We start from the raw sequence: 57,671 nt of genomic DNA, 5'->3' as shown, positions 1-57,671 counted from the left end.
CCGCTCTGGGTCGATTTCGCGCGCTCGATGATCCCGATGATGGTCAAGCCGGCAGAGGAAATCGGCATCTTCGTGCGACAGTCGCAGCCGAACGTAAAAAAGGTATTGGATGTTGCAGCCGGGCACGGGCTGTTCGGCATCGAGATTGCGGCCCGGTGTCCTGAGGCTGAAGTGACGGCCCTGGATTGGCCCAACGTATTGACGGTGGCCCGCGAGCTAGCCCAGAAGTCCGGCCTCGAGTCGCGCTATCACACGATCGCCGGCGATGCATTCCAGCAGGATTTAGGGTCCGGCTACGATCTCGTCCTGCTCACGAATTTTCTCCATCATTTTTCCGTGCCGACCTGCGAGGCGCTGTTGCGCAAGGTTCATCGGGCGTTGGCGCCTGGCGGGCGGGTCATCACGTTGGAATTCATCCCGCACGACGACCGTGTGACGCCGCCGCCGGTCGCGGAATTTAGCTTGATCATGCTCGCCACCACACCGGAAGGGGACGCCTACACGTTTCGTGAATACGAGCAGATGTTTGCGGCTGCGGGATTTTCCAGGACGGAACTGTATCCTGTGGCCGGGTCGATCGAGCAGGTGCTGGTGTCCTCGGTCTAGCCTGTTGCGCGGTCGTCGATCCCCACTCTCCATCAGCGCGCGTTCAACGGACGATCGGTGGCGGAGTGGGGGACGATCGGGTGAGGAGAGTATGGTCTTGCAAGCCTCGGTGAGTCATGTCGGATAGACTTCGGTCGCCACGGGAGCGTCTGGGCGGCTATGTCATTCTGCCGCGGCTGATCGACAAGGTGCGGCTCCATGCGCAGGGGCTCTTACCTGAACCGTACGTGCCGTTCCTTCTTCGCCCCGGCTTGCCGTTGGACGGTCGGTTCCTCGCCTTCACCGGATTGCAACCGGAGGCCCTTCGACAGGCGGTGCTGTCCAACGACGACGATGAGGCCATTCTGGCCTGGGTCACGGCGACGGCGCTGCTGCACACCTCTCAAGAGATCGAGGCCTGGAGCGATGGCTTGGTGCGGCTTCAACCTGATCGTGCCTTGGCCCGGCTCTTGGGCAGGCTCAGCCCTGAGCTGGCGAAGCAGGTTGAATTTACGCAGCACCCCCTGTTCGATCTTATCGACATGGATGAACGGCGCAGACCGGTTCCCGTTGGTTCCTGATTCGCCTCAGGTGAACCCACAGTAGTCAGGAGCATTTCTGCTGGAATCGCCGATCCGTTGCTACGACAAGCCTTCGGTCGGCGGCCTCGTCGGTGTGTGCCTCATCCTCTTTGGGATGATCTTCCGCTGAACCATCTCCTGTCAGGGTGGGTGCCGTGTTTGGAAACTAGGGTTTCCGAGAAGTGTCTTCCCTCCGTCGCCGGTGTTCAATACGCAGAAGGCACTGTGAGCGATTCTTGAAAGGAGGCCTCCATGCGGTACGCCATCGCCATTCTCGTGACATGCCTATCGGTCGCCCTGGTTCACCAAGCCGATGCGCGAGATCGCAGCGGGGTGTTTAAGGCCAGCCAGTTGATGGGGATGAATGTGTTGGGAACGGATGGAAAAAACCTGGGCGATATCAAGGATCTGGTCATCAATCCGGACGACGGGGCCATCGATTATGCGGTGCTCGATTTTGGCGGGTTCCTGGGCATCAAGGACAAATACTTCGCGATTCCGTGGGATGCGCTACAGGTGGCGACGGATAAGAGCCACATTCTCATCGACGCGACGAAGCGGGATTTGAAGCAGGCTCCGGGGTTCGACAAGAGCCACTGGCCGGATTTCGGCGATTTGGCGCAGACCACCGTTATCTATGAGTTCTACGGAGTCCCCGTGCCCAATGTGAGCGGCGAGCACAAGGTCACCAGGTAAGGGGAGGGTGCCATGTTTTTGAAATGGGCGGCGATTTTTTTCATCATTGCCATGGCTGCCGGGGCATTGGGATTCGGCGGTGTTGCGCAAGGCGCCGCTGAGATTGCGCAGATCCTGTTCTACATCTTCCTGGCGATCTGTGGCACGTTTATCCTGGCGGGTATTTTTCTTGCGGAGAAGCTGACCTCGTGACAGATGGCGGGTCAGGCTATCCGTGGTAGCCGCACGAGCGGTTGCTGTCGACGGCTCAGAAGCCCCGGCCACCTCCGCCGCCGAAGCCCCCGCCGGATGAGCCGCCTCCACTGAATCCCGATCCGCCGGAACTGCGCGGGGCTGAGGTCATCGTCGAACCGGTACGGGACGCCATGTCCCCCATGCGGCTAGTGAAGCCGCGTGTGTTGAACTGCGCGAGGTCGCTTCCCTGGTACCAGGCCGGGGCGGTCATCACGATGGACTCGAACGCTCGCGCCCAATTCGTCTCCACACCCAGGGCCATGGCATAGGGCAGAAACTTCTCGAACAACTCCGGTGTTTTCACCACCCGCTCGAATCGGTCCGCCTCCACTCGGGTCAGGAATTCCTCGAAGCCCAGCACGCCTTCCAACGCGCGCGTCCCTTTCACCGTACGAGCCGGCATGATGCGCCCGAATCCAACCACGATCAGGCCTGAAAGCAGGCCGGCCCAGAGAAATGTCATCGGCGCCATCCCCCATCGAGCGGCCACTACGGAAAGTCCGACGGTCAGCAGCATGCCCAGTACCACCCCGCCGATCAGATACCCCTGCTTTACCCGGTCCGGCCGTTGCGCATAGTACTTTCGCTGTTGGAGCGACTCGAAGAGTGCGTCTTGAATCGGGGGCAGGGATTTGTAGAAGCGGTTTTCGAGGGAACTCAGCAAGACCTCCTCGGCGGCGGCGTCTTTGAACAGGGCTTCCAGCAGGAGGCGCTCATAGGCCGGCAAGGTCCTCCACTCCTGCGTGGGCTTGGTGCGTTGAAACCGATAGTCGGTACTTGACCAGAGGCCGAACAAGTGCTCGGCTTTCTGCTCGGCGATTCGAAGATATCCTCGTACGGCGAGGTCGACGATGGTGGCGGTGAGGTCGCGCGTGTCGGGACTGTCATCCACGAGGGTTCCGGCTTCGGCGGGAGTCAGTCGATCCGGTGGTTCGTAGGCGACCGTGATGGGCCGGAGTCGCGGATCCTTGCCTCGCGTGCTCCACAGGCGATACATGACGAGGAAGACGAGCAAGGGAATTCCCAGTGCCCAGTTGCTCACGAGAAAGGTCTCTGTCCGATCCACCGCCGTGGGAGCCGCCACGATGCCCTTGTCCCATCCGACCACCGCCGTGAGTCCCTCGCGAAATCCCAGTGTGCGGGTCATCGTCATGGTGATGCGCGATCCTTCGGTGGAGACCGTCGCCGCCTCTTCCCTGGCTCTATAGGCGCCGGTAAAGGCGAGGGCGCGCACGCCGGTCGCATTCGGCGGCAGCAGGATGCGAGCGGACGCCTGCTCGATCGGCACGTCCCACTCATCGCCGGTGACATTCCAGTAGAGCTCGTCGTGGTCGTCGAAGAACTTCAGCCCGTTGCGGACCCGGTATTTCAAGACGAAGGTGCGCGTGGCGTCCGTTGCGCCGGGAATCCAGATGCGGAAGTTCCGGTAATGCCGTTCACGGCTGCTTTCGAATTTGAGCGCGGTCCCTTGCTCGTCGGTGACCGAGACCATGTCGAGCAGGAGCCGGTAGTTGAATCCTTGCGGGGTGCGGTATTCGACGGGAATGAGGCGCTCGATGCCGTTCCAGGAACCTTCGAACCGAGGGCTGACGGTTTCCGTGACGAGCAGGTCGCCACTCGGGAGCACCTGAAGATCGACGTCGAAGCGACTGAGCACGAACGATCGTGCATCGGCGTGCAGCACCTGCCAGAAGAGGCAGAGGCACAGCAGGAGCAGCGAGAGCCATGCAGGGGATGGACCGTGCGGTCGTCTGGCGCTCAAGGTCCTGCCGACCAGGCGAATCACGTTAGAACTGGACTCGCGGTGGTTCGCGCTGGATGCTGTCGCTCAGTTCGAAAAATTGCCGTCCCATGAACCCGAACCATTGCGCGATGAAGTTGGTGGGAATCTCAAGGCGCTTGGCATTGTAGTCGCGGACCACCGCGTTGTAGTAGCGGCGGGCGTTTTGGAGCGCGTCTTCGATCTGATTCAGGCTGCCTTGCAATTGCGTGAAGGCTTCCACCGCGCGCAGTTGCGGGTAGGCTTCCGCGAGCGCAAACAACGATCGTAAGGATTGGGTGAGTTGGTTTTCTGCCGCGGCCTTGGCTTCCGGCCCCTGCGCCGCCATCGCGTTGGCCCGGGCGTTGATGACGGCCTCAAGGGCGCCTTTTTCATGCGCGGCGTAGGCCTTGACGGTTTCCACGAGGTTCGGGATCAGGTCGTAGCGGCGTTTGAGTTGCACGTCGATGTCGGCCCACGCGCTTTCGCAGGCGGCGCGGAGCCGCACCAGGCCGTTGTACATCCCGACGACGATCAGCACGAGCAACACGAGCACGATGAGGATGATCCATCCCATGAGGGTCTCCTTGGTCAGATCGGGTGGCGGCTGGGCGGGATGATAACGCGGGTGTGCACGTCTGTAAAGCAGTCGGCCGGCGTGACTTTCCCGCAGCCTCCAGGTATCCTCGGCTCGCCTGTGAGGTCGGGCAGGTATCGAGCGACGTCGATGTCGTCCATTCCTGAGGGGGGCAACTATGAGGTATGTGATTGGGCGTTGTGGGATCGGTGCGGTCATGCTCGTCCTGTGTCTGGCGGGTGGAGGGACGGCATGGGTGCCAAGCGTGCTGGCCGATGAGCCGACGGTCGATGCCAACAGTCCGGACGCCATCAGGCAGGCGCTCGAACAACAGCAGGGCAAGCGGGTGAAGGTGAAGTTGGTGTCCGGACAGGACCTCGACGGCAAGGTGGCGAAGGTCGACAGCCAGGTGGTGGTGCTCAGCGAGTTGTCCGGGATGGAATTTTTCGATGCCACTGTACGGCTGGATCAGGTGGCGGCGGTGCTTGTGCGGCGCGGCAAGTAGGCGTCGAGTCACCGTGGCGTTAGCCGGACCCATTCGCAATCCCTCCCGAGAGGCTATGATGTCCAGCCCTATTCTGCGCAGGACCGTCGACCTGTCCGGCTTCCCGGATCTCGTGGTGATCTACCTCGGGATGCGGGTTAATCGCTGGACCGGGCTCAAGACGCTGTTCGGTTTCGGCCCTCAAATCGCCCAGTCAGTCGAGGCCAGGCCGGATGGGCTGCTGCTCCATGAAAATCTCGTGTGGTCCTTGTTCCCTCCGCATGTCGGGATGCGGCAATATTGGCGGGATTTTGACTCACTCGAGCGTTGGGCACGTTCCGATCCCCACCGGCGGTGGTGGCAACACTTTCTCCGCGATACCGGCGGCACGGGATTTTGGCACGAAACCTATTGCATGCGCGGCGGGATGGAGGCGGTGTACAACGACATCCTGCAGGAGATCGGGTTCTTGCGGTTTGCTCCGGTCCAGGCGGCCAAAGGCGCGCTGTTTACCGCAAGAAGTCGGGCGGGACGAGCCGGTGAATCGACGCTACCGCCGGCGGTGACGGAAGAAGAACTGGAGCGGTAACCTCCGTCGATCCGGCGGGCGATGTGCCGCGTGGTTCGTGTTGCCCCGATCAAGCGGGTTTGTCAGACAGCGTCATCGTGGCAGTGGGTTCGAGAGCGCACCGTCCATCTGCAGTTCGCGATTCATACCGTCCCCCCGCTCCCTCCGCCTTGATCTGTGTCTTCCTCGACGCGACGACCGGCGCGCCGCATTTTTGCACAGGGTACGACCTGGGAGTTTCATGTCAGGTGAGAGTTCACCGGGTGAACGGATGGCCCGACTCCCGGGAGTTGCATCGGAGCCCCGACGGAACCGTATACTATGCGCATGCACGAGATGATGCCAAGCAGTGTCGAACCGATGGTGGCCGATCAAGGCGCAGCCCTGTTGCGGGTGGCCGAGGTCATTGCCGCGCACCATGATTTGCCGTCGCTCTTTCAGGATCTGGCGCACTGCCTACCGGTGGTGGCGCCGTTCGATTTCGTCGGACTGGTGTTGCATGATGCCGCCAAACAGGTGATGCAAGTGCATGTCCTCGAAACGGCGGAGGCCCGGCGCGTGACACGGCGTCTCGACGGGCTTGAAATGCCGATGAAGGACTCGGCCAGCGGGTGGGTGTGGGAGCATCAACAACCGATCCTGATTCCCTCGCTGGCGGAGGAAACGCGGTTTCAGGTCGGGATGGACGCCCTGCGTGGAATCGGCATGCAATCCGTCTGCTTCTTTCCGCTCACGACCGGCATGCGCCGGGTGGGCGCCATTGGGTTCGGCAGTTTGAAGCCCTTTGCCTTTGACGAAGGCAGCGTCACCTTTCTCAATCAGGTGGCCAAGTTGGTGGCGGTCGCCGTGGACAACGTGCTGCATCACCAGGATCTGGCCCGAGACCGGGACCGGCTGCGTCTCCTGCTCGAGGTGACGGAATCGATCGCGTCGCACCATGATCAGCGTCTGTTGCTGGCCGACCTGGCTCAACGGCTGCCCCAGGTGGTGCCGTTCGATTTCATGAACGTCGTGCGGTACGATCCGTCACGCGACATGATGCGGCTTTGGCTGTTGGTGACGTCAGAGCGATCCACGATTGAACCGGGATTGGAAACGCCGGTCGACGAATCGCCCGGTGGCCTGGTGTGGAAGACGCAGCAGCCCCTGACGGTTGATGATGTTGAGCGTGAGCAACGATTTCCCGCGTTGATGGCACTGTTCCGGCAAAACGGCGTGCGCTCGTTCTGTGTGGTACCCCTCACGACCGCGCAACGACGTCTCGGGGCGATGGGATTCGGGAGCCTGCAGCCGCGAATCTATCTCGAGAGCGAAATCGCCTTCATGAAGCAGGTGGCGCAACAGGTCGCGGTGGCATTGGACAACGCGCTCAACTCGGAGTCCACCCTGGCCTATCAAGCGCAATTGACAAGGGAGCGCGACCGGCAACGCCTGCTGCTCGAAGTGAACAACGCCGTGGTCTCGCACCTGGATTTGGACCAACTGTTTCCCGCCGTCAGTGGTTGCTTGCGCCGGGTGATTCAGCATGACGGGTCGAGCCTGCTGCTGTGCAATGAGAACACCGGCCGCTGGCGTATCCATGTGTTGGATTTCGATCGGAACGAAAACTTCATTGAGGAAGGGCGTATCGAGGAGAGCATACAGTCGCCGTCCTGTCTGGCGATTACGACGGGGAAGCCGGCCTTGTTCGGAGAGCGAGAGTTGCTGGCGATGGGGGGCACCTCACCCTGCGCACAGGATTTGCTGGATCGTGGCATCAAATCGTTCTGCTCCGTGCCGTTACTCTCTCGTAACGGTGCGCTGGGGGCCTTGAATGTGGGACGGCGGAAGGACGCCGGGTTCGATCCGGAGGATGTGCAACTGCTTGGGCAGGTCGCGCAGCAAATCGCCATCGCGGTCGAGAACGCCCTCGCGTTCCGGGAGATCGCGGCCCTCAAAGATACCTTGGCGAAGGAAAAGGTCTATCTCGAAGAGGAAATTCAAACGGCCTACAACTTTGAGGAGATCGTCGGGGAGAGCCGTGCGCTGAACCAGGTACTGAACCAGGTGCAGACGGTGGCGGCCACTGATTCCACGGTGTTGATTCTCGGCGAGACAGGAAGCGGAAAGGAACTGATCGCGCGCGCGCTCCACAATCTCAGCGGCCGACGGGAACGGACCTTCGTCAAACTCAATTGCGCCGCGATTCCCACCGGTTTGTTGGAAAGCGAGCTCTTTGGCCATGAAAAGGGCGCCTTTACCGGCGCGATCGCCACGAAAATCGGACGATTCGAGTTGGCGGATCGCGGGACGATCTTTCTCGATGAGGTGGGGGAGATTCCGCTCGAGTTGCAGGTCAAGTTGCTGCGCGTGCTCCAGGAACAGGAATTCGAACGGTTGGGCAGTACCAGGACGATGCGGGTCAATGTCCGTGTCATCGCCGCGACGAATCGTGACCTGGGGCAGATGGTGGAGGAACAGAAGTTCCGCAGTGACCTCTATTACCGCCTGAAGGTCTTCCCGGTGACTGTGCCTCCTCTGCGCGACCGAGTCGAAGACGTGCCGGTGCTCGTCCGGCATTTCGTCCAGAAATTTGCCTCGCGCATGAAGAGACACATCGAGACGGTGCCGATTGACGCCATGCGCGCGCTGCAATCCTATGGGTGGCCCGGCAACGTGCGGGAGTTGGAAAACTTCATCGAGCGGGCCGTCATCTTGTCATCCGGGTCGGAGCTCTTCGTGCCGACGGCGGAATTGAAACGTCACGCCACTCTGCCCAACGGGTCGGTCACGACGCTGGAGGACGCCGAACGCGATCATATCCTCAAGGCTCTGCGGGACACGCATTGGGTTATCGGGGGATCGTCCGGAGCCGCCGCTAGGCTGGGGATGAAGCGCACGACGCTCCAGTCCAAGATGCAGAAACTCGGCATCGCCCGACCGTTGTAACGCGCATCAGTCTCTCGTTCGCGCAATGCCTCCGCCGGCGGAGGCCGCAACGCTGTTCGCCGTTCTTCTTGTCGGGGATGCAACACGCTCCGTGTTTCTCACGCTTCGCCTGCCTCGTCACAAGCCTGGTGCTGGTCTGTTGTGCATCGGGGACAACGAGGGCTGGGAACATTCCCAGGGTGATTCGACGAGTGGTTCGCGATAAAGTCTGGAGATGGAGACGACCCTCACACGCGTGGTCATTATCGGGGGTGGATTCGGCGGATTGGCGGCGGCGCAAGCGCTGCGAGAGGCCGAGGTCGACATCACCCTGATCGATCGAACGAACCACCATCTCTTCCAGCCGTTGCTCTATCAGGTGGCCACGGCGGCTCTGTCGCCGGGCGATATCGCCTGGCCGCTGCGGACCATTTTCCGGTCGCAGCGGAACGTTCGTGTCGTGATGGGGGAGGTACAAGGGATTGATCGTGCGGCCAAGCAGGTACACGCGACGGACCTGCCGCCGATTCCCTACGATGTCCTGATCGTTGCGGTCGGTGCCCGACACGCCTATTTCGACCATCCCGACTGGGAGGGGTCTGCCCCGGGACTCAAGACGCTCGCCGATGCGGTTGCCTTGCGTGCACGCATGCTGCTGGCCTTTGAGGAGGCGGAGCGCCATGCTGCCACGTCTGACGATACGGCTCCATTGACGTTCGTTATTGTGGGTGGAGGCCCAACCGGTGTGGAACTTGCCGGGGCCATGGCGGAGATCGGTCGCAATGCCATGCTCCCGGATTTTCCTTCTCTGCAGCGTCGTGCAGTCAAGATCCTCCTCGTCGAGGCGGGATCACGAATCCTTTCGAGCTTTCCGCCTGATCTGTCCGCGAATGCGCAGGGTACGTTGGAGTCGATGGGCGTGACTGTCCTCGTGAATCAGGCGGTACGTGACGTTCGCCCGAATGGTGTGGCGCTGGACGGGCACGTCATCGAGACTCGTAACATCATCTGGGCAGCGGGTAATCGTGCCTCTCCACTTCTAGGCTCGCTCCACGTCCCTTTGGACAAGGCGGGCCGGGTCCTCGTGCGGCCTGATCTGACAGTTCCTGGAGACGACTGGGTGTTCGTGATCGGGGATGCCGCCGCCGTGCAGGACGGGCAAGGCCATCCGCTGCCGGGTGTGGCTCCGGTCGCCATGCAGGAGGGGCAATACGTGGCGACGATCATTACTGGTCGGACGCCGCCGATGAATCGGGTCGCGTTTCGCTATTTCAATCGAGGGATGTTAGCCACCATCGGTCGTGCCAAGGCTGTGGCGCAATTCGGATCGATTCACGTGTCCGGTTTGGTGGCCTGGCTGCTCTGGTGCACCGTGCATATCTTTTTTCTGATCGGCTTTCGCAATCGCTTCCGCGTGGTCTCCGAATGGATCTGGTACTACCTGACCTTCAAACCAGGCGCTCGACTCATCGATCAGCCTCAAGATCGGCACCACCCCTGACTGTTCCCCCTGAATGAAGTCGTTTCTTCAGGCGAGCGCGACGATATTTCGGCAGGTGCCGAAGGGAAGGCACTCAGAGTTCGGCACCACCGCTTCGACACATCGGCTTGTCTTTCGCTCATCACGCTAACTCCTTTCGGGATCAGCTGATCCTCCTCCCACTGCATGGTCTCGTATGCTGGAACAATCCCTGCTTTGTATCTCGCTGCGACGTGGGTCGGCGGGAGTCGAAGAGGAGTGGATGATGGAATCGGTGGGCGACTTGTTGGAACAACATGGGGCGTGGGTGTTGTTTGGCGGCGTGTTGACCGAACAACTCGGGTTGCCGTTTCCGGCGTTGCCGCTGTTGGTGGCGGCGGGTGTGTTGGTGGGGGCCGGCCACCTTACCTGGTCGGGTGCGTTGATCGCGGCGCTGTCGGCGACGCTGCTGGCCGATGTTGTCTGGTTTCTCGCCGGGCGGTGGCGCGGACGCCCTATGCTTAGGCTGCTCTGCCGGATTGCGTTGGAGCCGGACGCGTGCGTGCGGCAGACGGAGGACCTGTTCCGCAGGTATGGCGTGCAGTCGCTGCTGGTGGCGAAGTTTATCCCAGGGTTGAGCACCATCGCTCCGCCGCTGGCGGGGATTGTCGGATTGGGGCTCCCGCTGTTCCTGCTCTATGACGCGCTGGGTGCGGCCGCCTGGGCTGGGTCGGGATTGGGGGTCGGCCTGCTCTTCAGTGGGCAGGTGGAGCAGGCTCTGGCCTATTCGGAGCGGGTTATGCCGGCGCTTGTGCTGGCAACAGTGATCCTCTTCCCGGCCTACATCGGCTGGAAGGCGTGGCATCTGCGCCGACAACTTCAGACGATCCCGAGAATGACGGTGGAAGCATTGTTGGACAAATTAACGACGTCCGAGCCTCCGCTGCTCATCGATGTGCGGCCGCGCCAGACCGTGGAGGCAGAGCCGGGCATTCCCAACGCCTTGCACATTGCATTGGAGGATTTAGCGCATCGGCATGGAGAGCTACCGCGTTCCCGCGACCTGGTACTGTATTGCGCGTGCCCGGCTGATGCCGCAAGTGCGCAGGGAGTGTTGCTGTTGCAGCAGAAAGGGTTCTCGCGAGTCTGGCCGCTCGCCGGTGGTCTTGAGGCCTGGCGCGCCACCGCGGAAGGGACGGTATCGGTGCGAATGATTCAGGTGCAGGGGCTCGCGAGCTGACCGTGCGGATGATCCTGTGTCAGCTGGCTGTGGTGTTCACGTATGAGGCGAAGAGCCTGCCGGTATGTCGACAGGTGCCGAATGGTAGACCGTCAGGGCTCGGCACAGACCCGCATCGTGTCCGGGCCTTGAGAGGAGTGTGGTGGGAATGGCGTCGATGAAATCAGTGGTGAGACGAAGGCGTGGACGGGCCGTTCGGAAGGAACGCCTGTTGCGCTGTGTCCGTCACCGTCATCTAAATGTGAAACGCGGGAGTGGCCTGCTACATCTGTCACTGGCCGGGAGGGCTCATGAATCGTCGTGGGTGGATCGGATCGTCGTTGCTGCTGCTGATGGTGGTTGCAGTCGGGGTGGGGTTGGGAGCCTGGAAATACGGCAGTATCCAGAACCAAGCCGCTGCGTCAGCGAACCAGCCGGAGCCGATGGAAGTCGTGACGCTCGCTGTAGCCAGGGCTGTTGACCATCATCAGACCTCTACATCGATCGGAACAGTATTGGCGCTCCGTTCCATTACCCTGCGCAATGAATTGGCCGGGACCGTGAGCCAGGTGCGATTCACTCCGGGGCACATCGTGCAGGCCGGCGCGGTTCTGGTGGCGCTCGATGTCTCGGTGGAAGAGGCTGATCTTCGTGCTCAACAGGCTCAAGCCGTCTTGGCGCGTACGGTTCTCGATCGACGCCGAGCCTTGACCCAGGATCTTGCCGCGGCTCAGGAAGAGGTCGATCGCGCCAGGGCGGATCTCGATGTTGCGCAGGCGCAAATCGCCCGCACGAAAGCGTTGATTGCCCGTAAGACTATCCGTGCTCCGTTCCGCGCCCGGGTCGGCCTTGCCGATGTCCATCCGGGGCAATACCTCAATGAAGGCACGTCGCTCACGACCCTCCAGGGGATCGATGAAGCCGTGCATGTGGACTTTGCGGTACCGCAGCATGTCGCGGTCGGGTTGCGGCACGGCGACCTGGTGGATGTCTATCCGGCCGGTGAGGCGGCTCCGGTTCAAGCCACGATCGTCGCGTTGGATGCCCGTATCGATCCCGCGACGCGGAATGCGATGGTGCGCGCCAGGATCGACCACTCTCCTTCCATGCCTGCACCGGGCGCCGCCGTGCGGATCAAGGTGCGGGTGGGGGCGCCGCATAGCGCAGTGGCCATTCCGGTGAATGCGTTGCGGAAGGGACCAGGCGGCGATCAGGTGTTCGTGATCGGTCCGGACGGCCAAGGCAAATCCCGTGCGCATCTGCGTCAAGTCGAGAGTGGTGCGATGTCGGGCGATGACATCATCGTGCATGCAGGGTTGAGCGTGGGTGAGCAGGTGGCGGCATCGGGTGCGTTTAAACTGCGGGACGGCGTACTCGTCGTCGCCGCCGGCGGGCCGGACATGCAGTCCGATTCAAGTCACGTGTCGGGACAACCGTGAGTCAGAGAGGCACGACCATGCGTTCCTTTACCGATGTCTTTATCAAGCACCCGGTGTTGGCCGTGGTGATCAACCTCGTCATCGTGCTCGTCGGCTGGCGCGCGCTGACCACCCTCCCGGTGCAGCAGTACCCGAAGATTGAAAGTTCGTCGATCGTCATCACCACGGTCTATTACGGGGCCAGTGCCGAGACGGTGCGAGGGTTTCTGACGACGCCGATCGAACGGGTGGTGTCCGCCATCAGCGGCGTCGACTATCTGGAATCCACCAGCCGGGCCGGCGTCAGTACCGTCACGGTCCATCTGAAACTCAATCACAACAGTACGGCGGCGTTGGCCGAGGTGACGGCCCGGTTGCAACAAGTCAGGTCGGAGCTGCCGGCGGAGGCGGAGCCGCCTGCCGTGGAGGTGCAGCGGGCCGATCGTCCCTACGCCTCGTTTTACCTGAGTTTCACCTCGCCTGATCGCACGGTGCCGGCGTTGACGGACTGGCTGTTGCGGTCACTCCAACCGCAATTCGCGACGTTGACCGGGGTGCAACGTGTGACCATTGAGGGGGGCCGCCAGATCGCCATGCGTGTCTGGATCGATCCGGATCGTCTTGCGGCCTACAACCTCTCGCCCGGCGATGTGCAGGCGGCGTTGCGGCGCAACAACTACTTGGCTGCGGTGGGCCGGACGAAGGGCAACTTGGTGCAGGTCAATCTCCTGGCGAATACGGATCTACGAAGCACGGAGGAGTTCGAGGACCTTATCGTCACGGATCGCGGCGGAGCCATCGTGCGCTTGAGAGACGTGGCGCGGGTCGAGAATGGCGCTGAGGAAGCCGACATGGTCGCCAAGTACAATCGGACGGAGGGCGTGTATCTCGGCATCTGGCCTCTTGTGGGTTCGAATGAGATCGACGTGGCCCAAGGCCTGCGGGAGGAAATGGAGCGCATCAGGCCCACCCTGCCGAAAGACATCGACATGCAGTTGGTGTGGGACGGCACCATGTTCATGCGGAGCGCCTTGGCGGAAATTACCAAGACGCTCGGGGAAACGATTCTGATCGTCGCGACGGTGGTGTTTCTGTTCATGGGCTCGGTGCGGACAGCTTTGGTGCCGTTGGTGGCCATGCCGGTGTCGTTGGTCGGCGCGGCGATCTTTATGTATGCGTTCGGCTTCAGTCTGAATCTATTGACGATCCTCGCCATCGTGTTGTCGGTGGGGTTGGTGGTGGACGATGCGATCGTGGTCGTCGAGAACGTCGAGCGGCATGTCCGTGAAGGGAACACCAGACGGCAGGCGGCGCTGCTCGGCTCCCGCGAGTTGGTCGGACCCATCATTGCCATGACGATTACGCTGGCTGCCGTGTATGCCCCGATCGGGTTTCAAGGCGGGTTGACGGGATCGTTGTTCTTGGAGTTTGCGATGACGCTGGCTGCCGCCGTGGTTCTGTCCGGTGTCGTGGCGATCACGCTCTCGCCCGTGATGAGTTCGTACTTCGTCCATCCTGAAGGCAAGGAAGGGCGGTTGACCAAGCTCGTGAATCGAGTCTTCGACGCCACACGCGCGGCGTATGGACGTCTGCTCGACGGCGCATTGGAGATGCGCTGGGCGATCGTGGCCGCGGCCCTGTTGGTGATGGTCGCGGCCTGGCCGTTGTACCAGTTCTCGCGACAGGAGCTGGCGCCGGTGGAAGACCAGAGTCACATCAGTCTCTTCCTCGAAGCGGCGCCGGACTCGACGGTGGCGGCAACCAACCGGGATTCCTTGAAGGTCATCGACGCACTCCGATCGTTCCCCGAGGCGCGCTTCACCTGGTCGCTGACATCTTCGTGGGGAGGGTTCGGCGGCTTGGTGGCCAAGGATTGGCGCGAACGATCTCGTTCGACGGAGATGATGTATGGCCAGGTCTATGGCGCGGTCTCCCAAATTCCCGGCTTGCGAGTCTTTCCACGGCTCGATCCGCCGCTGCCGACGCCCGGCCAGTATGACGTGGAATTGATCCTGGAAAGCGAATTGCCAGCGGCGCAGTTGCTGGACATTACGGGGGCGGTGCTCGGAGCCGGCTGGCAGAGCGGGAAGTTCCTCTACGTCGATACGGACCTCAAGATTGATTTGCCCGAGGCCCGGGTCGTGATCGATCGTGAGCGGCTGGCCGACCTGGGATTCGATCTGGCGCGCGTCGGCCAGGAATTGGGCACATTGCTCGGTGGCGCGTACGTGAATCGGTTCAACTTTTATGACCGGAGCTACAAGGTCATTCCACAGATCGGCGACAAGGATCGGGCGACACTGGATCCGCTGCTCGACTTGAAAATCAAAACGCCCGGAGGCCAGTTGGTCCCGGTCTCGACCTTCACCCGCATCGAGACCAGTACCGCCCCGCGCACGCTGAATCGGTTTCAACAGCGAAATGCGGTGCGTATCTTCGGCGGCGTGAAGCCCGGCATGACGAAAGACGAAGCGCTGCGGGTGTTGGAGACTGCCGCTGCGGCCGCCGCCGGTTCTCGCACGACCCTTGATTTTGCGGGTGAATCACGCCAGATCAGGCACGAGGGGTCGGCCCTCATCGTGACCCTGGGGTTTGCGGTGGTGCTGATCTATCTGGTGCTGGCCGCGCAATTCCAGAGTTTCCGCGATCCCCTGATCGTGTTGTTGGGTTCGGTGCCCTTGGCGATTTCCGGCGCCCTGGTGTTCAGCTTTTTGGATCTCACGACGATCAATATCTACTCGCAGGTCGGCTTGATTACGCTGGTCGGGTTGATTGCGAAGAACGGCATTCTCATCGTGGAGTTCGCCAACACCTTGCAGGCGCGAGGTCTGTCGAAGACGGCAGCCTTGCGCGAAGCGGCCATGACGCGATTGCGGCCGGTGTTGATGACTTCGGCGGCGACGGTGTTTGGCCATCTGCCGTTGGTGTTGGTGTCGGGGCCCGGCGCGGCGGCGCGTAACAGCATCGGCATGGTGCTGGTCACGGGCATGACGGTCGGCACCCTGTTCACGTTGTTTGTGGTGCCGGTGTTCTATGCATTGATCGCGACGCGGCATCAGCCGGCGGAGGAACTGGACGCAGCCGAGGAGCCGGGCTTGCAACTCGCCAGTGCGAAGGGGTGAATGGGACAACCATGCTGAAAATTACGTCGGAGCAGAGTGGAGATTCCGCACGCCTGACCCTGGAAGGCAGCTTGAGCGGGCCGTGGGTGACGGAACTGGAACGAGTGTGGCAAACCGTGCGCCAGTCCGGCATGTTCGCCCCTGTCGTCGAACTCGCCGGCATCACATTCATTTCGGAGGACGGCAAGGCGCTCCTCGCCAGGATGTGGCGGGAAGGGGCGGCATTGATTGCCCATGGCTGCTGCACCAAGCACATCGTGGGAGAAATTACCGGGACGGGACCCATGTCGGCCTCCGGCCGCTGCGACCCGGCATAGGATTGGCGACACATGCGTACACTTGCGTTCAGCATGACTCTCTTTGTTCTGGCCGGCTGTGCGGTTGGACCTGACTATTCACGTCCGGACCTCCAGGTGCCGACCGGATTCCGGATGGCGATGTCGGATGGGGAGACGGAGTCTTTTGTCAATCTGCCCTGGTGGGATTTGCTGCAAGACGAGGAATTGCGTCGCCTCATTCGCATCGCCCTGGCGGAGAACAGGGATCTGCAGCGGGCGGTGGCGTCCGTTGAAGAATTCCAGTCGCGCCTGTTCATCTCAACAATGGAGTTTGCCCCGAAGGCGGATGTCACGGCCAATGCGCCGGCGTTTGGTCGCAAGGCGAACTTTCTCTTTCCCGGCTTTCCCAATCCGTTCAACTACTACCTCCAGGGCAATTTGTCTTGGGAGTTGGATATCTGGGGGCGTGTGCGCCGGTCGAATGAGGCTGCGAGGGGCGATCTACTCGCGAGGGAAGACGCGCGACGTGCGGTCGTGCTCCAGCTGGTGAGCGGCGTTGCGGAGGCCTACTTCGAGTTGTTGCAGTTCGATATGCAGCTCGGGGTTGCGCAGCGAACGCTGAAGTCCTGGGAGGAATCGGTGCGGATCGCCGACGCGCGACTTCGCCAGGGGATGATTTCGCGTATCGATGCGGATCAGTTTGAGGCGGAACGGGCCAATGCTGCGGCTCGGGCCGCGGAGCTCACCAGGCAGATGGTGCAGAAAGAGAATCAGCTCAGCGTCCTGCTCGGGCGACCGCCGGGGCCGGTGGCGCGGGGCCGTTCTTTGACGGAGCAGGTGTTGCCGCCGGAGGTGCCGGCAGGTCTGCCGTCCGAGTTGCTCCAGCGCCGGCCTGATCTCGTGCAAGCCGAACAGGAATTGGCAGCGGCTACGGCGAGGATCGGCGTGGCCAAGGCGGATCGATTCCCCAAGCTGAGCATCACCGGCATGTTGGGTGTGGCCAGTCCGCAGTTGTCGCGTCTCGTTGGCAATGAGACAGCGTTTGGGGTGGTCGGGCCGGGGCTGGTCGGACCGTTGCTGAATGCGCAGATCCTGGGATTTCAGCAGGACGCCGCCGAAGCGCAGGGCCGGGAGGCGCTGGCGCGATATGAACAGGCGGTGCTGGTCGCGTTTCGCGAAGTGGAAGATGCGTTGGTGGCGGTGCACACGGCGCGTGACCAACGGGATGCACAGGCACAGCAGGTCGATGCCTTGCGGTCGGCCCTGAGGTTGGCGAATCTTCGGTATAAAGGCGGACTGGCCAACTACCTGGATGTCTTGGTCGCGCAACGGAATCTGTTTGAAGCCGAACTCGCTCTGACCGGCACGCATCGGTTGCAACTCGTCTCGGTGGTGCAACTCTACAAGGCGCTGGGTGGTGGATGGTCGCCGCTGGAGATGGCGCAGCCGCAACCGAGGCAGGCTCCAGGGGCACGCGGGCAAGTCGAACCGACAGTCGGCGCTGCACCAGCCGGTCGTGGGTAATCGGTCGGCTCTGGTGGCCGCATTCCGTCACCCAAGCGTTCCCGCCGGATCCTTCCACGTGCTCCTGTCTTGAGCACGTTGACAGTCTGCGCTTCACGCAGTAGCTTTTGTCTCCGCTGAGGGGAGAGATGGTGCAGCGCCGAGGCAAACGGATCGAATTCACGACGGATGTGATCGGATGACAGTCGCAGACAGGGAAGGGTCTGGTCCTCTCACGACCGTGCTGGCGGAGGATCATCGACGACTAGACGCGTTGTTGCATTCGGCGACCAGCGCTGCAGATCACATCGACCAGGCGGTCTACGATCAATTTCGCGCGGGGCTGCTGAGGCACATCGGTATGGAGGAAAAACTGTTGTTGCCGGCGGTGCAGCGTTGGCGGGGCGGAACACCTCTGCCGATTGCCGCGAAACTTCGGCTCGATCATAGTGCGTTGGCGACCTTGCTCATGCCTGCCCCGACGGCACAGATCCTTGCGACGATTCGACAGATCTTGTCTGACCACAACCGATTGGAGGAAGGCCAAGATGGTCTGTATGCCATCTGCGATCGTCTGCCGGCGAAGGAGATGGAGTCGCTGCTGGCGGCGCTGCGGGCGGCGCCCGCTGTCCGTGTCATGCCGCACTCCGACAGTCCGGCGGTGATGAAGACGCTGGAGGGCGCGCTGGGCAGGGCGGGTTACTGCCTGGAGCCGATCCCCATGCATACAGCGGACGAGCCATGAAGAGATCGCCGAAGAGGTTCGCACGATGACGATCCGACACCCGCGACGGCTTCCGCTGCTCGCACTCGGCATGGTGGCCTTGCTGACGGGGTTGTGGGCTGGACTTGCGCGTCTCGGCTGGGATGTTCCCGTACCTCGTCAGGAGTTCTCTGCCTTGCATGGTCCCTTGATGGTGTCCGGTTTTCTCGGGACACTGATCAGTCTGGAACGAGCGGTCGCGCTTGGCCAACTCTGGGCCTATGCGGCGCCGCTGCTCACAGGCCTGGGCGCAGTAGGGTTGATCCTCGGCATTCCATTGCCGGTCGCACAGGTGCTGATCCTGGCCGGAAGCGTCGGGTTGGTGGCGATCTTTGCGGCGATCATCCGGCGGCATCCGGCGCTCTATACGTTTGCGATGGGTGGCGGGGCCGCCATCTGGGTTATGGGCAATGTGCTCTGGTGCGTCGGACGACCTTTCTTCCACATCGTATTCTGGTGGGCCGCGTTTCTCCTCGTGACCATTGCCGGCGAACGTCTCGAGTTGGCCCGGTTACAGCAAGTGACCACCGTGGCTCAGGCGCTGTTTCTGTTCCTGCTGGGAGTTCTGCTCACGGGGTTGGTCCTGTTGGAATGGTCGTTCGATGCCGGGGTTCGTCTGGCCGGTGCGGGGTTTGCTGGCTTGGCCCTGTGGTTGGGCCGTCATGACATTGCCAGGCGAACCGTGACGCAGGTGGGCCTCACCCGATTCATGGCGATCTGTCTGCTGAGCGGGTATGTCTGGCTGGGGCTGAGCGGACTGGCCGCCTTGATCTATGGCGGCGTGCCGGTCGGACCGCAGTACGACGTCATCTTGCACGCCTTTTTCCTGGGGTTCGTCTTCGCGATGATTTTCGCCCATGCGCCGGTCATCTTTCCGGCGGTGCTCGGGGCGCGCATCACCTATCGGCCGCTGTTCTATGCGCATGTGGTGCTGTTGCAGATCACGTTATTGATACGGTTGGGCGGTGATGTGGCCGGGTGGGGGCCGGGACGGCAGGTCGGTGGCCTGCTGAATGCCGTCACGCTGGTCCTGTTCCTTGCGAATACGGTCACGGCCTTGGGGAGTCTGCCGGATCGGCCTGGCTCCGCAGTGCGCGCGCAGTCCTAATGGGCGATGGTGAGGATGCTGTCGTAGCAAGCAACAGGGGGTGTGGGGAAACCATGGAGAACCGAGAAGCAGGAGCAGATCCGCGGGTGATGGACGCGTTGCGCCAAGTGGTGGATCCCGAGTTGGGGATCAACATCGTCGACTTGGGGTTGGTCTATGGCAGCGAGGTCCGTGATGGACAAGTCCATGTCACGATGACGATGACGACGCCCGCTTGTCCAATGGAAGAGTTGCTGATGGAGATGGTGCATTCCTCCATTTTACGCGAGCTTCCCGAAGCGCGTTCGGTGGAGGTCGACCTCGTGTGGGAGCCATCGTGGAAGCCGGACATGATGAGTGCGGCCGCCAAAGCTCAATTGGGGAGGACGTGAGGCGGCGACGGTGACGAACAGCAACGATCCGGGACGGCCTTTTCTCGAGGCGAGCCTGCCATGAGCGAAGAATCCGCGCAACATCTCCGGACGGTGGTCGAGGAGCTCTACCGGTCGCAGTCGCGGCAGGTCCTCGCCACGCTGATCCGCCTACTCGGCGATTTCGACGCAGCGGAAGAGGCCGTGCACGAAGCCTTCACGGTCGCCGTCGAACAATGGAGTCGGGACGGCATTCCGGCGAACCCCCGCGCCTGGCTGGTCTCCACGGGCCGCTTCAAAGCCATCGACGGTATGCGGCGTCGTGCGCGCTTCGACGCCTCCTTGGAAGAACTGGCCCGCCAGCTTGAATCTGCCACGGCCAGTTTCGACATGGACGCCACCGATGGGCCATCGGTGGAGGACGACCGGCTGCGGCTGATTTTTACCTGCTGCCATCCGGCTTTGACGCCGGAAGCGCAAATCGCAATGACCATGCGGGAGGTCTGCGGGCTGACGACGGAAGAGATCGCCCGGGCGTTTCTGACGAAACCGGCGACCATTGCGCAACGGATCGTGCGGGCCAAGGCCAAGATTCGCGATGCGCGCATCCCCTATGACGTGCCGTCACCACAGGATCTGCCGGAGCGATTGGATGCAGTCTTGCGTGTCGTCTACCTCGTGTTCAATGAGGGGTACTCGGCGTCCTCCGGGGATACGGTGACCCGTCACGATGTGTCCGGAGAAGCCATTCGCCTCGCCCGGGTTCTGATGCAGCTGCTTCCCGATCCTGAGGTGCTCGGTCTGCTCGCCCTGCTGCTCTTGCAGGATTCGCGGCGCGCGGCGCGGGTGTCCGAATCGGGGGACGTGGTTCTGCTCGAAGATCAGGATCGAACGCGGTGGAATCGGGACCAAATCGCCGAGGGAACAGCCCTCGTTCAGCGAGCGCTCTCGATGGGGGAAGTCGGCCCCTACGCCATTCAATCGGCCATCGCCGCGACCCACGCCCGGGCGCCCACCGCGTCCGCCACGGACTGGGGGCGTATCGTCGGTCTGTATGATGTGCTCCTGCAGGCTGAGCCGTCTCCGATTGTCGAACTCAACCGCGCGGTGGCGGTCGCGATGCGTGACGGTCCAGCAGCCGGGTTGGCCCTCATAGACGGCCTGCTTGCGCGAGGGGAACTGACGACCTATCACTTGGCGCATGCGGCCAAGGCGGACCTGTGTCGTCGATTGAGACAGGTCGATGAAGCACGCCGTTCCTACGAACGCGCCCTCAGCCTGACCCAACAAGAACCAGAACGGCGATTTTTGGAGCGAAGGCTGGTGGAGTTGGCCGGCCCACGTCCCTGAGATCGGTCGAGCGGTCGTGTGACTCATTGAACAATCAGCGTGGACGATTTTTTGTCGAAAAGGGATCGAGGGTTGTCGATTTCGACCTTGCTCGACGACTATCTCGTGAAACGGGCAGTCACATGGTGGCTGTGTGTGGATGAACGGATGATTGAGAGGAGATGATGCGATGGCCAAGGTGAAGCAGAAGCGAGAGGGTAAGGTGACCAAGGTGCCGGCCAGTCTCTGCTGGTTCGAGGTGCCGGCCGATGATATCGCCCGGGCCAAAAAATTTTATGGCGGGCTCTTCGGGTGGACGTTTGCCAAGATTCCGACCGCGATCCAGGACTACTGGCACATCGACACCGCCGGCAAGGATGCGTCGCCGGACGGTGGATTGATGCCACGCATGTACCCTGGGCAGGGCATCACCAATTATGTGGCGGTGCCGTCGGTGAACCGGGCGGTGGCGAAAGTCGAGAAGCTTGGTGGCTCGGTGTGCAAGACGAAGACTGAAGTGCCGGGTATGGGCTATTTCGCCGTCTGCGAGGACACGGAAGGTAATACGTTCGCTCTGTGGGAGCCGATGCTGCGCACACCTAGGAAAGCTCCCAGGGCCCGTTCCTCAAAAGGGAGGTCATGATGAAGTATCTGTGCCTGGTCTATATGGAAGAAAAAAATCTGCAGGCTATGTCGGAGGCTGAACGGAAGGTGCTGTCCGATGAGTCGATGGCCTATTGTGATGCGCTGGTGAAGCAGGGCGAGATGCTGTCGGCGTCGCCGTTGCATCCGGTGGAGACCGCGACAACCGTTCGGGTCCGTAGCGGCAAGGTCTCCACGACCGACGGGCCCTTTGCGGAGACGAAGGAACAATTGGCCGGCTATTTGCTGATTGATGTGCGGGATCTGAATGATGCGTTGCGGGTTGCGGCGAAATTCCCTGGCGCGAAATACGGCAGCATCGAAGTCCGGCCGATCAAGGAAGGCGGCTGCGCCTGATCGCTGATTTCGCCGAACGACATTGGAGCCGACGATGAAGTTCATTCTCTTGGTGCATCACGACGAAGCCGTGTTTGAGCAGCTCGACGAGGAGAGGAAACGCTCGTTGCTGTCGGACTCCATCGGGCTGTGCCACCAGTTGGAGACGCAGGGGCAGTATGTGCACGCCTCGCCGGTTCATCCGGCCGCAACGGCGACGTTGGTGCGGGTGAAGGACGGCAAGGCGGTGGTCACGGACGGGCCGTTTATCGAAACGCGTGAGCAGATGGCGGGATATTTTCTGATTGAAGCGAAGGATCACGCTGAAGCGGTAGCCGTGGCGTTGCGTGTGCCCGGAGCCACCATCGGAACAGTCGAGGTCCGACCGGTGCGGGACGTGACGGGCTTGCCATAAGACGTGAGCGATCAGACGAGAGACGATTCACAGCGGAAGGAGTTTGATATGAGCCGCGTACGAGTGTTGGTGGGAACCAAGAAGGGGGCGTTCATCCTGTCGTCGGATGGAACGCGCAAGAAGTGGGACGTGCAGGGGCCCCTGTGGGGCGGGTGGGAGATCTATCACCTGACCGGCTCGCCCGCTGACCCCGATCGGCTCTACGCGTCACAGACGAGCAGCTGGTTCGGACAAGTCATCCAACGATCAGATGATGGCGGGAAGACCTGGAACCCTCCCGGGACGAAACCGGAGGATCTGATGGGGCCGGACGGCATGCCGAAGGGGGAGAGCAACATGTTCCTCTACGACCAGTCCGCGGAAACCGGCAAGCCGCTCACGACGCACCAGCATTACGACGGCACGCAGCGTCCCTGGGAATTCAAACGTGTCTGGCACCTGGAGCCTTCCCCGACGGAGCCCGACACCGTGTATGCTGGGGTTGAGGATGCCGCGCTCTTCAAATCGACGGACGGCGGACGAACCTGGAGGGAGCTGGCCGGGTTACGCAGCGCCAAGGGGCAACTCTGGCAGCCGGGCGCCGGGGGGATGTGTCTGCATACGATCCTGCTCGATCAACGGCAACCGAACCGCATGTTCGTGGCGATCTCGGCAGCCGGTACGTTTCGGACTGAGGATGGCGGGCAGACTTGGACGCCGACGAACAAGGGGTTGCTGTCTCAGTATGAGTTGCCGGACCCGGATGCGGAAGTCGGCCATTGCGTGCACCGCATTACCATGCATCCGTCACGTCCGAATGTCCTCTTCATGCAGAAGCATTGGGACGTCATGCGCAGCGACAACGGCGGCGATTCTTGGCACGAGATCAGCGGCAATCTGCCGACGGATTTTGGATTTCCCATCGCGGTGCATGCCCATGAGCCAGAGACGGTCTACGTCGTACCGATCAAGAGCGACTCCGAACATTATCCGCCGGACGGAAAACTGCGCGTCTATCGCAGCAAGACCGGAGGCAATGAATGGGAGGCGTTGACCAACGGCCTGCCGCAGGAACATTGCTATGTGAACATTCTCCGCGATGCGATGGCGGTGGATGCTTGCGATCCCTGCGGCATCTATTTCGGGACGACCGGGGGGCAAGTCTACGCGTCGGCAAATGGTGGCGACAGTTGGACGTCGATTGTGAGCAATTTGCCGGGGGTGTTGTCCGTCGAAGTCCAAACCCTGTGACGGCCATTTTGAGCAGCCGGCCCGAAACTGACGGCTAGTGATTTGCGTCCGCCGTTTCGAGCAGGCGAGATAGGAGCGACGCTTCACGTGATACGCGTCTGATCCAATGAGATACGAACAACGTTTGGAGCTCAATCCATGGTGCGTGTGATTTTACCGCAACATTTGCGAGCGCTGGCGAGGATTGAGGGAGAGCTGTCGTTGGAGGTGGTCGAGCCTGTGACGCAACGGTCGGTGCTCGATGCGTTGGAGGCTCGGTTTCCCATGTTGCGGGGGACCATCCGCGACCATGCGGCCAAGCGGCGACGGCCGTTCATCCGGTTCTTTGCCTGCGAACAGGATCTCTCCCACGAGCCGGACGATAGACCGTTGCCCGATGCCGTGGCCCAGGGGCAGGAGCCGCTGTTGATCGTCGGCGCCATGGCCGGCGGGTAAGCAGGCTGTTGAAACGAGTTGCCAGCGGCGGGTGCAGTCGCGACTTTGAGTGCGACGTGTCCCAAAGGAGGCCCATGATGAAGTTCATGATTCTGGTCAAGGCGACAAAGAATTCCGAAGCGGGCGTGATGCCGACTCAGGAATTGCTGACCGCGATGATGCAATACAATCAAGCGTTGGTCGACGCCGGCATCATGCTGGCTGGCGAGGGGTTGCATCCAAGCCGCAAAGGCGCCCGGGTGCGATTCTCCGGCTCCAAGCGCGTTGTCACCGGCGGGCCTTTCGCCGAAACGAACGAGGTCGTCGCAGGCTACTGGCTGTGGCAGTGCCGATCGATGGATGAGGCGATCGAGTGGGTGAAGCGCTGTCCCAATCCGATGCCGGGAGAGGAGTCCGAAATCGAAATCCGGCCGTTGTTTGAGGCCGAAGATTTCGGTTCCGAATTGACCCCCGAGTTGAGAGCGCACGAAGACCGGATGCGAGAACAGATTTCGCGACGGGCATGATGCAGGAAGGCCGGCCGATGCGGCCGGTTATCGTTGACCCTGTCGGCGACCGATCCGGTTGCCGCGTCTGAGAAGGAGGTTCCCATGCGACGCTCATGTGTCATGATGTTGTGCCTCTGTGCGTTGTTGATGGCGGCTCCCGCCATGGCCAAGGAAAAGCAGGGCGGCACGCCTATGGACAAGGACGCGATGATGGAGCTCTGGAAGCAACTGGCCACGCCGGGCGAGCCGCACAAAATGCTGGCAAGCCTGGCCGGCAGTTGGACGACCAAGGCCAAGGAGTGGATGGAGCCGGGCAAGCCCGCGACGGAATCGGAGGGAACGGCCGAGATCAAGACCTTGATGGACGGCCGATTTATCTATCAGGAATACCGGGGCACCATGATGGGGCAGTCCTACTCCGGAATCGGGATCGACGGCTACGACAACATGAAGAAGAAGTATGTCACCGCCTGGATGGACAGCATGGGCACGGGCCTCTTTATTATGGAAGGCACGGCCGGAGCCGACGGCAGGACCATCACGTTGAAGGGCTCGCATCCGGAGCCGGGCGGAGGCCAGATGCATCACCGCGCAGTCTGGAAGATTGCGGACAGCAATACCCAGACCTTCGAAATGTACGGCACGCATCACGGGCAAAAGGAATCAAAAGTGCTCGAGATCACTTATACGAGAAAACCGTAAGCGTTTTGCGATACCCTCATGGCAACGAGATGCTTGCCCAGGCGGGTATCCTAATCCGGCAAAGGAGGAAGCCATGCAACGTGTGACCGGATTGCTCATGACGGCGCTCATGCTGACCACGCTGAGCGGGTGTAGCTACCTGTTTTATCCACGTGCCGGCGACTACGCGACACAGGCCAAGGGCGCGAATGGAGCGGAGACCCTCGTGAACCTGACCAGCATGATGGAGGCCACTGCCTCGAAAGCGAAGGGCGGGAAAGGGGTTGATGCGGCGTTTGATGATCTGCACAATCAGTTCCATGCATTGGATGATTCGTTTTGTGGGGTGACGGATGCGCAACGCAAGACGCCGACGTATGCGTTGGCGGTTACTCATAAAAAGGAACTGGCGGCGATCTTCAAACGGCTATGGAAGTTCAAGGATGATCAGCCACAGCGCGATCAGCACTTGGATTTGCTCGCAGCCGAATTGAAGGAACTTCGGGAGACGGTGCAGTCGCTCAAGTGATGCTCCAGATGGCTGACGGGGGCGGAGAGCGCCTTCACCTGTGTGTGAGAAGAGCGCGCTCTTCCGCTACCTTCGATCGAGGCTGCCATCCCGTCATCGGCATCGTGAATGTAACAGGAGGAGTGCGACCAGTTTCAGTGCCCACATTCCCGTGCCATCGCCTGCCTCATTCTGACGCGGTCGGGCTGCAACTCTGTGCAGAGGATTGCTCCTTCGCAGAGGCTTGAGCAGGCTGTGCCTCCGTTGCTTACATGACGGCCAACCAGTAAGATGAACTCGCGTTGATGGCAGCGCGTCCAGTCATTCCGATTGTGAGCAGGGAGTACGCATGGTGAGGCGACGGCAATGGTCCACGGTAGTCCCGATGGTGTGCGGGTGGCTCGCGTTGGCCCTTCTGCCGGGGTGCAAGCAGGAAGCCGGTTCCGCGCCGGCACCCCAGGTTCCGGAAGTGGGAATTGTGGTGGCGGCTGCTCAGGATGTGCCTGACGAACCGGAGTTCATCGGACAGGCGGAGTCGTCCCGCCCCGTGGAAATACGCTCCCAGGTGACCGGCATTTTGAAACAGTGGTTTTTCAAGGAAGGCCGCGACGTCAAGAAAGGCGATCGCCTCTATCAAATCGATCCCGTGCCCTTCCATGCCGCGATGCTGAGCGCGAAGGCGAAAGTGGCTCAGTCCGAAGCGCGCCTTGTCCAGGCTAAGCAGAATTTAGCCCGCGTGAAACCGCTGTTGGCGGAACAGGCCGTGAGTACCAAGGATGTGGATGATGCGGTGGCGGAAGAACTGGCCGCGAAAGCCGCCCTCGAAGGCGCGAAGGCGGAACTCGTCAAAGCCAAATTCGATCTCGATAATACGCTGATCATCGCGCCTATCAGCGGGATGATCGAACGCACTCGTGTGTATGAAGGCCGATTGGTGTCGGCACAAACGGACTTGCTGACCATGATTCATCAAGTCGATCCCATGTATGTGATCGTCAGTGCGCCGGAGAGTTTTTTGCTGAAACGCAGGCGCGATACCGATGCCAAACGCATTCAGCATCCCGGTGTGTACCAATTGCGCGGCGTGCTCACGTTTGTCGACGGAACGACCTACCAGCATGAAGGCGTGTTGGATCTGCTCGATGTGGGTTTGAAAACCGACACGGGATCGAGGCAGGCGCGGGTGGTATTTCCCAATCCGGACCGGGTGTTGTTGCCGGGACAGTTCGTGCGGGTGCGGTTCAAGGGCACCCTCAAGACCGGCGCGATCCTGGTGCCGCAACGCGCGGTGCAGCAGGGCGCAAAGGGTTCCATCGTGTTCGTTGTGGGCAAGGACGATAAAGTTGAGATGCGGGAGATTGTGGCGACGAGTTGGCAGGGGAACCAGTGGATTGTCGAAGAAGGGGTACATGTCGGCGATCGCATTATTGTAGAGGGCCTGCATAAAATCGCGCCCGGGGCGCCGGTGAAACCTGTGCCGGTTCCCGCCGCCGGTGCCTCGACCGTTCCGACTGCTCCTCCGACGCAGCCGGAGCGCGCTTCGTGATCTCGCATTTCTTTATCGATCGCCCGATTTTTGCTTCGGTATTGTCGATCGTCATCGTGGTGATCGGCTTAGTCGCCTTGCAGGCGCTCCCGATCGCCCAGTTCCCCGAAATCACTCCTCCCGTTGTGCAGATCGAAGCCGACTATCCCGGCGCCAACGCGGAAATTCTGGCCGATTCGGTGGCGCGGCCGATTGAAGTGCAACTCCCCGGCATCGACAACCTGCTGTACTACGATTCCACCAGTACGAACGACGGGCACATGTCGATCAAGTTGACCTTCGAAATCGGCACGGATGTCGATATCGCGCAGGTCCAGACGCAGAATCGGGTGAAACTCGCGGAGCCCCAGCTGCCGCCCGAAGTCGTCCGGCAAGGCATCAGCATCAACAAGGTTTCGCCGGACCTGTTGGCCGTCGTCGCGTTGAGTTCGACCGATCCGACGCATGACACGGTCTATCTTTCCAATTATGCGATTCTTCGCGTCCTCGACAACCTGAAGCGCCTTCGTGGCGTGGGGAATGCGATCGTGTTCGGGTCCCAGAATTATTCAATGCGGCTGATTCTGGACCCGATTCGCATGGCTCAACTTAGCCTCACGCCGACGGACATTGCGAATGTCGTTCGCGAGCAGAACCGTGATTTTCCCGCCGGGACTATCGGGCGGGAGCCGGCGTTGAAGGGCACCGAGCTGACGATTCCCGTCATTACGCAAGGCCGCCTCACGGAAGTGAAGGACTTCGAGGAGATGATCGTCCGCGCCATGCCCAATGGGTCCATGGTCCGGTTGAAGGACGTCGCCCGTGTTGAACTGGGAGCGCAATCCTATACGCTGGAAGGGCGCTGGAACGGCAAGCCGAACGTGTTTCTGTTGACGTTCCTTTCACCGGGGGCGAACGCGCTGGAAACGGTGAAGCGGGTTCGCGCTGAATTGGCAGAGGTGTCCAAAGGGTTTCCCACCGGCGTGTCGTACGACATTCCGTATGACACCACCCGCTTTATCGAAGTCTCCATCAAAGAGGTGGTGAAGACGCTGGGCGAGGCGATGGTGCTCGTCATCCTGGTGGTGTACCTCTTCTTGCAAAGCTGGCGCGCGACGTTGATACCAGGTGTGGCGGTGCCGGTGTCTCTGATCGGCACGTTCGCCGGCATGCAGGCGCTGGGGTTCTCGATCAATACCCTGACCTTGTTCGGGATGGTCCTGGCCATCGGCATCGTGGTGGACGATGCCATCGTCGTCGTGGAAAATTGCGAACGGCACATGACCCAGGGCAAGCTTTCGGCGAAGAACGCCGCCAAGCGGGCAATGGAAGAAGTGACAGGGCCGGTGATCGCCATTGTGCTGGTGTTGTGCGCGGTGTTCGTGCCCGTCGGCTTTCTCGGCGGTATCACCGGGGAGCTCTACAAGCAATTCGCCATCACGATTTCCATTGCCGTTATTATTTCAGGTTTTGTGGCGTTGACGCTCAGCCCTGCCCTCTGCGCCCTGGTCCTCAAGCCGGGCGAAGAACGGCATCATGGACTGTTTGGTTTGTTCAACCGGACCTTTTCCTGGATGCAGGGGCGCTATATCTCGACGGTCGGGATGGCGCTGACGCGGCGTGTGCTGTCGGTTGCGGTATTCGCCGTCCTTCTTGTCGGGGTGTTTCTGTTGTTCAGGATCATTCCGAATAGTTTTTTGCCGGAAGAAGACCAGGGATATTTCATCACGATCGTGCAACTACCGGATGGGGCCTCGAAGCAGCGTACGGATACGGTATTGAGCAAGATCGAAAGCTACTTTTTGGCCAATCCGGCGATTCATTCAACGGATGCGCTTTCGGGTCAAAATTTCGTGTTCAGTACACGTGGCCCCAATGCGGCGACCATGTTTGTTCCGCTGAGGCATTGGGATGAGCGGACGGCACCGCAGCAACATGTCAAATCGTTGATCGGTGCGGCCTATGGTGAATTTGCGAAGATTCCGGAAGCGTTGATCCTGGCCTTTAACGCGCCGTCGATCCGAGGACTCGGCGCAACGGGTGGGTTTTCCATACAGCTCCAAGATCCCAGCGGCGGCGACTTCAATAAATTCTCGGCGGTGGCGCAGGAGTTTGTGGCCAAAGCGCGGCAGAATCCGGCGATCGGTGCCATCGGAACCAGCTTTCGCGTCAGTGCTCCGCGAATTTTCGCCAAAGTAAACCGCGAGCGCGCCAAAGCGTTAGGCGTGCCTATTTCGGAGGTTTTTGATACGTTGCAGGCCTATTTCGGCAACCTATACATCAATGACTTCGTCAAGTTCGGTCGCGTCTTTCGCGTACAGACAGAGGCTGAGGCGCAATATCGCTCAACACCGGACGATATTTCCAAGATTTATGTGCGGGCCGTTGGCGCGCAGGGACCAACCATGATTCCTTTGGATACGGTCGTGAATACGGAGTTCAGCAGCGGTCCCGATCCTGTGACCCATTTCAATGGATACAATACGGCGCTCGTGCTGGGCTCGGCCGCGCCGGGGGTGAGCTCTGGGCAGGTGTTGGATGCGCTTGATAAATTGGGGAAGGAGGTCCTGGTACCGCAAGGATATGGAATCGATTGGAGTGGCATTTCCTATCAGGAACGCATGGTCGGCAATCAATCGCTGTATGCCTTCGGCTTTGGGTTGTTGATGGTGTTTCTGGTATTGGCGGCGCAATATGAAAGTTGGGTGGTTCCCTTTGCGGTCATCCTCGCGGTTCCGATCGGCTTGTTCGGCGCATTGAGCGCCGTCTGGTTGAAGGGGATGACGAATGACATCTATTTCCAGATCGGTCTGGTCACGCTCATCGGCCTTTCGGCGAAGAATGCCATTCTCATCGTGGAGTTTGCCAACAAACGGTATGAGGAAGGTCATCACTTGCTGGAGGGGACTATCGAGGCGGCCAAGCTCCGGTTCCGCCCGATCGTCATGACGTCAATGGCCTTCATTCTTGGTGTCGTTCCCTTGGTGATTGCGACCGGCGCCGGAGCTGCCAGTCGAAACTCAATTGGGACGGGGGTCTTCGGTGGAATGTTGGCCGCCACGTTCCTCGCAATTTTCTTTGTGCCGCTGTTCTTTGTGTTGATTCGTTCGCTGAGTCGTAGTCAGAAAAATCAGATTCCTCCTTCCATCCACAAGGGGCCGGATGAACCTGAAAAGGAGCGTGATTATCAGCATGCGTAGATTGGCCTTGGTGCTTTCTTCGACTCTTCTGGCGGCCTGTGCGGTCGGCCCTGATTTCACCCGACCTGATGCCACGACTCCTGATGCATTCCGCATGGCGGGGCCTGGCGGTGAAGCCGCGTCCATAGCCAATACGCCCTGGTGGGAGTTGCTGAAGGACCAAGAACTTCAAAAGCTGATTAGGACGGCGTTGGAGGAAAACAAAGACCTCAAGCGTGCCGCGGCGGCGGTCGAAGAATTTCAGGCCCGATTGTTTGTCGCGAAGACCGACTTCGCTCCGCAAATGAATGTGACGGCTAACGCTCCGCTCTTCGGTCGTAAGAGCAACTTTCTCTTCCCCGGATTTCCCAACCCGTTCAACTATTACTTGCAAGGGAATCTGTCCTGGGAGATCGATATCTGGGGACGAATTCGCCGGTCCAATGAGGCGGCGCGGGGCGATCTCTTGTCTCGAGAGGAAAATCGACGTGCCATTGTGTTGCAGCTGGTCAGTGGCGTGGCCGAGGCCTACTTCGACTTGTTGCAGTTTGACATGCAGCTCGACATTGCCCACCGCACTCTCAAATCCTGGGAAGAATCGGTCAGGATTGCGCAGGCTCGCTTGCGACAGGGCATGATCTCCAAGCTCGATGCCGATCAGTTCGAGGCTGAACGGGCCAATGCCGCGGCTAAGGCCGCAGAGTTCGAGCGGCAAAAGGTGCAGAAGGAAAATCAGTTGAGTGTATTGCTGGGCCGAAACCCCGGGCGGATCGCACGCGGGCATTCACTTACCGATCAGGTCATGCCGCCAGAGGTGCCACCCGGGCTTCCTTCCGAGCTCCTTCAACGGCGTCCGGATATTTTGCAGGCCGAACAAGATCTGGCCGCTGCCACGGCCCGAATCGGAATGGCCAAGGCCGACCGGTTTCCCAAATTGAGTATTACCGGGATTCTAGGGGTAGCGAGCCCGCACTTGTCTCGGTTGGTGGCCAATGAGACGGCATTCGGGGTCGCCGGGCCCGGTTTGGCTGCCCCGTTATTGAATGCGCAAATCCTTGGATTCCAACAGAAAGCTGCAGAGGCACAAGCGCGACAGGCGGTGGCCCAATACGAGCAATCGGTGTTGGTGGCATTTAAGGAAGTGGAGGATTCTTTGGTCGCGGTAAGGACAGTACGCGACCAGCGCGCCGCACAGTTGCAACAGGTCGAAGCGTTGCGGTCAGCACTAAGCCTTGCCAACCTACGCTATAAGGGCGGGTTGGCAAATTACTTGGATGTCTTGATTGCGCAACGCAATCTCTTTGACGCCGAGTTGGCACTCATGGGAACACATCGGTTGCATCTGGTATCGATTGTTCAGTTGTATAAGGCGCTTGGTGGGGGATGGATGCCAGAGGGGCAGTCACCGGCTGAGCCATCACGGCCGACATCGGCAACTCAGAAATAAGCCCAACAGTCAGACTGAGCCGCCACTACTCCTCGACGGGTCTTTCCAGCGGTCGCAAGCCTATTTCTAGAAGCTCCTGCCGTCACAAAAGTAAGTGATCCATCAGAATTGTTTCCTGGCGGATGGGCAGTGCATGGGTCGGATTCAGCGTGGCCGACTGGGTGTCGGGGCAAGCGCGAGTATCATGGAAAGGGTTCCGCCAAGAACGGCCATGAGGATAACCGTGAGGCCACTGTGGATCCAGGATCTGGTGCTCTGGAACCCCAGAACGATGTTGATGAGGTTGCATGCCCAGAGGGTTGCCGCCACCCAGGCGAGGTGTTCGACCCGGTAAGAGACGGCGCGAATTCCAGACATTAAAAAGCCAAGGGCTCCTGACAGCAGGTTCGACAAGTACGCGGCCGCTGGATCACTCTGGAGTGTGATTCCGGCTAGGGCCATGCCGATTCCTGCGGCAAACGTGAGTCCATAGACAATGGCCGCGTCTCGCAATACCGTCAAGTGCCAGGAGGTCATTTGAGGGTATCCTGTTGGTTGCTGGCACCTGACGGATGTCCCTCTAGCTGTTTGAGGATAAGAAAGAGAAGCGTCTGTGGAATGCCGTCACGGCGTTCTGCATGCGACGTTCCGCGTCGGACTGTTTTGGATGTGGGACCTGGCACTAAAACCTCCTTTCGTCTCTCGACCACAAGACTTGTTGAATAAGCCTCCGACTATGGATTGGTGTCGCGCGCGAGTGCCTGTCGTGTGCCGATGTGATGCTGAGCCATTGAATGTCCGCACATTCCGTTACAACCGTTTTCTCTGGGGTGAGCCAGGTGAGGGGAGAGAGCGGTGCGAGGATTTTCGCTCGTGCATCCAACGACTCCATCGTCTGGACAAGGCATACACAAGGTTGTCGATTGCGAGCACCACGGCGCCGATTATGAATAGCCCCAGGATCAGGGCCAGCTCTACATCAATGGACATGCTAGTCGTTCCACAGATTCGGTAAAGAATATGGTCGGCTTATCCCGACCAGTCGGCGTCACCCTAAGCGGCGAGATGGGCCATGCCCTCGTCACTCAGAGAGACGCGCTCGGCTTTTCGCCCTTGAACAGGAGCGGTCGAGGCAAGGATCTGCGCCTCCTTTGCCAGCCGATTGTTCCGCAGCACCTGTTCATCAATATTTCCGCAGTTCATGCATCGCCGTGCCTGGAGCCACATCGGGCCAGAGGAGTCCTCCATATCCAACAGAAAATCTTCGACCATACAGCCAGTGCAGCGAGAACAGTTCATCGTAGGTTCCTCCATGGTTCAGTGCCTATGTGTAAGCCTAGACTCGAACGCTCCTCTGCGGTAGACCAGAAGGAAGTACCTCCTTGGGGGGAAACATTTCTGGACGTTCCTGCGGTGCAATGACTGCCTCCGTACCTGAGTGGACGATTTTTGTTGGCGTGGATGGTCACTTATTCTGCCGCGCTAATAATGAGTTCCGAGCGTGTACTCTGAACCTCCAGCTCTAGTGGAAGAGTCGTTTCGAGGAATTGGTCGAGCCGAATGCGCTCATCAGCATCCATGATCAGCAGTTCCACCCCAAATCGCTCCCCCTGTATCCACAGCACCTTCGCTAAACTCACCGAAAGCGGCCGGCGATCTGTCTGAACGTGCAGCTGAATCGCGAGATAGTCGCCATCGATCAGTCTGTGGAAGGTTGTGCGGTGTACGGCGCTCTGTTCCTGATGATAAATCTGCGCTTGCTCCGCACAGCCGGTGGCCATACCGGAAAGCCTGCAGTGGACAAGAAATTTCACGTTTCTCTTTCGCCTCATCGTGGCCTCCTTCTACGGCACCGTTCTATCGGACACACACAGGTCTTGAGGGTATCGCGCTTCTGGAGCGTCAGATAGTCTGCAAAAAGGGTACGTCTATCGGGGTACAGGCTTGATGCCGGGAGAGGGACAGGAGACGGCTGGAAGCGGGCTCAAGGTGTTGTGAACGATGCTGTGCCCAGCTAGTTGCCTAAGGCGTGAATGAAAATCAAGGAACATCCGGATTGATGAAGCAAGCCAGCAGGTCAACGCGTCAGTTGCCCAACTATTGATGGATTGTCGATACAGCCATTCAGCGATATCGTTTGGAGCGTGTCGTGTCCATTGCGGTCACGAACATGTTGTCGCAACCGATCGCCTCCCGTGCAGTCGGCGGTCTAGGGGGTGAGTGATGCGGGGAGTGCAGGAAACACATGGTCTGAGCTTGAGCGCTTTGCGGGCCCAAGGGTTAGGGCGGATCTCGCCTGTCGTGAAGATGTGGTGTCTGCGTGCCCTGGCACTCGGACTGGTCTTGTGCAGTCTCTGTTTTGTCTGGCGATCCTACCAGGGGATGGGGCTGTTCCTGAATTTGGGCACCGATTATGCGCTGTACCTCGCCCAGTCAGCAGTTATGGATTCCGGGGCCTCCTCTCAAATTTACGACCTGTCGGCTGCGGACGGCCCCTACCGAAAATTGTTAGATCGGTATAACAGCGATCCGAGTTATCAAGGATGGACGGCGGATATTATTGTCGGCCCCGTCCCCTATCCTCCGATATTCGCCTGGGCACTTCGACCGTTTACATGGATTTCACCACCGGTCAGTTTTGCTCTATGGTTTTGTTTAAATTTGTGCTTGGCCCTGATCATTGGCTGGCGGTTGGCGAGCCATTGTGGATCGCTCGATAAACCAACCACCATTTTGTTATTCCTGGGATCCTACCCCGTGGTACTTAGTTTCTATGTTGGGCAAATCCAGATCATGCTGGCGTGGTGTATTACCGAGTTTTATTTAGCCATGCGCGGTGGGCGAGAGTTTCGGGCAGGTATGTGGCTGGGATGTCTGCTGCTCAAGCCTCACTATGGCCTGCTACTGGGACTGCTTTTGCTCTGGAAACGACGCTGGTCTGCTGTTTTAGGTGCAGGTGCCGCCGGAAGCATAATTCTGGGGGCTTCGGTGTTGGTCAGTGGTGTACACGGACTACGTGCCTATCCTGCTGCATTTAGCGGAATGGCGCAATTTCGAGGGGATGATCCGGCGGTCATGATCAATTGGCGATCCGTCATCCTGGATCTCTACCCGAGCATTTATGGAAGAAATGGAACGCTGCTGACCCTCGCGTTGGCGGCAGCCACATTGTTCTCTCTTGCCTGGGTGTGGCGAGGTGAATGGAACCCCAATGCGGCGGATTTCCCGGTGAAGGTTCTTCTCACTCTGCTAGGAACGCTTATCGCGAGTTTCCATAGCCATCCATACGGTGCCGTGCTGCTTGCCATGCCGCTTGTCGTGGTGCTTTCTTCTGGACAGTTCCATAAGACAGCCTGGTGGGTGGTTGGGATTGGCGCTGTAGTTCCGACACTGATTCTTGAGCTCGGTTACTCCGGGAGTCTGACGAACTCCCAATTCTATGCGCATCTCGTTCTCGCGTCGCAGGTACTTAAAGTGGTGATGTTTGCAATGTTCGGATACTTTTATGCGCGGGTGTGCGGGTTGAGCGTTGTTGGCCCTGATTCCAGCCGAATGATGAGAGGTGGATGGATTCGGGCCAGGGCGTTCATCCCGGGTATTGGGCGAGCAGCCTCCCGTGTTTTGAACCCTTAAGATGGGTATGTCCGGGCAGAGGCTGTCATAGTCTTTCGAATGGTACGCATGAATGTCATTTCTTGGGATCAGGCCGATGTGCGGTCCCACTATGCAAGTACCGAAGCCCTTGGCAGTTGAATAGGGCTCCACACCGCGTGAAAGTTCTGCTGTGCTCCACTCCTCATTCCGTTCTTGCCAGGTGTCTGACTAGTGAAATGTCAGTAAGCTGCTGAGGCCTTCGTTCTTCGGCCTGTAAGAGGGCCTCTCGAGCAAGCGTGTGTGGACAGACCCATCTAACACCTCGGTGCTGGTACCGGTTTGCATGACGGGTCGATAGAATCGTGAATGAATCCATTTCCTAAGCCCGACAAACGATTCACTGAACGAATCGTGAAGCGGACTTAGTGCGTTCCCATTTGCCGGCATGCTGCGTGGGGCAATCGCTAGCCCGTTTCCGATTGAACTTCGTAGTATCCACTCCAAGGAAATATTGGCTAGATCCCGATCAGGATAGATCCCGCCGAGATCTCCATGCGCTCCGGCAAACCATCGCTGTTCAATGATTTGCCCAGATACTGCAGGGGAGGTCCAGAGCGTCGCGTTGTGGTCGACCCGGTGTTCATCAATGGCGAGCGCGTGGTAGGCCCGTTGTACGATAGGGCTTAGTTCAGTATCGTGAAAATTATACCGGGATTCATTTAGCCACTTGAGTGCATTTGTGGGTATTCCCAACGGACCCACGGTGTCCCAGAGTCCGAGGAGTGTCACGATGACATGTTGAAAGCCTCGTCGCTTCGAAGCGGAAGCGTTGGAGTCGATTGTGTATGTGTGTGTGCTTCGATAGTACCGGTATCCTTCGTCAAGAACATGCCTGACGGGCTTGAGAACCATTTGCAGGAGGCAATCAGTCAGATCGGGCGCACCCCCAGTTTCGACCGGAGATGTGGTCGTGGTTTCACGTGTGAAGCGGACAAGGTCTTGATCAAGCAGTGTTGATGAAGGAAGGCCAGCGGTTGCGAGGAGCCCCACGAGGCATCGGGCAGTATAGGCACCTCGGCTGAATCCATAGACGAACAGCTCATCGCCTGGTTCATAGGTCGCTGCCAGGTAGGCATAGCTCAGGAGGATAGTGCGATCCAGTCCATAGCCGAATGGTCCGTCGCGAAAACGATGAAACCAGGCCATGTCGGTGCCGGAGTCGTACCGCTTTTGTTGAAGGAGTCCCTTATCGGTCTGCGGGAGAATGGATCGATAGAGCTGGCGAACGTTGGTCTTTCGGTCCGAGTGGTCTCCGTTGCAAGACCAGAATGGCTGACCAGCGATAGTCGGTGCAGACGCCCATCTGCCAGTGTCGGGAGGTCGGTGCCATTCGCCGTCGAAACACAGAATTATGCGTTTGGACACACTGGCACTTTCTTTTCAATTAGAGCGATTCTTGGCACCATCCGCATGATCCGCATGTCTCAATTCCTGGGGAAGCAAATTGGAGACTGGGGTTGCGGATGAAGTGGCAAGCAAACGTGATGCCCGTCTGGTAAGCCTGGGCAAAAAAGCATCCTCTGATGGCTATCATTGATTGAGGGGACAGGTACGCTGGATTCAGTAAGAGAGAATCAACTCACCGGTGTGCCAATTCCGTATCTGAACCGATACGGAATTGTATCTGAACGTATACGCCAGCTGCGCACACTCGCCGCCTCAACCGTATCACCTAGCAATCTATTGCGACATGTCTTTGGTCAGTGCCGAGTCGGAGCGTCGAGCGGCCGTGAGGCGCGGCAGCTGGTAAGGTCGTTATTTGAAGGGGGAATCCGTGTGGCCTTAGTGATGAAGAACGTTCAGGAACGCCTCCCGATCCGCTTCAATCTGAGTAGCGAGCTGCTGCAGAGCTTGAGCGGTAGCCGCGGCAATAGGCTCCTGGTCGGATGTGGTGACCCAACGCACTGATGATCCCAGAGCCTCTCCTTCCGCAGCGTAAGTTTTTATCGGTGCTTGTCCGGGGAGTGAGACGTCGGATTCCAAATGGACACGGTAGAGGTAGCGGTCCGGGGCGCGCAGGGTAAGCCAGGCTTTGACGACAAGGCGAAGATCAGCAGGTTCAGTCCGGATCGTGGTGAACGTCTGCCGTTGAGTAAAGTACTGGGTGATGGCTTGCCGAAGATCTTGCACCGGCCATTCGAAAAGCGGGATTCCCGGCATATGATCCGCACCCTCTATTGCGAGAAACGGGACTTCGAGTTGTGCGTTCGCCGGAATGGGTGAGGGAGTGGTGCCGGTCTCGGGAACCGAGAGATGAACCCTGTGGACGCACCCGGATCCGATGAGGCATGCAACAAAGAGCAGAATGGTCAGTCGATGTATTGGTCTCAGCATCATAGGCGTGTACTAGCTGCTATCGTTCGCGTGTCGCAGGAGCTGGGCTCAGGATATCGAGGTCACGTATGGCCCGTGCGGCTTGTTCACGATAGGTTCGTTCGCTGGCACCGGTGTACGTATCGATGACGCGTTGGTAGGTCGCGCGGGATTGGGCATACTGCTTTTTGATCGAGAGATATTGGCCCAGGGCCAGCCAATTTTGAGCGGCCGTTTCATTGGCGGTGCGGAGGTCGGTCCACTCACGATCCACCGGGTTGGTCCCGGGATGGTTGACTCGCTTCGTAATAATCTCCCCCAGTTGTGCGGAAAGCTGTTCGATGGCTTCGTTTTCCCGGACGGCGGCCGCCACGCGATCGTGCGTCAGGTGATCGTAAAAGGCTTCAACATGGTCTTTGACGGTGCTCGCGCGTTTCTCATGGATGTCGTGGGAGCAATGCGTGAGCATGAGGCAGAGAGTCAATAGGCCTAAGCTCTGCCAGCTCGAAAGTGTACGGATAGGCATGACCATTGTTGCCTCCTCAGTAGTCCCAATATCCCGGACCCGATGATCCACGATCGTTGCGGTGATCCTACCTGAGCGGAAGCGGAAAGGCGAGTCGAAGCGTGAGGTCAGTCGGCATGTTTGAAGAACAGCACAGCCAGCGGAGGCAGGGTCATGACCAGGGAGTGGGCATGCCCATGGGCGGGAACCGGCTCGGCCGACAGGCCGCCGAGATTTCCCATCCCACTGCCGCCGTAGGTCGAGGCATCGCTGTTCAGCAACTCTTTCCAATAGCCTCCGTGCGGGACGCCAACTCGATACTGCTGGCGCGGCACCGGTGTGAAATTGCAGACGATGGCAACACTCTGCGGAGATGATCGGCCATGGCGTAGGAGGCTGATGACTCCGGTGTCCGCATCTTGACAATCGATCCACTCAAACCCGCGAGGATCAAAGTCACATTCATGGAGGGCCGGCTCCGTGCGGTATAGGCGATTGAGGTCGGCGACCCATCGCTGTACACCCTGATGAGGCGGGTATTGCAGGAGGTTCCAATCAATGCTGTCGTCATGGGCCCACTCCCGCCACTGGCCGATTTCGCCTCCCATGAACAGCAGTTTCTTGGCCGCCTGCGCGTACATGTAGCCAAAAAGCACACGGAGGTTGGCGAACTTTTGCCAGTCGTCCCCGGGCATTTTCCCCAGGAGTGAACCTTTCCCATGTACCACTTCGTCGTGGGACAGAGGCAACAGAAAGTTCTCTTGAAACGCATACAGCATACGAAAGGTGAGATTCCGGTGATGGTGTTTGCGATAGACCGGATCCAGCGCCATGTACTCGAGGGTGTCGTGCATCCAGCCCATATCCCACTTCATGCCGAACCCCAATCCGCCAGCGTACGTGGGGCGTGACACGGACGGCCAGGAAGTCGATTCCTCCGCATAGGTCTGCACGTCCGGGTGTCGGCGATAGATTTCTTCATTGAGCTGGCGAAGAAAGGTAATGGCGTCCAAATTTTCCCGCCCGCCATGGCGATTGGGGATCCATTCCCCTTCCTTCCGCGAATAGTCCAGGTACAACATTGAGGCGACCGCATCCACCCGAAGTCCATCCGCGTGGTATTGCTCTAGCCAGAAGAGGGCGCTGCTGATCAGAAAGCTGCGCACTTCATTGCGACTATAGTTGAAGACCGCGGTGCCCCAATCAGGGTGAAGCCCCTGGCGAGGATCCGCATGTTCAAAGAGATGGCTGCCGTCGAATCGGCTGAGCCCATGCTCGTCCGTCGGGAAGTGCGAGGGGACCCAGTCCAGAATCACGCCAATGTTGTGCTGATGCAGCTGATCAATCAGGTACATCAAATCCTGCGGCGTGCCATAGTTGCCGGAAGGAGCGAAGTATCCGGTTGTTTGGTAGCCCCAGGACCCGAAAAAGGGATGATCCATCAGCGGCAGGAATTCCACGTGCGTGAACCCTAATCGCTGCACATAGTCGATCAACTTCGGCGCCGCTTCACGGTAGCTCAGGGAGCGGTTGCCGTCGCCGGGGACGCGCATCCAGGAGCCGAGATGCACTTCGTAAATGCTGATCGGGGCATTCAGCGCATTGTGCCGGGCACGAGACTGCATCCAGTCGTGGTCATGCCAGGTGTAGTTCAGGTCCCAGACTACCGAGGCGGACTTCGGTGGGACCTCGTTGAGTCGGGCAAACGGGTCGGTTTTGATGAGCACTGCCCCGCGGTTTCGTGAGCGGATATGGAATTTGTACAACGTACCGCACCCCACACCGGGGACAAAGCCTTCCCAGATGCCGGATGATTGACAGGGGCGAAGTGGATGACGGGTTGGGTCCCAATGATTGAACGTTCCGAACACCGACACCTGCTCGGCTTCCGGCGCCCACACGGCGAAATAGGTGCCTTCCACTCCGCCGAAACTCGTGGGGTGCGCCCCGAGCTTGTCATACAAATGAAAGTGAGTGCCCTCGTTAAAAAGGTACAGATCATCCGAGGAAAGGAGGCTGCTGTCCTGTCGGGACGTTTCGTGCAGGGACGAGATCGACCCAAGTGGCTGACCGGCTTGGTGGTGTCGGAAGTGGTCCATACGGGGAGAGTACTTCGGCTGAGGCCAGGCCGTCAATTGGCTGTCAGGCCGATCGGCCGTTTATGGTTTGTGCGGGAGAGGAGGCGGGAGATCTTGCACGGGGCTAGTGACACATCTCAAGCAAGTGTGATATGAATCAACCCGCCAATACGGGCCTCTCTTCGTCCCCATCGTCTAGCCTGGCCTAGGACATTGCCCTTTCAAGGCAGTAACACGGGTTCAAATCCCGTTGGGGACACCACACTTTTCCAGATTACTTATTGGCAGACTGTTTCGGTGGACTGCCGCCTCTCTGATATGGCAGCCTGCACCAAACATATGTGGCATGACGGCTTCATGGAGGCTGGTGTCTGTCGTGGGTGAGGATTCCTGAACGGCTTGCCGATGGGCTGAGTGCGCCATCGGGTCTCGACCACGAAGCAGTGTGCGTCCCGCCTCATGATCCGACGTCCTTGTGACACAGTGACGTACGGAGCTTCTGTGTGACCAGTCTCGCCTCTTGTTGGCAGCGTATCCTGCCGGCCCACTCAGATTCGGGCCGTACAGCGTGGTTGTGGTGTGCCTTCGGTGCCGTAAGCCTTCTTGGCACGGCCGCGCTCGATGTCTTCACTCCCCTGAAACTGGCGGCTGGTGCGGGATATCTGCTGGCCGTGTTGTCTGCCGGCATGGTGCAGTCTTCCCGAGCTCCCTGGGTCGTGGCGGCCCTTGCCACCGGCCTTTCCGGGCTTGGATTGTACGGGACTTCGCCCGGTGACGGGGTCTGGCGCGAGGCTATAAGTCGCGGCATCTTCGTCGGCGCTTGTTGGCTGGCAGCCTGGATTGTTGCTCAATGGCAGGCTGCATCCAAAACCCGGGCCTATCTGCCCTCTGCGCGCTTGCAGTCGCTGCTGACCAACAGTCAGACCATCATTTTCGTCAAAGATCTCAATGGGCGGTTTCTCGAAGTCAGCGATCAGTTCGCAGGGTTGCTCGGGCTTCCGGCTGAGGCGGTGATTGGGAAGACCGATCATGACTTCTTTCCTGCCGGTGTGGCCGACGTGTATCGACAACATGATGCGGAGGTCGTGAAGGCCGGAACGGTGATGAATTTTGAGGAAGCGGCGTTGGTCAATGGCAGCCTGCGCTGGTTTGTGTCACGAAAGTTTCCATTCTACGACGAGGCCGGTCGGATTATTGCCGTCGGAGGCGTGGCGACGGATATGACGGCCCGGTTGCAGGCTGAAGCCGATCGCCATGACGCGCAAGAGCGCTTGGATCTGGTGGTCGCGGCGACACAGACGGGAGTCTGGGATTGGGATATGTCGACCAATCGGATGTATTACTCCGCTCTCTGGAAGGCGAGTTTGGGCTATGAAGAATGGGAGCTCTCTGATTCACCTGCCGAATGGGAGTCCCGCCTGCATCCTGAGGACAAGTCGCGCGTACTGGCTCTCGTTGACGACTACCTGTCCGGTCGGATCGCTTCCTATGAATTGGAACATCGGTTGCGTCACAAAGACGGGACGTATCGGTGGATTCATACGGTGGCGGTGCTGCAACGGGAACCGGAAGGGCGTCCTTGGCGGATGACCGGATCGCATGTCGACATTACCAAGCGTAAACAGGCAGAGCAGGCCTTGTCGCAGAGCGAGTCTACGCTCAGGAGTTTTTTCGAGAGTGACGTGTTGATGATGGGAATCGTGGAAGTGGTCGACGGCGATATCTTGCACGTATCGGACAATCGGCGGGTTGCCTCGTTTTTCGGTACGACACCGGAACGAATGCGAGGACGACGGGCCTCGGAGATGGGCGTTCCTGCGGAGGTTATCCAACACTGGATCCGTCACTACGAGGAAAGTGAACGCAGGAAGAAGCCGGTGCGCTTTACCTACGTCCATCCCGAACCGGCTACCGGAGCAAACCTCCACTTGTCCGTGACCGTGTGCTGGATCGGCGCCGGCTGCGATGGACACGTTCGGTACTCATATCTCGTTGAGGATGTGACCGAGTCCTACCGATTAGAAGCCACGCTCCGAGAAACCGCTGAGCGGTATCGAGGCGTGGTGGCAGCCCTCGCCGAAGGCGTGGTGTTGCATGACGCGCAAGGGCGGATCATCGCCTGCAATCCCAGTGCGGAACGGATCCTTGGTCTGACGACGGATCAACTGCTGGGGCGAACATCGGTCGATCCTGCTTGGCAGGCGATTCGTCCTGACGGGAGGCCGTTTGAGGCGGACCTGCGTCCCCCGACGGTGACCCTTCGAACCGGTCGTCCTTGTACCGAAGTGGTCATGGGGTTGCATCGGCCGACGGGGGAACTGCGGTGGGTGTCCATCAATACCCAGGCCTTGACGGGACCGGAGGGAGGGCAACCGTATGGCGTGGTCGGATCGTTCCACGACATCACGGAGCGTAGGCGGGCCGAGCAGGCATTGCTGGAGGCCCAGACCGAATTGGAACACCGGGTGCAGGAGCGTACCGCGAAGATTCAGGAGCTGGAGTCTCAGCGTGCGCAGGCCGAAAAGCTGGCAGCTCTCGGCCATTTGGCCGTCGGCATTGCGCATGAAGTGAACAACCCCTTGGCCGGGATCACGAATGCCTTCCACCTCGTGAAGCAGGGAATCGACCGTGACCACCGACACTATCGGTTCGTAGAGCTCATTGAGCGAGAAATCCGTCGCCTGACGACCATCGTGAAGAAGATGTACACCTTGTATCAAGGTGTTCCGGCGGGCAAGCGTGAACCGACGGATATCGCCGCACTCCTTCAGGACCTGACCGCGTTGCTTGGACATAAACTCTCGGCGAAACGAATCCGCTTGTGCGCGAAAGTGGAGATCGCTCGGCAGAGTGTTGATGTGTCGAGGTCTGACCTGTTTCAGGTATTGCTCAACCTTGTTCAGAATGCCATTGATGCCTCTAGTCCCGACAGCGAGATCGAATTGATTGTTGCCGAACGGGAGGATCAGCTTCGCTGGAGCGTGACCGATCACGGCACCGGTATCGCCCCCCATGTACTGCCGCATGTATTTGATCCCTTCTTCACGACGAAGTCCGGCTCGAGTTGGCAGGGGCTCGGCCTTGGCTTATCCGTTTCTCGAGGTTTGGTTCAGGCCATGGGGGGCAAGATCGAAATTGAAACAACTATTCAACGTGGGTCGACCTTCACTGTCGTGCATCCGCTTGCCGCGACCGACGATATTGAGCCCCTCGGGGCACAGTCGCCAATAGGAAAGGGACAACAAGATGATGACTATGCAGCAACGCATTCTCATTGCTGACGATGAGGAAACGTTTCGTGAGTCCACATCGGCGATTCTGGCCGATGCGGGATACGCATGCAGCTCCGCCAGGGACGCGGTTGAGGCCGAGCGCCTTTTGGAGAACGGCTTCGATCTCCTGCTGGCCGATGTCCGTATGCCTGGAAATGCCCAGTTAGAGCTTCTGGAGGTGGTGGCCAAACGCCACCCGGATCTGCCGGTGGTTGTGGTCACGGGATACCCGACGGTGGGGACGGCGATCGAATCGTTTCGCCTTTCGATCGTGGATTATTTGATCAAGCCGGTCGAGTTGGATGAACTGAAACGGGCGGTTGAGCGAGGGCTGCGACGCCGGATCCTCACGCGAGCGGTAAAGGATGCCATGACTGAAACAGCCAAAGTGGCCGGACTCTTCGATCGCTTGGGGCGGTCGATCACACAGCACGGTCGGTCCGGCGATCATCTGGAATGGAGTGCGCAGGAGTACATGGCGCAGGCCATGGGACATATCGCACAGTTGTCTGCGTTGGTTGGACGAACGATGGAGGCCTCACGAACGGGACCTCCTGCGGAGCCGACCGATATCTGTGCCTTCATGAAGTGCCCGCGCCTGGATCGGTATGAGGCTGTGATTCAGGATGCAGTCGAGGTCATGGAGCGTACGCGAAGTTCCTTCAAGTCGAAGGAGATCGGCGCGCTGCGGCAGCGATTGGAAACCGTGTTGCAGGAGGGCCGCCGCTAAGCCAGGTGTATGGAAGAAGGGGAAGAGGGAGCCATGAGTCCTGAAGGAGCTCCGCCAGACAGAGTACGCCACGGAAGGACCGTGGTCGTCGTTGAGGCAACGTGCGAACTCTCTCTGCCAGCGAAGACTCAATGATTGGAAGATCTTATGGTGTGGTCGGACGAAGCGTGCGGATGAGTGACGAGACAGGAAAGCCGAGTTGCCTGGCCTGTGCGACGTAGTGCTGGTATGTGATGTTGTCCAGTTGAGGCGTGCGGGAAAGAACCCAGAGATAACGGCGATCGGGCGTACCCACCATCGCGGAGCGGTAATCTGGATCAAGTGCGAGAATCCAGTAGTTGCCGTCACGGGATGAGCCGAACAGCCGGGCAAAGAAATTGTCGAAGACGACCGTCAGTCGCGCGTTCGTCTGTGGATCAACAACCCGCGCCATCCCCTCGACAAAATCCTGCCCCCCCGTGTCGGTCACACATTCATTGCGCACACCAATCGTGCCATCCGGCCGTCTTGTGTAGGTCGCCATGGAATGTACGCAATGACGCTGAAACCACATCGGCAGCCGTGCAATCTCATACCAGGTGCCGCTATAGCGGTCGAGGTCCACAGCCGGCACAGTCGGCAGGATGTCTTTCCGGTCTATCGCAGCACAGTCTGTGAGTATTACGCAAAGCGTTACAGCCAGCGGTACAATGTAATCGCGGAGCCAATCATCGGGCCTGCCTTGCACATTGAGCCTCCAGATGTCCTGGGCAATCCTACACCGCTTGTGCATGCGAAGAATACGGTTCGCGTATTCCACCAGCTCTTTTATAACCTTGGTTCAAGAATATTCATGATTCCTTGCTTCCAAACCATCCTAGCCCACTGGTTCATGTTCCACTCCGACGAGTCATCACCACACCTTGGATAGATCCGCGGATCGACACACGTTGCTACCGCCTATATGCGTCGCCGAGTAGTCCACCTCGTGTCCGTTCGTCCGCCAAACGCCTCGGACTGGGGCATCTGCTGTGTGCCTGCCTAACCGAGATCATTGGAATCATCGTTCACCTAGGTAAAGAGCCTGGCCTACCAAAGTTTTCGCCCGTGCCCTCCCTCTGGGGAATATTCCACTCAACGACCTTCGAATAGTATCGCCCTTGCTTGGGCACGTGGGTTGTTTAGCCGAGGTATCGTTCATTTGCATAAGGAGGGGGGAGCGCATGGCCGTTGGAAGCAGTCCCGAGCAGAATGGTGGCAAATCTGTGGCGCTGCATGTCCGTCTCAAGCCGAGTGGAGAGGCCGACCAACCGACATTGGCGAACTACTCACATGTCAGTCTCGCGCAAGGGTTGGCTTACGTTGATTTTGGGTTTTTAGAGCCAGGGCTACTGGGCGCCGTCGCTCAGCGTGCGCAGAAAGGCGAAACGCTTCCGAAGCAACTTGAGGGAACCAGAACCGTTCGGGTGGCCTTGCCTCTTGATGCGGTGATCCGCTTGCACCAGCAACTTCAGCAGTTGGTGGCCAGTCTCCAGCCTGCCAAATCGAAACTGTCCTAACTCATTACTCGCCATACCGTCATGGAAGTCTCGACTCCCCATCTCGATTCTTGCTCAACGGCGGTACATCTGCCCGATACCGGACTATTGTGCCTGCAATTGATTGCGCGCTTTTATGATGTGCCGATGGATGGTGGCCAAATTCAGCATCAATTCGGTGAGTCTGGCCACTCACTGAAGACGAATGCATTATTGCGTGCTGCAAAACATGTCGGCCTCAAGGCCGGTCTTGTAACCACTTCATGGGACGAACTAGCCGCGACGCCACTTCCGGCGATCGCGCGACGGACTGATGGTAGGCATGTTGTCTTAGCGAAAGTGCAGGGAGAGAAGGTGCTCGTTCAAGATCCGCTGGAGAAGCGGCCGAATCTTCTCATGAAGGAGGAATTTGTCGCCACATGGAGCGGTAGCCTGCTGCTCTGTACAAAACGCGTAGGCTTGCGAATAGAGGATCGTTCCTTCGACATCACCTGGTTTATCCCCGCGGTACTCAAGTACCGGCGCCTGCTGGGCGAAGTGGTACTGGCGTCGTTCTTCCTCCAGCTCTTTGCGTTGCTAACCCCGCTCTTTACTCAAGTGGTCATCGACAAGGTGCTCGTGCACAAAGGATTCACGACACTTCATGTCATGGCTGTAGGTATGTTGGCTCTCGCCCTGTTTGATGGGTTGCTGGGAGGACTGCGTACCTACCTATTCGCCCACACCACGAATCGGATCGATGTAGGATTGGGATCGCAATTGTTCCGTCATCTCTTGGCGTTGCCGCTGGCCTACTTCGAAGCGCGACGAGTTGGCGATACGGTGGCGCGAGTACGGGAGCTTGAGCAAATCCGTCAGTTCCTCACGAGTAATGCTGTGACAGTCGTGTTGGATGTGGTGTTTACCATCGTGTTTTTGGGTGTGATGTGGATCTATAGTCCCACGCTTACATTGGTCGTGATGGCTTCGCTGCCATTGTATGTCCTGCTGTCTGTGCTCATTACGCCGACCATTCGCGCGCGGCTCCATGAAAAATTCAACCGCGGTGCGGAAAATCAGTCCTTTCTGGTGGAAGCGGTAAGCGGCATTCAAACCGTGAAGGCGCTTGCCGTCGAACCGCCGCTGCAACGCCGGTGGGATGAGCAATTGGCCGGGTATGTCCAAGCGAGTTTCCGCGCCACCAACCTCATTGCTGTAGCTGGACAAGCGGCGACGTGCATTCAGAAATCGACGACCATTGCGGTTATGTGGGTGGGTGCCTATCAAGTCATTGATGGCGCATTGAGCATCGGGGAGTTGATCGCCTTCAACATGCTGTCGGGTCAGGTGACGGGACCATTGTTGCGCATGGTGAATCTGTGGCAAGAGTTTCAGCAAGTCGGTATCTCGATTCAGCGATTGGGGGATGTCCTCAATGCCAAGGCGGAACCTTCCTACAACCCCAACCGCACCACCCTTCCGCAGATTGCGGGCCAGATCGTCTTTGACGATGTGGGCTTTCGGTATCGAATCGACGGCCCGCCGGTACTTCAGCATGTCTCTCTCACGCTGCAACCGGGGCAGATCGTCGGTGTGGTGGGGCGCTCCGGGTCGGGGAAAAGTACAATCGCCAAATTGGTGCAACGGCTCTATGTGCCGGAGCGTGGTCGCGTGTTGGTGGATGGCGTTGACCTCGCGCAAATCGATCCTGCCTGGTTGCGGCGCCAAGTCGGGGTGGTGCTGCAAGAGAACTTTCTCTTTAACCGGTCAGTGCGAGACAACATTGCGTTGACGGATCCTGGGCTCTCCATGGATCGCGTCATGCATGCCGCCAAACTCGCCGGCGCCCATGAGTTCATTCTTGAACTTCCGGAGGGATACGATACGATCGTCGGGGAACATGGCTGCGCGCTCTCGGGCGGGCAGCGGCAACGCATCGCCATCGCCCGCGCATTAGTGGCCAACCCTCGTATTCTTATCTTTGACGAAGCAACCAGCGCCTTGGACTATGAGTCTGAAGCGATCATCCAGCGCAACATGGCCCAGATTTGCAAAGGGCGTACGGTCATCATTATTGCCCATCGGCTCAGCACGGTTCGTCCTGCGCATAAGATTTATGTCATTGATCGCGGGCAACTCATTGAGCAAGGCACGCATGATGAACTGCTTACGCGCAATGGGATGTATACGCGACTCCACCAACACCAGGAAGGGCGTGCGGCATAATGATGAATGCCCTGCAACGAAAGGGTTGGCGCTTTGAGGCGGCTCAATCGGCTCAGGTCGAAGCCCACGGACAGGCGCTCGAATTTCTTCCAGCGGTCCTAGAAATTCAAGATGTGCCACCCTCGCCGATCGGCCGCGCTATTCTCTGGACTATCATGCTGGTATTCGCGTCAGCGGTGGCATGGTCTTCACTGAGTCATGTCGATATCGTGGCGGTCGCGCCAGGCAAAATCATTCCCAGTGGCCATTCCAAAACTATTCAGCCGTTCGAGACCGGCGTGATCACCGCCATTCATATACAAGACGGCCAAGTGGTCAAACAGGGTGAAGTGCTGATCGAACTGGATGCCACTCAAAACCGTGCTGATCGTGATCGGGCTTCCAGCGAGTATCGAGCCGCTCTGGTCGAGGCGGCTCGTTTGCATGCACTAATAGCCGGGAAGGCTACCTTCACCGGGCCCGATGATGCCGATCCAGGATTCGTGTTGTTGCAACAGCAACTCTTGCGAGATCAGGCAGCGGAATATTTGGCGCGAGTTGATGCTGCACGACATCTTGTCGGCCAGCGAAAAGCAGCTGTAGATGCCACAAGAGAGAATCTCAGACGCCTTGAAGCCACGGTTCCGATGGAAGATGAACGAGCCGCGGCCTACCGGGCATTATTGGTACAACAGTATGTGTCGAAGATGGACTACCTCCAATTCGAACAGCAACGTATCGATAAGGCTCAGGAATGGGCGGGTCAGAAAAGTAAGTTGCGTCAGGACCAGGCAGCATTGGCAGAATCTCAACAGAATTATCAGGCGCTTATCTCGGACTTTCAACAGAGCAAGCAAGCCGAGCTTTCGGCCATGGAGATGAAAGCTGCGTCGCTCATACAAGAGGTGCGGAAAGCCGGACAAAAAACTGAGCTGCAGAAACTGGTCTCTCCAATCGACGGCGTCGTTCAACAATTGGCAGTGCACACGGTGGGCGGAGTGGTGACACCTGCTCAGCCCCTGCTGATGGTGGTACCTCAGGACCACCCGGTGGAGGTCGAGGCACAGCTCGAAAATAGAGATATCGGATTCGTGAAAGAAGGGCAGCCGGTAGAACTCAAGATCGAAACGTTTCCATTCACTCTGTATGGGACGATTCCCGGAAAGGTGTTGACCGTCTCGGACGATGCGGTACCGTTAGACAAAGACAAGGGCGGTCTAGTCTATGTGACGCGGGTGAGTATGGATCGAGCCACGATGCTGGTGGAAGGAAAGCAGATTCATCTCACCCCCGGCATGGCTGTCACGGTGGAAATCAAAACCGGACAGCGGCGGGTGATCGAATTTTTGCTGAGCCCCTTACTGAAATCGATGAAAGAGAGTTTGCGGGAGCGGTAGGAATGTCATGAAGCGGGGATGGCGCAATGAACCTTCAGGAAGAGGGTTAGTGATGAAACCAAACAGAAAAATATGGGGCATGCTGGTTCTGATCGGCCTGCTGTTGCTGGCCATGACGAGTGTCAGTAGTGCAGGACTCTTTGATAAAGACGAGACAGTGGGTGAGCGATTTCGAAAGGCTATTGAGAAGAAGGCCGAATATTGCAAAACCCATAAGATCAATCCAGCAAACCGTCGTTGCGAAATCGTCAAATTGCAGCCAGCGGACCCCTTTGCGACGGAAGAGGGACGTTTCGCCCATTCAATCAAAATTCCGAATCCAGTATCCGAAGACAGCGGCTACAAGCCAGGGATGACAAGTCAGGAGTATTTTGACCATCTCTGCAAGACCGAAGCAGGAGAGTTTATCTACAAGACAGTAGAGAACGTAGAGGGCCTTTACATGATGCGGTTGCGAAGAGCCGCCACTGATGATGAGCTCAGCCACTTGTACGCAATGGAAGACCCGTATGGTTACGTGACAGGAGGTAGCGTTGAGACAGAACGAGAATTGCTCGTGAGGCGTGGAGCCTATGCGTTCCTTGAAGAACTGGCGCCGAGTGAAAACAATGAAGCAACCTACCGACGATACACGTCGAAGTATACCAACAACGAAAAGACTCTAGTGGAGGAAGAAATGACAATGCCTGAGAGCCGATTTGGTTACATCTGGCGTGGAATTACTCGACCTCATGATCGCGAGCACGGCATCGCGGGCGGAGAGTTGCTCGTTATCAATGCGCAGACCAATGAGGTACTGGCCGTCCGTCGTGGGTTCATCCGAAGCGGAGACGTGCGCAATAACCTAACTGGGATTTGGTGGCTAGGTGGGTACGCTTGCCCGAAAGGAAAGAAAGGAAGAACTGATTTCTATACTTTTGACTTCCTTCGAGAAGTACTGTTGCCCGCTAGTTCCAATATGATGAGGAAGGAAAGTGCAGATGCCGCAAAGTGACATTTCAATATGGCTAAAATTCGCGCTACAGCAAATGGCCGCAGAAAGCTATTTAGACAATATCGATCTGAATAGTCTTGAAGAAGTCACACGGCGCCTGCTGCGCGGGAATAATCGAGAGGGCTTTCCCGAGACAGGCTTTACACGCTTCACAGGAACGCTCGAAAAAGGACAGGCTCAAGCGTTTGTACAGCACTATCAGATCATCGACCAACATGCCAGTGATGCGACGGGGTTTAGCGCGACGTTGATCAAAGATTTGAGCGATCCGACTGGGAAAACGTTCACCTTAGCCTTCCGAAGCGTGGAGTACCAGGACCAGGCCAAAGGGGGCGATTGGGAGCGAGATGGAAATGGTGGCGCAGCGGGGGAAATAGCAGGTAGAGGATTTGCCTTCGCTCAACTTGTGAGTATGGAGCGGTACTGGAAACAAATCCAGCCAACCCTACCGCCAGGTGCCATTCTGAACGTCACGGGATACTCATTGGGTGGACATTTAGCGACAGTGTTTACCGAACTCCACGCTGATCAAGTGAATCATACCTATACATTTAACGCTGCTGGGCGTGGCGCATTTGCGAACGTATTGCTCTCGGAAACAGAAGAGATTGCTCGAATTAGGGAGATGGTGACCAATCTCGATACGCAGATCAAACAGTTCGATCCCAGCGAACTATTGACGCAGAGCGGTGCATCGGGGAACTTATATACAGATGCTCGATATACCCAAGCGCTGACGGTTGTTCAGCAGCTGTACGCCACGGTTGGGACGTCCGTGTTTGTTCCACCTGGCGGAGTACTAGGTGGAGTTACTCGTACCGGCGGTCCCTTTGACAAGATCTCGCAATTGTTTGGTCATGCGACGAGCGGTATTGATCCACAGATCATTGCCAATTCTGGCATCCACGCCCCCGTTCATGAAATTCTTATAGAAGGACAGCCATTGATCGAGGGGATCAACCTTCAGAATCCGCGTGAGTCTCAGTATGGCAACACCCATAGCATCACGCTTCTTGTTGATTCCTTGGCTCTGCAAGAACTTTTCGAGACGGTAGACCCTGACCTAACACAGGGTGACATTGAAGGCATTTTAAAAGCTGCATCCTCGGCAGCCGCCAGCTCTTTCGCTTCACCGGTTGATGAGCACGTGGCCGAAGGCGACACGCTGGAAGTGGCCCTGGATGCCCTTCGTGCTCTGTTTGTTCCAAGCGATCCAGATCCCAATACTGACTTCAACGATGACACGGGAGGCTTTGGGGACATCGGGGCACGCAATGAGTTTTATTCCCATATTGAGCAGGTTCGAACCTCCTTAAATAATCAAACATATGTCATTGAGCCGTTAATCCAAACGGATGGTCTAGGACGAGTCGCTCCACGATTGTCGGCCGAGGAATTAAAGAATGCTGCCCAAGATCCTGGCAATAGTGGATTGGCCTATCGTTATGCGTTGCGAGCACTGAATCCTTTTGCGGTAGTAGGGGCGGACTACAACGGTCTTGGCCATACAGCGGATGGACAACTTTCATTGTACGATCCGTCGAGTGGCGCGGGTAATATGACGGACCAGTATTTAAATGACCGTGGAGCCTTTCTCCTCGCTCGACTAGCCCTTACGTTATCAAATATCCCCGCTCCGTTCAGCCCTTCGCAAACTCATTACAAAGACATGGCGTCGGGAATCGAAGTGCTGGCTACTTTCCCAAGTTTTCAACGAGAGTATCTCTTCGGCAGTAGCGATGCTGAGATGCTAGAGGGACATGCGCTGACGGACGACCATCTTTATGGCGGCGATGGCGTCGATACCCTATTAGGGTATGGAGGTCATGACTACCTTCAAGGTGATGATGGTAATGACATTCTTGATGGGGGGTCTGGTACAGATCGGATGTTTGGAGGCCGAGGCGACGATTCCTATATTGTGGACGATGTTGGTGATCAGGTTATTGAAGTAGGGAACAATGGCAGTGACACCATTCGGAGTTCAGCGACATTTTCTCTCAATGGAACATCAGTAGAAGATTTACTGTTGATGGGTTCGGCCAACCTCAATGGCATCGGCAATGAGTTGGATAACCTAATTGCCGGGAACAGTGGTGCGAATAGACTAGAGGGTAACGATGGTATCGATCATCTGCTGGGAGGCCTGGGCAATGACGTTCTCCTAGGCGGGGCAGGAGACTTTGACCTTCTCGAAGGTGGCATCGGCTTTGATACGTACATTTATAATGCCGGTGACGGACTGGATCGGATTGAAGATAGCGATGCTCAAGGGAAGATTATTTTTGATGACCGAGTGCTGCAAGGCGGGGTTCGCCGTGCCGGGGATGCCAAGAATACGTATACGAGTCTTGATGGGAAAACCATCTATGTCATGTCAGGGACCGATCTGATCGTTAATGGAGTGCTCATCGTCGACGAGAACTTTCAAAGCGGTCAGATGGAAATTCAATTGCGAGACATGTCGGAGATCCCTCGCGACGCGGGTTTCCCCACAGGCTCCTTTGTAGATGTCTATCTAGGTGGTGGAGAGTCTGAAGGGTTTTCACCAGGTCTCGGTGCGACAGAAATCCATGCAAACGGCGGCAATGATCTTCTCTCTGGAGACAATTGGGCATTTGTCGGCCCATTCGATGATCTATTGGATGGCGGCAGTGGCGATGACGTGTTTATAGGTGGGTTCGGGGACGATTACTTGATCGGTGGTTCTGGGGATGATTACGCAATGATGACCGAGGGGGATATGTTCCTCGGAGGGAATGGCGACGATTATGCGGTGGGCCTTGCCGACTACTGGGATTCCAGCGGTCTTCGTGTCGATGGCGGCGCCTACTATGCCGACGGTGGGGGCGGAAACGACACGTTCTTGGGGGAGATGGGCTCAGACACGCTATTGGGAGGAGATGGGGATGATATTCTCCGCGGAGAGAACCGCCCAGCCGGCTGGTGGAGTCTTGCCGATGAAAATTTCAGTTGGAATCCGTCCTCACAGCCCGCTGTGATTTTCCTGTCTGGCGCCGACGACTATCTTGATGGAGGGGCCGGTAACGATTTGCTGGTCGGCGATGGCGGGGATGACATTCTCCTTGGCGGAGCCGGTGACGATCGGTTGTATGGTGAGTCAGATTTCACTCAAACGCTCGCAGGCGATGATTGGCTTGATGGGGGCGAGGGAAACGATTCATTGTTTGGAGGAGCCGGAGCGGACATGCTCTCTGGAGGTGACGGAGATGACCTCTTAGTCGGTGACTTTTCCGACGATCCAGGATCGGCCGATGTTCTTGACGGCGGTGCCGGAGCAGATGAGTTACAGGGAGGCGGAGGGGACGATATTCTGTATGGTGGAACTGGGATGGACCTGCTCGCCGGATTTGGGGGAAATGATTTTCTCGATGGTGGGGCTAACAATGATGAGTTACAAGGCGGCCTTGGAGACGACGCGCTTTGGGGCGGCGGTAGCAATGATCGCGTCTTTGGGCAGGAGGGCGACGACACACTCTTCGGTGATGAAGGCGATGACGAACTTCAAGGAGATGTCGGAAACGATACGCTTTTCGGTGGCGAAGGTCATGATGCGCTGTTTGGCCAAGACGGGAATGACATTCTATCCGGGGAAGCGGGCGATGATTTGCTGAATGGCGGACTTGGTAATGATGAGCTTGATGGCGGCGATGGCATCGATGACGTGCAGGGACGAGAGGGAAATGATTTTCTCGTCGGTGGCGCCGGAAATGATTTTCTGTACGGCGACGGCAACAACCCTACCGTTCCCGGTCTCGAAGGTGGAAATGACACGCTGGAGGGGGAAGAGGGTGATGATCAGCTATGGGGTGGCGCAAGACAGGACCAACTGTTTGGCGGCGAAGGAAGCGATCAGCTGGTCGGCGACGCCGGAGACGATCAACTTTATGGCGGGACCGGTGATGACCTGCTCGTCGGGGATTCGCCCTTCGTTCTAAATCAGGCTGGTGTAGATCTGCTGGACGGTGGGGAAGGGAATGATGTGCTGCAAGGCGGCGCGGGAGACGATGATCTCCAGGGCGGCAACGGGGACGACTTTCTCATCGGCGGCGTTGGAGTCGATACGTATCGATTCAATTTGGGGGACGGTGCCGATACGATCCAAGATAATGCAATGCAAAGCAATCGCTTGGTTTTTGGTGCAGGAATCAGCGTCGAATCGCTAAAGTTGGATGTGGCGTCAGGCGATTCTTTGGTGCTTCGCGTGGGCAATGGAGAGGATTCAATTCAGATCACCGGGTTTGGAGTGAGCAGTCCTGCCGATTTCCATACCGTCCGCCAATTCGAATTTGTCGATGGGACGGTGTTCACGGATGGCGAATTACTTGCGCGCGGCTTCCAGTTGTCCTCTCCGGCAACTGGAGGAACGCTGCAAGGAACGAGCTTTGCCGACCACATGCAAGGGAGCCAGACGGAGGATTGGCTCCATGGGCGTGGAGGCAACGACGTGTTGCTCGGTGGATTGGGTAATGATGTCTTGCAAGGTGAAGAAGGTGATGATGAATTAGATGGTGGCGCTGGAAACGACCGACTCTATGGAAACGAAGGATTCAACCTGTTGCGTGGTGGCGAAGGCAATGACATTTTGGAGTCGGCAGGTGTTGGTGACCAGCTGTTCGGTGGTGCAGGGGACGATCAGTACCACCTTCGGTCTATGGGCCAAGTCATCATCGAGGAAGTAAATGCAGGCCGTGACACGGTGTACCTCACTCCGACCGAGTCGCTTACCTTTCAGGCGTCGGACAACGTCGAAAACGTGAGGATTGAGGATGATCGGTTTCTTAGCCCGACGACCCAGGTGAATTTGATCGGCAATGCTTTAGACAATGAACTGTCAGGTTCTCACCGGCTTGATGGACAGATGGGTAATGATACGCTGATCGGGGTTGGCGACAATACATTCGTGTTCGGCCGTGGGTATGCGCAGGACACGGTGGAAACAGGTGTGCAATGGTATGCGCGAACGGGCCTTGACCGGGTGGAGTTTTTGTCGAACATCGTTCCCGGCGATCTCATCGTTGAGAACCATGGCAACGACCTAGTCCTAAGGGTCACGGGAACGACTGATCAATTGACGGTGCGCTCATACTTTTCATTGCCAGGCGAGACGGTCGATGAGCTTGTGTTCGCTGATGGCACGGTTTGGGAGTTCGCTGCTATCGAAAGCCGGATGACGTTTGTCGGTAGTGAGGCCGATGACTCGTTTTATGGGACTTCGAGAGATGAGGTTATGCAGGGTTTCGGTGGGAACGATCAAATCCTGGCGTCTTTGGGTAATGATACGCTTGACGGAGGCGCCGGAAACGATTTTCTGGAGGGCTATGGTGGAAACGATATCTATGTGTTCGGCCGCGGGTATGGACAAGATAGCATCGATGAGCAAGGAGACAGTGCGGACATCGATACGCTCCAATTGATCGATGGAATTACGTCTGGCGATATCACGTTGCGTGCTACACCTGATTTTGGCAGGGATGCCATCCTGACGCTCAATGGTACTGAGGATCAAGTGAACCTTGGCGGGTTTTTCTCATTTGATGCGTTGCGCGTTGATCGAATCCAATTCAGCGATGGGACGATGTGGGATTACAACGCCATGCTGGCTCACACGGAAGGTGTCAATCTGGTCGGTACCGAAGACACGGATTATTTCTACGGAAATGTGACCAACGATACACTGCTGGGATTAGGTGGAGACGACATTCTCTCGGGCGGCGCGGGGAATGATACGTTGGACGGGGGCACGGGCGAGGATCTCATGACCGGCGGGACCGGGAATGATGTGTATGTTGTCGACACTATCAACGACATGGTGACGGAAACGGCCGGACAAGGTACGGATACTGTGCAAAGCAGCCTTTCCTACGCACTGGGCTCGAATCTAGAAAATCTGACCCTCACCGGAAGTGCTGCTATCAATGGTACCGGCAATTCTCTCAACAATATTCTAACTGGAAATAGTGCGATAAATGTTTTGACCGGAGGAGCGGGGAACGACACCTACGTGGTAGGCGTTGGCGACACGGTGGTAGAGTCGGCGGGTGCCGGGACCGACACCGTGAAGTCTGATATCAGTTGGACGCTGGAGACGAATCTCGAAAATCTCGTCTTGACCGGCATTACTGCTGTCAATGGAACAGGTAATAGTCTTGCTAACACCCTGACAGGCAATAGCGCGGCAAATATTCTCAGTGGAGCGGCTGGGGCTGACACGCTGATTGGAGCGCAGGGGGATGATCTGTATATCGTGGACAATGTCGGCGACAAGGTCACGGAATTAGTCGGCGAGGGCATTGATACGATTCAGAGCTCTGTGACCTATACACTGAGCGCCAATGTCGAAAACCTGACGCTAAGCGGTACTTCCGCGGTCAATGGGACGGGGAATGGCCTGGACAACCTCATGATCGGAAATAGTGCCGCCAATAAGTTGACCGGAGGCGCAGGAAACGACACGTACGTTGTTGGCGCAGGGGATACGGTCATCGAGGCGATAAATGCCGGGATCGATACCGTTCAGAGTTCGGTGACTCATACACTCGCTGGGAATGTCGAAAACCTCACTCTGTTAGGCACAGGGACTATCAATGGGACAGGGAACACGCTTAATAATATTCTCATCGGCAATAACGCGGCTAACACACTGACCGGCGGTGCCGGAGATGACACGTATGTGGTCGGGGCGGGAGACACGGTGGTTGAGGCACTGAATGCCGGCATCGATACGGTGCAAAGCTCAGTGACTTGGACGTTGGGCGCGAATGTCGAAAATCTTACTCTTACGGGAACAGCCGCCATCAACGGCACGGGTAATACTCTGGCCAACGTGCTGACGGGCAACGCCGGCAATAACGCACTGGCAGGTGGCGACGGCAACGATACGTTGTCTGGTGGAAAAGGCAATGATGCGCTCAATGGTGGGACGGGTAATGACGTGTTCCAGTTTGCTCGCGGAGATGGACAGGACACCATTACGGATGCCAGTGGAACTGGTGATCGATTGAGTTTTGCATCCGGAATCGATCCCTTGGATCTCATGTTGAGTCAGAGCGCCAATGATTTGCGTATTGCAGTGTATGGTTCGACGGATCAGGTGACGATTGCTAACTGGTATGCAGGAGCATCCAACCAAGTGGAAACGGTCCAGGTCGGTAACGGTCAACAATTGATGAGCACTCAGGTGAATCAACTCATCCAAGCT

The 57,671-nt window shown here is 58.3% G+C and carries 46 protein-coding genes and 1 tRNA gene (2 of these 47 cut by a window edge); 37 read left to right on the top strand and 10 right to left on the bottom strand.

The features are described from left to right. From JNL86_05305 to JNL86_05290, 4 genes are all read left to right on the top strand, one after another. On the top strand, positions 1-606 hold the 3' portion of the coding sequence (locus tag JNL86_05305; GenBank protein MBL8042318.1) for a methyltransferase domain-containing protein. The gene continues 417 nt to the left of window position 1, outside the view; only the last 606 of its 1,023 coding nucleotides appear in the window; its start codon lies beyond the left edge, outside the window; it ends in the stop codon at positions 604-606. A gap of 116 nt (positions 607-722) precedes the next feature. Further along, positions 723-1,166, top strand: a complete 444-nt coding sequence (locus JNL86_05300) for a DUF5069 domain-containing protein (GenBank protein MBL8042317.1) — start codon at positions 723-725, stop codon at positions 1,164-1,166. Between the two features lie 252 nt (positions 1,167-1,418). After that, complete coding sequence (locus JNL86_05295) at positions 1,419-1,862, top strand: PRC-barrel domain-containing protein (GenBank protein ID MBL8042316.1); 444 nt, start codon at positions 1,419-1,421, stop codon at positions 1,860-1,862. Positions 1,863-1,874: 12 nt separating this feature from the next. Continuing rightward, entirely contained in the window at positions 1,875-2,054 is a 180-nt protein-coding gene (locus JNL86_05290; protein MBL8042315.1) for a DUF1328 domain-containing protein, read from the top strand. A 55-nt stretch (positions 2,055-2,109) separates the two neighbouring features. On the opposite strand, the gene JNL86_05285 is transcribed toward JNL86_05290, so the two are convergent. Then, positions 2,110-3,882: a DUF2207 domain-containing protein gene (locus tag JNL86_05285; protein MBL8042314.1), complete on the bottom strand. Its 1,773-nt coding sequence runs from the start codon at positions 3,880-3,882 to the stop codon at positions 2,110-2,112. A 1-nt stretch (position 3,883) separates the two neighbouring features. Further along, the gene (locus JNL86_05280; GenBank protein ID MBL8042313.1) at positions 3,884-4,432 is read right to left on the bottom strand and encodes a LemA family protein; all 549 of its coding nucleotides are present in this window, start codon (positions 4,430-4,432) and stop codon (positions 3,884-3,886) included. Between the two features lie 178 nt (positions 4,433-4,610). Between JNL86_05280 and JNL86_05275 the strand changes: the two genes are divergently transcribed. The 24 genes from JNL86_05275 to JNL86_05160 all read left to right on the top strand — a co-directional run bounded on the left by JNL86_05275 (position 4,611) and on the right by JNL86_05160 (position 31,826). Continuing rightward, on the top strand, positions 4,611-4,937 hold the full coding sequence (locus JNL86_05275; protein MBL8042312.1) for a hypothetical protein: 327 nt from the start codon (positions 4,611-4,613) through the stop codon (positions 4,935-4,937). A gap of 55 nt (positions 4,938-4,992) precedes the next feature. Continuing rightward, positions 4,993-5,505: a DUF4188 domain-containing protein gene (locus tag JNL86_05270; GenBank protein MBL8042311.1), complete on the top strand. Its 513-nt coding sequence runs from the start codon at positions 4,993-4,995 to the stop codon at positions 5,503-5,505. A 306-nt stretch (positions 5,506-5,811) separates the two neighbouring features. Beyond that, positions 5,812-8,412, top strand: coding sequence for a sigma 54-interacting transcriptional regulator (locus JNL86_05265; protein ID MBL8042310.1), 2,601 nt, complete (start codon positions 5,812-5,814; stop codon positions 8,410-8,412). A gap of 214 nt (positions 8,413-8,626) precedes the next feature. Further along, positions 8,627-9,892: an NAD(P)/FAD-dependent oxidoreductase gene (locus tag JNL86_05260; GenBank protein ID MBL8042309.1), complete on the top strand. Its 1,266-nt coding sequence runs from the start codon at positions 8,627-8,629 to the stop codon at positions 9,890-9,892. 175 nt (positions 9,893-10,067) lie between these two features. Further along, entirely contained in the window at positions 10,068-11,090 is a 1,023-nt protein-coding gene (locus JNL86_05255) for a VTT domain-containing protein (GenBank protein MBL8042308.1), read from the top strand. Positions 11,091-11,380: 290 nt separating this feature from the next. Then, positions 11,381-12,508, top strand: coding sequence for an efflux RND transporter periplasmic adaptor subunit (locus JNL86_05250; GenBank protein MBL8042307.1), 1,128 nt, complete (start codon positions 11,381-11,383; stop codon positions 12,506-12,508). 17 nt (positions 12,509-12,525) lie between these two features. Further along, positions 12,526-15,609 (top strand): efflux RND transporter permease subunit, encoded by a 3,084-nt coding sequence (locus tag JNL86_05245; protein ID MBL8042306.1) that lies wholly within the window; start codon positions 12,526-12,528, stop codon positions 15,607-15,609. Between the two features lie 11 nt (positions 15,610-15,620). Continuing rightward, a complete protein-coding gene (locus JNL86_05240) occupies positions 15,621-15,926 on the top strand; it encodes a hypothetical protein (protein MBL8042305.1) in 306 nt (101 codons plus the stop codon). A gap of 12 nt (positions 15,927-15,938) precedes the next feature. Further along, positions 15,939-17,411 carry an efflux transporter outer membrane subunit gene (locus tag JNL86_05235; protein MBL8042304.1) on the top strand — a complete coding sequence of 491 codons (1,473 nt, stop codon included), beginning with the start codon at positions 15,939-15,941 and terminating at the stop codon, positions 17,409-17,411. Positions 17,412-17,589: 178 nt separating this feature from the next. Continuing rightward, complete coding sequence (locus JNL86_05230; protein ID MBL8042303.1) at positions 17,590-18,135, top strand: hemerythrin domain-containing protein; 546 nt, start codon at positions 17,590-17,592, stop codon at positions 18,133-18,135. Between the two features lie 25 nt (positions 18,136-18,160). Then, positions 18,161-19,261 carry a hypothetical protein gene (locus JNL86_05225; GenBank protein ID MBL8042302.1) on the top strand — a complete coding sequence of 367 codons (1,101 nt, stop codon included), beginning with the start codon at positions 18,161-18,163 and terminating at the stop codon, positions 19,259-19,261. A 53-nt stretch (positions 19,262-19,314) separates the two neighbouring features. Continuing rightward, complete coding sequence (locus JNL86_05220; protein ID MBL8042301.1) at positions 19,315-19,632, top strand: metal-sulfur cluster assembly factor; 318 nt, start codon at positions 19,315-19,317, stop codon at positions 19,630-19,632. A 60-nt stretch (positions 19,633-19,692) separates the two neighbouring features. Then, positions 19,693-20,961, top strand: a complete 1,269-nt coding sequence (locus JNL86_05215) for an RNA polymerase sigma factor (protein ID MBL8042300.1) — start codon at positions 19,693-19,695, stop codon at positions 20,959-20,961. 169 nt (positions 20,962-21,130) lie between these two features. Then, positions 21,131-21,583, top strand: coding sequence for a VOC family protein (locus tag JNL86_05210; protein MBL8042299.1), 453 nt, complete (start codon positions 21,131-21,133; stop codon positions 21,581-21,583). After that, a complete protein-coding gene (locus tag JNL86_05205) occupies positions 21,583-21,939 on the top strand; it encodes a YciI family protein (protein MBL8042298.1) in 357 nt (118 codons plus the stop codon). The genes JNL86_05210 and JNL86_05205 overlap by 1 nt, the downstream gene beginning before the upstream one ends. Before the next feature lie 34 nt (positions 21,940-21,973). Next, positions 21,974-22,333, top strand: coding sequence for a YciI family protein (locus JNL86_05200; GenBank protein MBL8042297.1), 360 nt, complete (start codon positions 21,974-21,976; stop codon positions 22,331-22,333). Positions 22,334-22,381: 48 nt separating this feature from the next. Next, a complete protein-coding gene (locus JNL86_05195) occupies positions 22,382-23,563 on the top strand; it encodes an exo-alpha-sialidase (protein MBL8042296.1) in 1,182 nt (393 codons plus the stop codon). Positions 23,564-23,701: 138 nt separating this feature from the next. After that, complete coding sequence (locus JNL86_05190; GenBank protein ID MBL8042295.1) at positions 23,702-23,998, top strand: MoaD/ThiS family protein; 297 nt, start codon at positions 23,702-23,704, stop codon at positions 23,996-23,998. Between the two features lie 77 nt (positions 23,999-24,075). Continuing rightward, a complete protein-coding gene (locus tag JNL86_05185) occupies positions 24,076-24,504 on the top strand; it encodes a YciI family protein (GenBank protein ID MBL8042294.1) in 429 nt (142 codons plus the stop codon). Between the two features lie 84 nt (positions 24,505-24,588). After that, entirely contained in the window at positions 24,589-25,188 is a 600-nt protein-coding gene (locus JNL86_05180; GenBank protein ID MBL8042293.1) for a DUF1579 domain-containing protein, read from the top strand. Between the two features lie 73 nt (positions 25,189-25,261). Further along, positions 25,262-25,696, top strand: a complete 435-nt coding sequence (locus JNL86_05175) for a hypothetical protein (GenBank protein MBL8042292.1) — start codon at positions 25,262-25,264, stop codon at positions 25,694-25,696. A 328-nt stretch (positions 25,697-26,024) separates the two neighbouring features. Continuing rightward, positions 26,025-27,221, top strand: a complete 1,197-nt coding sequence (locus JNL86_05170) for an efflux RND transporter periplasmic adaptor subunit (protein MBL8042291.1) — start codon at positions 26,025-26,027, stop codon at positions 27,219-27,221. Further along, a complete protein-coding gene (locus tag JNL86_05165) occupies positions 27,218-30,400 on the top strand; it encodes a multidrug efflux RND transporter permease subunit (protein MBL8042290.1) in 3,183 nt (1,060 codons plus the stop codon). Before JNL86_05170 ends, JNL86_05165 begins: the two co-directional genes overlap by 4 nt. Continuing rightward, complete coding sequence (locus tag JNL86_05160; protein ID MBL8042289.1) at positions 30,393-31,826, top strand: efflux transporter outer membrane subunit; 1,434 nt, start codon at positions 30,393-30,395, stop codon at positions 31,824-31,826. Before JNL86_05165 ends, JNL86_05160 begins: the two co-directional genes overlap by 8 nt. Before the next feature lie 144 nt (positions 31,827-31,970). Here the strand turns inward: JNL86_05160 and JNL86_05155 are convergent, their stop codons facing one another. The 3 genes from JNL86_05155 to JNL86_05145 form a co-directional block, all read right to left on the bottom strand. Continuing rightward, on the bottom strand, positions 31,971-32,342 hold the full coding sequence (locus JNL86_05155) for a hypothetical protein (protein MBL8042288.1): 372 nt from the start codon (positions 32,340-32,342) through the stop codon (positions 31,971-31,973). Positions 32,343-32,858: 516 nt separating this feature from the next. Further along, the gene (locus tag JNL86_05150) at positions 32,859-33,104 is read right to left on the bottom strand and encodes a hypothetical protein (GenBank protein MBL8042287.1); all 246 of its coding nucleotides are present in this window, start codon (positions 33,102-33,104) and stop codon (positions 32,859-32,861) included. A 170-nt stretch (positions 33,105-33,274) separates the two neighbouring features. Further along, a complete protein-coding gene (locus JNL86_05145; protein ID MBL8042286.1) occupies positions 33,275-33,619 on the bottom strand; it encodes a hypothetical protein in 345 nt (114 codons plus the stop codon). Between the two features lie 568 nt (positions 33,620-34,187). Here JNL86_05145 and JNL86_05140 point away from each other — a divergent pair. Further along, positions 34,188-35,438 carry a DUF2029 domain-containing protein gene (locus JNL86_05140; GenBank protein ID MBL8042285.1) on the top strand — a complete coding sequence of 417 codons (1,251 nt, stop codon included), beginning with the start codon at positions 34,188-34,190 and terminating at the stop codon, positions 35,436-35,438. A 189-nt stretch (positions 35,439-35,627) separates the two neighbouring features. On the opposite strand, the gene JNL86_05135 is transcribed toward JNL86_05140, so the two are convergent. From JNL86_05135 to glgB, 4 genes are all read right to left on the bottom strand, one after another. Continuing rightward, the gene (locus JNL86_05135; protein ID MBL8042284.1) at positions 35,628-36,824 is read right to left on the bottom strand and encodes a DUF2235 domain-containing protein; all 1,197 of its coding nucleotides are present in this window, start codon (positions 36,822-36,824) and stop codon (positions 35,628-35,630) included. A 417-nt stretch (positions 36,825-37,241) separates the two neighbouring features. Continuing rightward, positions 37,242-37,796 (bottom strand): hypothetical protein, encoded by a 555-nt coding sequence (locus JNL86_05130; GenBank protein MBL8042283.1) that lies wholly within the window; start codon positions 37,794-37,796, stop codon positions 37,242-37,244. Between the two features lie 16 nt (positions 37,797-37,812). Continuing rightward, on the bottom strand, positions 37,813-38,298 hold the full coding sequence (locus tag JNL86_05125) for a hypothetical protein (protein MBL8042282.1): 486 nt from the start codon (positions 38,296-38,298) through the stop codon (positions 37,813-37,815). A gap of 107 nt (positions 38,299-38,405) precedes the next feature. Continuing rightward, positions 38,406-40,376 (bottom strand): 1,4-alpha-glucan branching protein GlgB, encoded by a 1,971-nt coding sequence (glgB, locus tag JNL86_05120; GenBank protein ID MBL8042281.1) that lies wholly within the window; start codon positions 40,374-40,376, stop codon positions 38,406-38,408. A 163-nt stretch (positions 40,377-40,539) separates the two neighbouring features. Here glgB and JNL86_05115 point away from each other — a divergent pair. The 3 genes from JNL86_05115 to JNL86_05105 all read left to right on the top strand — a co-directional run bounded on the left by JNL86_05115 (position 40,540) and on the right by JNL86_05105 (position 44,357). Then, positions 40,540-40,617: transfer RNA gene (locus tag JNL86_05115), tRNA-Glu, on the top strand. Between the two features lie 241 nt (positions 40,618-40,858). After that, entirely contained in the window at positions 40,859-43,636 is a 2,778-nt protein-coding gene (locus JNL86_05110) for a PAS domain S-box protein (protein MBL8042280.1), read from the top strand. Next, positions 43,602-44,357: a response regulator gene (locus tag JNL86_05105; protein ID MBL8042279.1), complete on the top strand. Its 756-nt coding sequence runs from the start codon at positions 43,602-43,604 to the stop codon at positions 44,355-44,357. Before JNL86_05110 ends, JNL86_05105 begins: the two co-directional genes overlap by 35 nt. A gap of 145 nt (positions 44,358-44,502) precedes the next feature. On the opposite strand, the gene JNL86_05100 is transcribed toward JNL86_05105, so the two are convergent. Continuing rightward, positions 44,503-44,970, bottom strand: a complete 468-nt coding sequence (locus tag JNL86_05100) for a lipocalin family protein (protein ID MBL8042278.1) — start codon at positions 44,968-44,970, stop codon at positions 44,503-44,505. A gap of 589 nt (positions 44,971-45,559) precedes the next feature. Between JNL86_05100 and JNL86_05095 the strand changes: the two genes are divergently transcribed. The 5 genes in view from JNL86_05095 to JNL86_05075 are tightly spaced (at most 21 nt apart) and all read left to right on the top strand, a layout consistent with a single transcriptional unit that may run on beyond the window. Then, complete coding sequence (locus tag JNL86_05095; protein ID MBL8042277.1) at positions 45,560-45,895, top strand: hypothetical protein; 336 nt, start codon at positions 45,560-45,562, stop codon at positions 45,893-45,895. 21 nt (positions 45,896-45,916) lie between these two features. Beyond that, a complete protein-coding gene (locus tag JNL86_05090) occupies positions 45,917-48,079 on the top strand; it encodes a type I secretion system permease/ATPase (protein MBL8042276.1) in 2,163 nt (720 codons plus the stop codon). Further along, positions 48,079-49,455, top strand: coding sequence for an HlyD family type I secretion periplasmic adaptor subunit (locus JNL86_05085; protein ID MBL8042275.1), 1,377 nt, complete (start codon positions 48,079-48,081; stop codon positions 49,453-49,455). Before JNL86_05090 ends, JNL86_05085 begins: the two co-directional genes overlap by 1 nt. 7 nt (positions 49,456-49,462) lie before the next feature. Next, positions 49,463-50,449 (top strand): hypothetical protein, encoded by a 987-nt coding sequence (locus JNL86_05080; GenBank protein MBL8042274.1) that lies wholly within the window; start codon positions 49,463-49,465, stop codon positions 50,447-50,449. After that, positions 50,436-57,671 carry the 5' portion of a hypothetical protein gene (locus JNL86_05075; GenBank protein MBL8042273.1) on the top strand. 99 nt of this gene lie beyond the right edge of the window, so the window shows 7,236 of its 7,335 coding nt (coding positions 1-7,236); it begins with the start codon at positions 50,436-50,438; its stop codon lies off the right edge, out of view. Before JNL86_05080 ends, JNL86_05075 begins: the two co-directional genes overlap by 14 nt.

The sequence above is a fragment of the Nitrospira sp. genome (assembly GCA_016788885.1).
In the GTDB taxonomy this organism is placed as follows: domain Bacteria; phylum Nitrospirota; class Nitrospiria; order Nitrospirales; family Nitrospiraceae; genus Nitrospira_A.
This window is presented reverse-complemented; position numbering and strand designations above follow the sequence as displayed.

Bases quoted from the DNA above. Each gene is read 5' to 3' on its own strand.
- JNL86_05225 (MBL8042302.1), top strand. From the start codon at position 18,161: ATGACGATCCGACACCCGCGACGGCTTCCGCTGCTCGCACTCGGCATG.
- JNL86_05255 (MBL8042308.1), top strand. From the start codon at position 10,068: ATGCTGGAACAATCCCTGCTTTGTATCTCGCTGCGACGTGGGTCGGCG.
- JNL86_05235 (MBL8042304.1), top strand. From the start codon at position 15,939: ATGCGTACACTTGCGTTCAGCATGACTCTCTTTGTTCTGGCCGGCTGT.
- JNL86_05280 (MBL8042313.1), bottom strand. From the start codon at position 4,432: ATGGGATGGATCATCCTCATCGTGCTCGTGTTGCTCGTGCTGATCGTC.
- JNL86_05195 (MBL8042296.1), top strand. From the start codon at position 22,382: ATGAGCCGCGTACGAGTGTTGGTGGGAACCAAGAAGGGGGCGTTCATC.
- JNL86_05250 (MBL8042307.1), top strand. From the start codon at position 11,381: ATGAATCGTCGTGGGTGGATCGGATCGTCGTTGCTGCTGCTGATGGTG.
- JNL86_05090 (MBL8042276.1), top strand. From the start codon at position 45,917: ATGGAAGTCTCGACTCCCCATCTCGATTCTTGCTCAACGGCGGTACAT.
- JNL86_05160 (MBL8042289.1), top strand. From the start codon at position 30,393: ATGCGTAGATTGGCCTTGGTGCTTTCTTCGACTCTTCTGGCGGCCTGT.
- JNL86_05230 (MBL8042303.1), top strand. From the start codon at position 17,590: ATGACAGTCGCAGACAGGGAAGGGTCTGGTCCTCTCACGACCGTGCTG.
- JNL86_05290 (MBL8042315.1), top strand. From the start codon at position 1,875: ATGTTTTTGAAATGGGCGGCGATTTTTTTCATCATTGCCATGGCTGCC.
- JNL86_05240 (MBL8042305.1), top strand. From the start codon at position 15,621: ATGCTGAAAATTACGTCGGAGCAGAGTGGAGATTCCGCACGCCTGACC.
- JNL86_05300 (MBL8042317.1), top strand. From the start codon at position 723: ATGTCGGATAGACTTCGGTCGCCACGGGAGCGTCTGGGCGGCTATGTC.
- JNL86_05155 (MBL8042288.1), bottom strand. From the start codon at position 32,342: ATGACCTCCTGGCACTTGACGGTATTGCGAGACGCGGCCATTGTCTAT.
- JNL86_05220 (MBL8042301.1), top strand. From the start codon at position 19,315: ATGGAGAACCGAGAAGCAGGAGCAGATCCGCGGGTGATGGACGCGTTG.
- JNL86_05150 (MBL8042287.1), bottom strand. From the start codon at position 33,104: ATGAACTGTTCTCGCTGCACTGGCTGTATGGTCGAAGATTTTCTGTTG.
- JNL86_05180 (MBL8042293.1), top strand. From the start codon at position 24,589: ATGCGACGCTCATGTGTCATGATGTTGTGCCTCTGTGCGTTGTTGATG.
- JNL86_05275 (MBL8042312.1), top strand. From the start codon at position 4,611: ATGAGGTATGTGATTGGGCGTTGTGGGATCGGTGCGGTCATGCTCGTC.
- JNL86_05215 (MBL8042300.1), top strand. From the start codon at position 19,693: ATGAGCGAAGAATCCGCGCAACATCTCCGGACGGTGGTCGAGGAGCTC.
- JNL86_05295 (MBL8042316.1), top strand. From the start codon at position 1,419: ATGCGGTACGCCATCGCCATTCTCGTGACATGCCTATCGGTCGCCCTG.
- JNL86_05190 (MBL8042295.1), top strand. From the start codon at position 23,702: ATGGTGCGTGTGATTTTACCGCAACATTTGCGAGCGCTGGCGAGGATT.
- JNL86_05210 (MBL8042299.1), top strand. From the start codon at position 21,131: ATGGCCAAGGTGAAGCAGAAGCGAGAGGGTAAGGTGACCAAGGTGCCG.
- JNL86_05200 (MBL8042297.1), top strand. From the start codon at position 21,974: ATGAAGTTCATTCTCTTGGTGCATCACGACGAAGCCGTGTTTGAGCAG.
- JNL86_05205 (MBL8042298.1), top strand. From the start codon at position 21,583: ATGAAGTATCTGTGCCTGGTCTATATGGAAGAAAAAAATCTGCAGGCT.
- JNL86_05125 (MBL8042282.1), bottom strand. From the start codon at position 38,298: ATGCCTATCCGTACACTTTCGAGCTGGCAGAGCTTAGGCCTATTGACT.
- JNL86_05095 (MBL8042277.1), top strand. From the start codon at position 45,560: ATGGCCGTTGGAAGCAGTCCCGAGCAGAATGGTGGCAAATCTGTGGCG.
- JNL86_05140 (MBL8042285.1), top strand. From the start codon at position 34,188: ATGGGGCTGTTCCTGAATTTGGGCACCGATTATGCGCTGTACCTCGCC.
- JNL86_05260 (MBL8042309.1), top strand. From the start codon at position 8,627: ATGGAGACGACCCTCACACGCGTGGTCATTATCGGGGGTGGATTCGGC.
- JNL86_05270 (MBL8042311.1), top strand. From the start codon at position 4,993: ATGATGTCCAGCCCTATTCTGCGCAGGACCGTCGACCTGTCCGGCTTC.
- JNL86_05185 (MBL8042294.1), top strand. From the start codon at position 24,076: ATGAAGTTCATGATTCTGGTCAAGGCGACAAAGAATTCCGAAGCGGGC.
- JNL86_05085 (MBL8042275.1), top strand. From the start codon at position 48,079: ATGATGAATGCCCTGCAACGAAAGGGTTGGCGCTTTGAGGCGGCTCAA.
- glgB (MBL8042281.1), bottom strand. From the start codon at position 40,376: ATGGACCACTTCCGACACCACCAAGCCGGTCAGCCACTTGGGTCGATC.
- JNL86_05265 (MBL8042310.1), top strand. From the start codon at position 5,812: ATGCACGAGATGATGCCAAGCAGTGTCGAACCGATGGTGGCCGATCAA.
- JNL86_05080 (MBL8042274.1), top strand. From the start codon at position 49,463: ATGAAGCGGGGATGGCGCAATGAACCTTCAGGAAGAGGGTTAGTGATG.
- JNL86_05130 (MBL8042283.1), bottom strand. From the start codon at position 37,796: ATGATGCTGAGACCAATACATCGACTGACCATTCTGCTCTTTGTTGCA.
- JNL86_05105 (MBL8042279.1), top strand. From the start codon at position 43,602: ATGATGACTATGCAGCAACGCATTCTCATTGCTGACGATGAGGAAACG.
- JNL86_05245 (MBL8042306.1), top strand. From the start codon at position 12,526: ATGCGTTCCTTTACCGATGTCTTTATCAAGCACCCGGTGTTGGCCGTG.
- JNL86_05170 (MBL8042291.1), top strand. From the start codon at position 26,025: ATGGTGAGGCGACGGCAATGGTCCACGGTAGTCCCGATGGTGTGCGGG.
- JNL86_05175 (MBL8042292.1), top strand. From the start codon at position 25,262: ATGCAACGTGTGACCGGATTGCTCATGACGGCGCTCATGCTGACCACG.